This window comes from Agrobacterium sp. CCNWLW155 (genome assembly GCF_036888815.1).
Classification (GTDB): Bacteria; Pseudomonadota; Alphaproteobacteria; order Rhizobiales; family Rhizobiaceae; genus Agrobacterium; species Agrobacterium radiobacter.
On the sequence record NZ_JBAKFW010000010.1, the window covers coordinates 1 to 57,671 of the forward strand.

Sequence of the window (57,671 nt, forward strand, 5' to 3'; positions counted from 1 at the left end):
TCCTCTTCCGCCCAAATCGCAACGGTTTTAATCCCAAGCTCATTCGCTGCCCGGAAAACGCGGATCGCAATTTCGGATCGGTTGGCAACAAGTATTTTCGATATCTTCAAGACGGTCTCCCCACACGCCAAAACAAAACTTCTGCTGCACTGCGGAATTAAGCAGCAAAACCCGGTCTTGGAAAGGGCAATTCCGGCGAGAACTGTCCTGTTTGCGCTAGCTCAGCAATCCATGACGAAAAGCAAGCGCTACGGTGTGCTGTCGGTTCTTGGCGCTGAAACGGCGCTGGATTCCGTTGATATACCAGTCGACCGTGTGGTTGGAGATCGATAGCTGACGTCCGATTTCCGTCGAGGTCATGCCGTCTGCCATCAGCGTCAGCACCTCCATTTCGCGCCTCGTAAGCTCGAGAGCGGAAACGTCGGGGGCATTGCTGAAGCCATGAGCCTGCCCGGAAAGATCGAGCAGGCGCCAGAACACGGCACGCGTGGCAGCATCAAGCAGCTCCACCTGCAAGGAGGGCAATTGCCGATCCTGACCGCCAATGAAGACCGCACCGATGAATCCCGCACGACCGTGCACGGGAAAGGCATAGCCGCCCTGCAGACCGTAACGTCCGGCATCGTGGAAAAAGACGCTCGCCCTTTTGCGATGCATCGCACGCGGCAGGCCCTCAAGCGCTTCCTTCCATTGAAACGGCTTGTGCACCATGCCGATCACCTTGCGGACGGGATCGACGAGATTGTATTTCTTGGCCCTGTAGACCTCCAGCCAGCCTTCGGGCAGATGTTGCGCGAGAATGTGTCCACTGGAGGCGATCTCCCCGGTCATCCGCCTGCTGACGAGAAAATATTCGAAACCGTATTCGCGAATGAGCGTTGCAAATTCGGAGCGAACGCGGTCGGCGCTTCCCGCCTGGTAACACGCTGAGATGAAGTGAAGAATATCATGCATAAAGACACGGGGTCCGGAGCTTGGCTTGAAGGGAATGACACGGAGGACATGGTCCCGCGATGACGTCATGTTACTCGGGCGCCGGTCGGTTGAGATTGAACATATCGTCGTTATCAATCCCTGAAACGAAGATGCTAAATCTTGTGACGGCAGGCCCCGGGAAACATCGGGTTCGGTTTTTTCGGTTCGCACGCGCGGTCAATCTGTTAAGCCGCCATTCAGACAGAAAGAGCGATAATTACACAAAATTCGCCGTCTCATGCAACCTTGCTAAAGTAGCATGGCGTTGAGGCCGAACAATAAACCGCTTGAAAAGACGCACGGACTGGATTGAAAATTTGACCTTGTTTCAGGTTTATACACGCGCTCTGCGCTATCTGACCGTTCATAAATGGCGTGTGACGGTGGTCGTCATTGCCAACGTCATTCTTGCAGCGATCACCATCGCCGAACCCGTACTGTTCGGCCGGATCATTGACGCCATCTCTTCTGGCTCCAATGTCACGCCCATTCTCATTCTGTGGGCGGGTTTTGGCGTCTTCAACACCGTCGCTTATGTCGCGGTCGCCCGCGAGGCCGACCGGCTGGCCCATGGCCGGCGCGCTTCGCTGCTGACGGAAGCCTTTGGGCGCATCATCTCGATGCCGCTCTCCTGGCACCATCAGCGCGGCACGTCGAACGCCCTCCACACGCTGCTGCGCGCCAGCGAAACGCTGTTTGGCCTCTGGCTCGAATTCATGCGCACGCATCTGGCCACTTTCGTCGCGCTGGTGCTGCTTGTGCCGACCGCCATGTCCATGGACATGCGCCTCAGCTTCGTTCTGATTGGCCTCGGCATCGTCTACTGGTTCATCGGCAAGTGGGTCATGGGCCGCACCAAGGACGGCCAGGCTTCGGTTGAAGAGCACTATCACAGCGTTTTTGCCCATGTCAGCGATTCCATCAGCAACGTGTCGGTGCTGCACAGCTACAACCGCATCGAGGCTGAAACGAAGGCGCTGAAATCCTTCACTGAAAAGCTCTTGAGCGCACAATATCCGGTGCTGGACTGGTGGGCCTTTGCGAGTGCTCTGAACCGCACGGCCTCCACCGTTTCGATGATGATCATCCTCGTCATCGGTACCGTTCTGGTCAAGAACGGCGAATTGCGCGTCGGTGACGTCATCGCCTTCATCGGTTTTGCCAATCTCCTGATTGGCCGTCTGGATCAGATGCGGCAATTCGTGACGCAGATTTTCGAAGCCCGCGCCAAGCTTGAGGATTTCTTCGTTCTGGAAGATTCTGTCAAGGAACGGGAAGAGCCGGGCGATGCCCGCGAATTGTCGAATGTCTCCGGCACCGTGGAATTCCGTCACATCAATTTCGGTTTCGCCAATACCAAGCAGGGCGTTCACGACGTTTCGTTCACGGCCAAGGCCGGTGAGACCATTGCGATCGTCGGACCGACGGGCGCCGGCAAGACCACGCTCATCAATCTGCTGCAGCGGGTTTACGACCCCGATTCCGGCCAGATCCTGATCGATGGAACCGATATTTCGACGGTGACGAAAAACTCGCTCCGCAACTCCATCGCCACCGTGTTCCAGGATGCCGGGCTTCTAAACCGCTCCATCCGCGAAAACATCCGTCTCGGCCGTGAATCGGCAACGGATGCGGAAGTGGTGGAGGCAGCGGCAGCGGCAGCGGCAACGGATTTCATCGACAGCCGTATCAACGGCTATCTGACCCAGGTCGGTGAACGCGGCAACCGCCTGTCCGGTGGCGAGCGTCAGCGCATCGCCATTGCACGCGCCATCCTGAAGAACGCTCCCATTCTGGTTCTGGACGAAGCGACCAGTGCGCTGGACGTGGAAACGGAAGCTCGCGTGAAGGCCGCTGTCGACGCGCTGAGAAAGAACCGTACGACCTTCATCATCGCCCACCGCCTTTCCACGGTCCGCGATGCCGATCTCGTTCTCTTCCTCGATCAGGGCCGGATCATCGAAAAGGGTACTTTCGATGAGCTGAGCCAGCGCGGCGGACGCTTCACCTCGCTGCTGCGCACCAGCGGCCTGCTGACGGAAGATGAAGGCCAGCAACCCCGGCCAAAGGCCATAGCTTCCTGAGTGTTTGGCTGACAGAATGAAGACAGGGCGGACAGCATGTTGTCCGCCCTTTTTCTTTGCCCGCTTCCCGACGGCGGCGCCAGATCACGGGTCTCCTATCGGAGAATTTCGGTCAAGGAATCTGCCAGCCAAAAATCGATCTGCCCGAATGGGATGACATTTCCCAGAAAAACAACATACCTGCTGCGAGATTAGTCAGGAAAACTCCGAGCACCACGCCAAGCGTTACTCCGACGCTCGTCTTCCGTGGGTAGCGCGCCAACCAACACGACAACGCCAGGGAAAGAATGGCGAGCAACACCGCCAGCGCAGATTCTGTGAAAGAGGTGGTGAATTGCAAGGTAACTCCCTTTCCGATCGACCGGGAATATCGCGAAACACGCGGAGACCAATCAAGATTCCTGCGTGCTATTCCTGAAACCGACCATACACGACGGATTCCTGCCGTTACCTGTTTTTAGTAATTGATCACTCACAACTGCTGCCTGAAAAGATTGACAACCGGTCGGACCGGACAACCAGGCACTGCGCCGTGAAGGCCTTCGCCTGCACGACCATCTTGGTGCCGCAGGACCTTTCGGCCGATGGCTGCGAAGGAGACCGGGCTTCCGGGCCATGATCCGGCGGATATGCAAAGTCGCAAGCCAAGCTAGCCCACAAAAAATTCAGGCCCCTGCGTCACCACAGGAGCCTGAATTTAAAGCGAACAGAGACCTGAGTCTCAGTCGAAGGGGATCACCCTGTCGCCTGCCGACAAAGCCTTGCCATCGACGGATACGGAGACTTCCGCCCCACCGGCCTTGCGGCTGACGGCGATGTCCCTTGCCTTCCCGTCGAGCGTGATCTTCACCGAGAAACCGCTCCAGTCCTCCGGCAGAGACGGCGCAATATGCAGCTTGCCGTCGGTGCGGGTGATGCCGAGAATACCCTCGACCGCTGCGCGGTAGAGCCAGCCGGCCGAACCCGTGTACCAGCTCCAGCCGCCACGGCCCGCATAAGCACCTTCACCGTAAACATCCGCGGTCACCACATAGGGTTCGACCCGATAGGTTTCTGACGATGCCGCATCGAGCGCATGATTGACCGGGTTGAGCAGCTTGAAGCAGTTCCATGCCTCCTGCGCCCTACCCTGCTTGGCGAGGGCAAGAACCACCCAGGTTGCGGCATGGGTATATTGCCCGCCGTTTTCACGCACGCCCGGCGGATATCCCTTGATGTAGCCCGGATCATGCGGTGCACGCGAGAAGGGCGGCGTGAACAGCCTGATAATGCCGGTCTGCTCATCGACCAGATGCTCCATGACGGCATCCATGGCCTGCCGCGACCGACCCTCTTCGCCTTCGCCGGAGAGAACGCTCCAGCTCTGGCCAAGAGAATCGATCCGGCACTCCTCGCTTTCGGCCGAACCGAGCGGCGTGCCGTCATCGAAATAACCGCGCCGGTAATAGCTGCCATCCCAACCCGCTGTTTCCAGCGCGTTGCGCAGCCTTTCCCGATGCGATGCCCATTTGCCGACGCGGTCGGCATCGCCACGCTTCTCCGCAATCGCGATGAAATCGCGCAACGCCCCGGAAAGGAACCAGCCGAGCCAGACGCTGGTGCCCTTGCCGCCGACACCGACGCGGTTCATGCCATCGTTCCAGTCGCCGCCGAGGATCAGCGGCAGACCATTTTCGCCGGTGCGATGAATGGCGAGATCAAGCGCCAGCGCCGCATGTTCGTAAAGCGTAGCAGATCTGTCGCTGGTCTCCGGCTGGAAGAAAGCATCATGCTGGCCGGGCATCAATGCGGCACCCTTCAGGAAGGGGATGCTTTCATCGAGGATCGCGACATCACCCGTGGCCGAGACATATTGGTCGATTGCATAAGCAAGCCAGACCACGTCATCCGAGATGGTGGTGCGAACACCGGCACCGGTCAGCGGCAACCACCAGTGCTGCACATCGCCTTCCGGGAACTGACGACCGGCTGCACGCAGGATCTGCTTGCGGGCGAGATCCGGCTGGTAGAGCAGGAAGGCCAGCGTATCCTGAAGCTGGTCGCGGAAGCCGAAGGCGCCGCTCGACTGGTAAAAGGCCGTGCGCGCCAGAATGCGGCACGCCAGCGCCTGATAGGGCAGCCAGTTGTTGACCATGTGGTTGAAACCGGCATCCGGCGTGGAAACCTGCAACTGGCCGGTAAAGCCCGTCCAGAACGCCCTGCTCTCGTCCAGCACCGTCTGGAAGTCCGCGTTGCGAACATCCTTCACCAGCGCTTCGGCCTCTTCCGCATTGTCGGCATCGCCGAGAATGAAGGTCATGTGCCGTTCTTCACCGGGCTTCAGATGGATTTCCTGCATCAGCGCGGCGCAGGGATCGCCATCGACCTCGGTGCTGCCGCTGAGTGCGCTACCCGACACGATGCCCTGCGGGGCCTGTGCCGAACCGAAGCGGCCGATGAATTCCCGGCAGCTGGTGGTGAAGCCGCTCGCCTCGCTGTCAAGCGTCAGGAACGCCGTGCGGGCGCTATAGTCGATGCTGTAGGGGTTCGACGCGAAGATCGCATTGCTGCCGGCATCGTGTCTGCTCAGAATGAACGGCGCGGATTTCTGGGCATTGTTGCCCAGCACCCATTCCACATAGGCATAGACCTTCAGGCGCCGGCTTTTTGAACCCTTGTTGCGAACGATGACCTGCGAGAACTTGACCGGTTTTTCGCGATCAACGGTCTGTGTCACTTCGACTTCAAGTGTATCGGCCACGCCTGTCAGCACGGAGTAACCCAGGCCATGGCGGGTTTCGAACATGGCTTCCGGATCGCGCGACAGCGCGGCGCAGGGCGTATAGAGCTTTCCTGTCTCCACATCGGCGACATAGAAGGCCTCACCCGGCCGGTTGACGACCGGATCGTTGCTCCAGGGCGTCAGCTGATAGTCGCGCGAATTGCGGCTCCAGCTGAAACCGGCGCCTTCGGCCGAAATGTGGAAGCCGAAACTCTCGTTCGAGATGACGTTGATCCACGGATGCGGTGTGGACTGCCCGCCATTGAGGCGCACAACATATTCCTGGCCGTTCTTGGCGAAGCCGCCAAAACCGTTCCAGAAATCGAGATCACCCGCATCTTCGACCTGTTCCGCAACCGGGAAGGACGGTACCGGCAGACGGGCCTGCGCAGCGTCGCTTGTGCCATCGGGGCCGCGATGGGCCGCAAACAGCGAGACCGCACGGTTGATCTGGTCGACAATCTTGCCGTTGCGCACGTGGAGAACGACGCGGGAAGCGGCGAGAAGCGCGCTCCACGTCTCTTCGTCCATCAGGTCGCGGCGCACGGAGAAGACGTGCGGACGACCGCCATCGGCAGGATTGATGCGGCGCTGCGCCTCGGAAATATGATCCAGCGCATGCTGCATGTCCTGTGCATAGGATGCAGCCCGTTCGTTGACGATAACGAGATCGAAGATCACGCCGCGTGAGCGCAGATATTCATGGGCGCTCAGCGCCTCACGGGCGATATCCATGTCCATATCGTCGTTGATGCGCAGGCTGAAGATCGGGAAATCGCCTGAAATCGCGAGCGGCCACAAAGCACGCTGCGAGGCAAGGCCGGTTTTCAGCGTTTCCGAATCCGCACGCAGATGCATGTCCGGATAGGTCAGATAACGGCCGAGATGCTGGAAGGCGGCCGCCTGCTGCGAGGTGACGCCCACATGGCGCATCTGCACCTGCGTGCGTGTCCAGGCGTGCACGAGTTCATGGGCAAACGCGTCCGGATGACGATAACGGTCGATCGCCTTGTCGACCTCCTCGCGGCTTGGCGCGGCAATCGTCCAGAAAATCACGCTCACCTTCTTGCCCGCCGGCACGCGTACGGTGCGGCGCAAGGACAGGATCGGATCAAGCGTAAAGCCGTCGTTGCTGGAAAGCGTCGCACCGGCATCGAAAGCCGCCGCTTCGCGCAGCGAGCGGCCGCGGCCGATGAACTTGGCACGATCGGTCTCGAATTCCGTCGGGCGCGACGGGCCGGCATTGTCGGCGGCAAGATGCGCGATGACGGTGCCGGGCTCGTTCGGGCTGCGACGGTTGCGCCAGGCGCGGATGACATCACCGCGGCGGCCAATCTCGGTCTGCACGAACATGCGCGAGAACAGCGGATGGGCGTTGTCGTCATCTTCAGACGCAATGACGGGCTCCATATAGGAGGTCACTTCGATATAGCGATCCTCGGAACCGACATTGAGCAGCGTGACGCGGCGGCCTTCGGCATCGTGCTCGGTGGCGACAATGCATTCGACCACGCTCTGCAGATCGCCGGTGGTCTTGTGGAACTCGGCCTTGTCGTCGGTGAAGATCGTCTTGGTCTTTTCGCCTTCGATAACACGCGGCTCTGCCGTCGCACTCCACCATTGTCCGTTGGTGGTGTCGCGCAGGAAGATGAAGGTGCCCCAGCGGTCTTCGGTCGGATCGGCCTTCCAGCGGGAAATCGCCTGACCGTTCCACTTCGAATAACCGGCACCCGTAGAGGTGAGCATCGTCGAATAATGGCCGTTCGAAAGGAACACCACTTCGCGGTCGCGCGCGGCCGGGTCGACGATGGAGCGCACTTCCGCACGCAACAGGTCCGCCTGTTCCTTGCCGGGGGTTTCCGGCTCGTATTTCGCGCTCATGACGGGCACTTCGCGCGGTGCCTTTTCCTGCAACAGCAGTTCGGCCGCTTCAATCACCGGATCGGAATGGAAGAGTTCGCGCAGCACGCCATCGAAAGCGACGTTGGCGACGGCCGCAATCGACATGCCGTGGTGGTGGGCATAATAGTTGTAGACCACCGCGCAGACCTTACCATCAGGCACACGTGTCGGTGTGAAATCCACCGCATCATGAAAGCCGTACTGGCCAAGCGCGCCAAGCTTGCGCAGCTTGTCGAGGTTCTCAAGCGCACCATCAGGATCGTACTGGCTGGCGAGGATCGACGCATAGGGCGCGATCACTGCATTCTGGCCAAGGCCGCGCTTGAGACCAAGCGTCGGCACGCCGAAGTTGGTGTACTGGTAGTTCATGTTGTGATCGCGGGCGTTGAACGCCGCTTCGGAAATGCCCCATGGCGTGCCGAGACGGCGGCCGTGGTTCATCTGTTCCTTGACGATCAGATTGTTGGTCTGGTTGAGAATGCCACCCTGACGCTCCTGCATGACGAGCGGAGGCATCAGATATTCGAACATCGAACCCGACCAGGAGACCAACGCGCCCTGCGCACCGATCGGCACGACCTGGCGGCCGAGACGGTACCAGTGCTCGGTCGGCAGATCGCCCTTGGCGATGGCAAACAGGCTGGTCAGGCGGCATTCGGACGCCAGAAGGTCGTAGCAGGCCTCGTCCAGTTCCTTGCTTTCGACGCGGTAGCCGATCGACAGAAGACGGCGATCCTTGCGATAAAGGAACGTGAAATCCATCGAGAAAGCGAGGTTGCGGCTGCGGTCGCGCAGCGATGCAAGACGCTGGCGTAGCGGCTCCATATTGGTGAGGTCGATGGCGCTGTCTGAAATATGCGCCTCGCAGCAATCCACGAGCAATTGCGCCCAGCGGGTCACTTCCGCGCTCTGCGCAGACTTCACTTCGTGATCGACATTCGTAGCGAGCTTCTGGATGTCGCGCGCGAGTACCGCAAGATTGATGACGCGGATCGATGCGAATTCATGCTCGCGCTTGACCGAGGCAAGAGCGTTCGAAAAACCGATGATGCGTTCTTCGAGGCGGCGATGCAGCGGACGCAGGTTCTTGCGGTCGTCAGGCAGCGCTTTCAGCGTTTCGCGCAGAATGCCGGCGAGATCGCCGATACCGTCGAGATTACCCTGAAGATGCGCGGAAGGCGCTTCTGCCCACTGGCGGCAGGCAGACGAAACCGCAATCAGGTGACCGGCGAGGTTGCCGCTGTCCACCGCCGAAACGTAGCGGGGTCCAAGCGTCTGCAACGTGTCCGTATGGTACCAGTTGTAGAGATGGCCGCGATGTTTCTCCATCTTCTCGACGGTCTGGATCGTGTTCTCGATCCGCTCCAGAGTATCGGCAAAGCTGATCCAGCCGAACTGGCGCGCCGAAATGATGGAGAGCAGGTAGACGCCGATATTGGTGGGCGACGTACGCGATGCGACGATCGGCTCCGGCGTTTCCTGGAAGTTATCAGGCGGCAGGTGGTTTTCCTGCGGCGTCACGAAGGCCTCGTAATAACGCCATGTGCGGCGCGCGATCTTGCGAAGCTCGAAGGAGACGTGTTCCGAAACGAACAGCCGGTCTTCGGTTTCAGCCGACTGGCTGACATACCAGGCAACGGCAGGCGACAGAACCCAGAGAAGCGTGAAGGGAATGCCGATCAGGAAGGCATTGTCACCCGGCAGCGCCGCGAACAGCAGGCCGAGCATCGCCACTACGGGCGCATGCCACATCTGTCGATAATAATCGATGATGCTGCCCTGCGCGCTCGACTGCATGCTGGCGGCGGTACGCCATTCCAGCATCAGCTTGTGGCTGACGAGCAGGCGGTAAAGCGAGCGGGCAATAGCATCCGTCATCATGCAGGCGGCATCGGCGATGAAGACGATGCGCAGCGCCACCTGTGCGTTGGTCGCGCGGATTTCCGACCAGATGGTGTGAAAATGCGCCTGCGGCACGATATCGGTGGAGCGGGGCACGAGGCCGGAGAGCAGGGAAAGCGTGGGGGCTACGAACAGCGAGAAGATCAGCAAAATCTGCCAGATCAGCGCGCCCAGTGGGTCCATGAAATACCAGCCGAGGATCGAAGCGAAGAACCAGGCGATCGGCGTCAGCGAGCGACGCAGGTTATCGACCATCTTCCAGCGGCCGATCGCGGTAACGCCACGGGCACGATCGAGGATAAAGGGCAGAAGCTGCCAGTCGCCACGCGCCCAGCGATGCTGGCGCGACACTTCAACCTCGTAACGGGTCGGGAAATCCTCGACCAGCTCCACGTCGGTCACCAGCGCGCAGCGCGCGAAGGAGCCTTCGAGCAGATCGTGGCTGAGAATGGAGTTTTCCTCGATCCGGCCCTTCAGCGCCGCCTCAAAGGCATCCACGTCGTAAAGGCCCTTGCCGGTGAAGGTGCCCTCGGACGTCAGGTCCTGATAGACGTCGGAAACGGTGAAGACGTAAGGATCGATACCGCGGTTGATCGAGAAGACCCGCTGGAAAACGGATGCGTCCTTGCCGGTGGTGAGCGAGGGCGTTACGCGCGGCTGCAGCAGACCGTAGCCTTCGACAACCCGTCCGGACACCGGGTCGATCACCGGACGATTGATCGGGTGGTGCATCTTGCCCACGAGCTTGGTCACCGCATCGCGCATCAGGCGCGTATCGGCATCCAGTGTCATGACGTATTTCACGCCCTCCGGCACGACATTGGCGCCGCCCAGGAACGTTGTATCCTTGTCGCCGCGCAGCAGCATGTTCAGCTCATGCAGCTTGCCGCGCTTGCGCTCCCAGCCCATCCAGCAGCCTTCAGCCGAATTGTAGATGCGGCGGCGGTGTAGCAGGTAAAAGCGCGTCTTGCCGTCAAAGGCATAACGGCTGTTCAGCGCCGCAAGCTCACGCTTGGCATAATCGAGAATTTCGAGGTCATCGTCGGACTGTTCATACTGCGCATCGCGCCAGTCGCTCACCAGCGAGAAATAGATCTCGCCATGCGGATTGGCGAGATAATGCACCTCGATATTGCGCATCATCTCATCGACACTGTCGCGGCTGGTCAGCATGCAGGGCACGGCAACCAGCGTGCGGGCGTCCTGCGGAATGCCGTTCTTGAACTCGTATCCGACCAGCCGGAACGGCTTCACAAAGAAGGTGACGAGCGTGTTGAAGAGGCCGGTCGCGCCCTCGGATGCCGGCAATGCGAACATCAGCAGGAAGGCGGTCACCACATACCAGGGCATGCCCGCCTGCGCCAGGAACCAGCCAACGGCGAGCATGGCGAGCGCGGTGATTAGAAACACCGGCGCCGCAATCGCAAGCCAGTTGAACTTGCGCATCGCCCGGACGATACGCTGCGACACCAAAGGCCGGTAACCCAGCGCCTTCTCAAGCTCGAAACGACGCTGGCCCACGAGCACGGAGCCGACATTGACGGGATGTGTCTCGTCCGCCTCCACAGGCGTATCAGCGCGCGCCATTTCGACAGCGGCACGCGCAACCTCAACTTCAGTCTTGGGAGAACGGCGCGCCAGAAGTTCGATAGTATTGCGGTAGGTGTTTCGCGAACCGAAATCGAGCGTTTCGTAATCGGTCTCTTCGCGCAGAACCTTGTCGATGTGGCTGACTTCCTCGAACCACACCGACCATTCGGTATCGTCGATTTCGCGCAGGCTCTTGACGATGTTGCCCATCGTCACGTTGCCGGATGCAAGACGGTTATGTTCCGACATCATGACGTTTTCGGCGTCCGTGCCGGCAGCATGCAGGCGCTCTTCGAGCCATGCCACCGCAAAACCCGATGTCTGGGAGCCGTTGCGGAGACGATAAAGGAATTGCGTTGCGAAAGTCGGGTCGTCGACCAGCGTATCGACCTGCTTCAAAAGGGCCGCGGAGGCCTCCGCATCGTTGAGACGAATGATCTCGTCAACGACCTCGTTCGCCTTCTGGCGCATGCGGCGCGAACGCTCCACACGGATGGAGATGCGGCGAAGATTTTCGATGAGGACAAAACGGATGATCGACGGCAGCGCCCACAATTCGCCGATCTGCAGCGTCTTTGAGGTCTGGTAGCCATCCACCAGCGCCGTCATGTTCTCGCGCGAAACCGTGCTGTGGGTATGGGCGACATAAAGCCAGCCGAGCGCCATGACCCGCGGGATCGTCACACCGCCCACCGTCATCGTCGGCAGCTGGCGATAGAACTTGCGCGGAAAATCGCGGCGGACTTCCTGGATCGCCTCTTCGATGACGTAGTGATTGTCGAGCAGCCATTCCGCCGCCGGCGTTATCGTCGCGCCATTTTCCGCGTCGACCGCCGTTGTGCGGTAGACCCGCAGAATTTCCTTCTCGTTCTCACGATGACGTTCGAAGAAATCGAACTCCATGAAGCCGGGAAGGCTGTCGGCGCCATCGCGCGAAAGCGCGGCGCCCGCATCATGCAGTTCCTCGACCGTCATATAGGACGCGCGGATCGAATCGTTATGATCGATCTGCTTCGTCTCGGAATCACGGGCGGCGGCGGTCGGGGTAATATGAAATGACATCGGGCTCGTATTCTGAACTTTAGGGAAACTTGTTCGACTTGACCGGCATTTCGTCCATGGCGGGAACACATACGAAAATCAGGCCACGCTATATTTATGACTTATCCTGAACCTTCGGTGAACCGGACCGGACGCCGTGCGGAACGAATCGTCAGGCGGGTGGTATCCGCAGGTGCAGCATGTTGCAGTGAAATTATTCCGATACGATCGGAAAACCGCAGATCGGTGCGGACAGGAGATTTTCGATAACAGGAAGAAAATGGCATCCTGCGGCCCGGCAATGCCGTTCCGACCGAATTTCGCACCCTCCCCGACGGCGAAAATTGTTCGCGCAACGTCGATAATCCCCCGTTGACAACCTGAAGGGCAACGCGGAACCGAGACTGTCCGCGCTACATCCGAAAGAAGCTAATGCCCCAGGACGTCAATAGTTCCATGCCACCTGTCGCGGCACGATGCAAGCGCTGAATTTCAGGCCATTTCCGCGCCGATAACGACACTTTAGAATACATAAATATGCTGATATGTCCTTTGGGAAAGACGCCGGAAAAAACGGCCAAACCCGGGATTCTGAAAATGACGAAACAGACCGCGAATATCGCATCCTTTGCCAACCATATGCCGGATGTGGTGGCCATACGCCGCCACCTGCACCGCAATCCGGAAATCGGTCTTTCGGAGTTCAAAACCTCGGACTTCATTGCCGGGCAATTGGTGGAAATGGGTTATGAGGTGACGCGCGGGCTCGCCGGCACCGGTATCGTCGCCACGCTCAGCAATGGCGACAGCACGCGCACGCTCGGCATCCGCGCCGATATCGACGCCCTGCCGATCCACGAAGAGACGGGGGCGGATTATGCAAGCGCCAATCAGGGCGTGATGCATGCCTGCGGCCACGATGGCCACACCGCCATGCTGCTCGGCGCGGCAAAGATCATCGCTGAGCGCAAGAATTTCGACGGAACCCTGCATCTGATCTTCCAGCCGGCGGAAGAGAATTTCGGCGGCGCCAGAATCATGATCGAGGACGGGCTGTTCGAACGTTTTCCCTGCGATGCGGTTTTTGCCCTGCATAACGATCCCGGCCTGCCCTTCGGGCAATTCGTGCTGCGCGAGGGGCCGATTCTCGCCGCTGTCGACGAGTGCAAGATCACCGTCAACGGTTACGGCGGCCACGGCGCCGAGCCGCAGGACGCGGCCGACCCCATCGTTGCCGGCGCGAGCATCATCATGGCCTTGCAGACGGTGGTATCCCGCAATATCCATCCGCAGTTGTCGGCGGTCGTCACCGTTGGCGCGTTCCATGCGGGTGCTGCCAGCAATGTGATTCCCGAGACGGCGGAAATGCTGCTGACCATCCGCTCCTTCGATCCGGGCGTGCGCGATGAGCTGGAAAAGCGCATCCGGGCGATAGCCGAAGGCCAGGCGGCCAGCTATGGCATGAGCGTCACCATCGATTACGAGCGCGGGTATAACGCAACGGTCAACCACAAGGCGGAAACGGATTATGTCGCCGATCTCGCCCGCCGCTTTGCCGGAACTGAAAAGGTGGCTGAGATGCAGCGCCCGTCGATGGGCGCGGAAGACTTCGCCTATATGCTGGAGAAGCGGCCCGGCTGTTATTTTTTCCTCGGCACCGCGCGCACCGACAACGACCCGCCGCTGCACCATCCGAAATTCGATTTCAACGACGATATCCTGCCGATCGGAACCGCTTTCTGGGTTGATCTGGCCGAGGATTACCTGAAGGCATGAATGGACATGAAAAAGGCCGGTCGGAGGAGCGACCGGCCTTTTGTTCTCAAATACCCTGATGAGAAAGTCGGGAGGATCAGGGAACGAGACCGAATATGACGGCAGCGACAAACGCCACGCAGACGCCGACAAGAGCCGCATGAACCGAATCTTTCCAGTTACGCGGCGACTGGGGCTGCGAGACAAAGTCTTTTACTTTTCCTGCCTTGGAATAAGACATTGTGCACTCCCTTCCTGCTCGGCCCTTCAAAGCAGGCATTGCTTATTTCACGTAGAGAATAGCTTTATTCCCCACTGTTTCAGTAGAGATAAAATTCCATAAGATTGGCGCATCGGGAAAAATACGGATTGCGACTTGCCCACCGGCAAGCATCAATCTACCCATTGCCCGGGATCAACGCGCTGGAGGGCATTTCCGTTCAAAACCAGCGGCGGGCACGGAAAAGACCATGACGGATATCGACGCCATCATCATCGGAGCCGGGGTGATCGGACTGGCGACAGCACGCGAGCTGGCGATGCGCGGCCTCTCCGTCATCATCCTCGAAAGCGAAAAGGAATTCGGCTCGGCCACTTCCTCCCGCAACAGCGAAGTCATTCACGCCGGGCTCTATTATCCGGCCGGAAGCCTCAAGGCCCGGCTTTGCGTGGAAGGCAAGGCGCGACTCTATGCTTTCTGTCAAAGCCACGGCGTCTCATATCGCCGCTGCGGCAAACTCATCGTCGCCGCGAGCGATGAAGAGACGGCCATGCTCACCACCCTCCGCGAAAAAGGCAAAGCCAACGGTTGCGACGACCTTGAGCTGATCGATGAGCGACAGGCAGTCTTGCTCGAACCCGCGCTCACCTGCGTCGCAGCCCTGACATCGCCCTCGACCGGCATTATCGACAGCCATGGTTATATGTTGGCGCTCCTTGGCGACGCGCAGGATCATGGCGCAGCCCTTGCCCTGAACGCACCCTTCGAAAAGGCAGAAGTGATCGGCGATGGTTTCCGGATTCACGTCGGCGGCGCGGAGCCCACAAGCCTGACATGCCGGCTGCTCGTCAATTCCGCCGGGCTTGTTGCGCCGATGGTGGCAAGAAAGATCGAAGGATTGTCGGAGGATTTGGTCCCGCAGGCGCGTTTTGCCAAAGGCAGCTATTTTTCGCTGGCCGGCAAGTCGCCCTTTTCACGGCTGATCTATCCCGCACCTCACACCCATGGCCTTGGCGTGCATCTCACTCTCGATCTTGCCGGCCAGGCCCGTTTCGGGCCGGATGTGGAATGGGTGGACACCATCGACTACACCGTTGATCCCCGCCGCATGGAGGGTTTTGGCGACGCGATACGGCGTTATTGGCCGGGCCTTCCCGACCATGCGCTGATTCCGGCCTATTCCGGAATCCGGCCGAAGATTTCCGGTCCGGACGAACCGGCCATGGATTTCCGCATTGACGGGCCGGAAAGCCACGGCGTTGCCGGCCTCGTCAATCTCTTCGGCATAGAAAGCCCCGGCCTGACCGCCTCGCTGGCGATTACCAACGAGGTCACGGCGCGACTCGAGGCTTGATCTCAACCTCATTCAGCCGAAACGGGACAGCGCGCCCGCCATGATGTCAGGATCGACATTGCCGCCGGAAGCCACTGCAATCACCGTTTCGCTCTCCAGTTCATCGCCGTGGAAGAGGGCCGCCGCCAGCGCCACCGCACCACCGGGCTCGACGACGATCTTCAGCCGGTTGAAGGCGAGAACCATCGCCCGCAGCGCTTCCTCCTCGGTCACGGCAATGCCCTTTCCGCAAAGCTCCGCCATGATCGGGAAAGTAATGTTTCCGGGCTGTGGCGTGACGATCGCGTCGCAGATCGAACCCGAGGTCGTGGCGTTACGCTCGATCTTGCCCGAGGCAAGGGAACGGGCCACATCGTCGAACCGCTCCGGTTCTGAAGTCCTGACCTTGTAGTTCTGAGCTTTCGCCGCAAGTGCAAGGGAGATGCCGGATGTGAGGCCACCGCCACCGCAAGGCACCAGAACCTCGGCTGCATAGATACCCAGCTCCGCGCCCTGTTCGGCAATCTCCAGCCCCACCGTCCCCTGCCCGGCAATAACCAGCGGTTCGTCATAGGGCCTGATCAGTGTCAGCCCACGCTCGCGCGAAATGCGATCTCCGATGGCATCGCGATCTTCGTTCGCCCGGTCGTAGAGCACCACCTCCGCGCCATAGGCGCGGGTATTGTCGATTTTGATCTTCGGTGCATCCGACGGCATGATGATGACGGCGGGAACGTCGTGCAGGCGGGCTGCAAGGGCCACGCCCTGCGCATGGTTGCCAGAGGAAAAGGCGATCACGCCCTTGGCGCGCACCTGCGCCGGCAGGCCGGAGACGGCCGACCAGCCGCCGCGAAACTTGAAGGAACCCGTCCTCTGCAGGCATTCGGCCTTCACGAACAGCTTTCGCCCGGCAATCTCATCCAGAAAAGGTGACGACAGCAATGGCGTCCGCACCGCATGGTTGCCGATACGCTCGCGCGCGGCCTCTATCATCGAAATATCTGTCATGTCCTGCCCTCGATAATGCGGATGTAACGCGGATTCGCGGATACATTAGGAGGTCGCAATCAAATGCGAAACAGTCCGAAAGGAAAAATCCCCGGACGTGGCCGGGGATTTTTGTCAGGTGCGATCAATGATTGTGCCGGGGCATCTTCTCGGCGATCCGGCGGAAATCCGCAGCTCCTTCCAGAACCGCGCCGTCCGAAAGCTGGGTCACCGACTGACGATAAATGCGCTGCCAGGGCGTCGCATCCGCGGGAACAGCGGGAATGCCGTCAGCCTTGCGGGCCGCAAGCTCCTCATCCGGCACCAGCGCATTGCACTCGCCTTTGTTGAAGTCGATGCGGATCACATCGCCCGTGCGGAGCCATGCCAGCCCGCCGCCTGCGGCACTTTCCGGCGAGGCGTTGAGGATCGACGGGCTGTCCGCCGTTCCCGATTGCCGGCCATCGCCGATCGTCGGCAGGCTGGTGATGCCTTTTTTCAGGAGCGCATCCGGCGGCTGCATGTTCACGACCTCAGCCGAACCCGGCCAACCGAGCGGCCCCGCACCACGAATGACGAGAATGGTGCGTTCGTCGATATCGAGAGATGGATCATTGATGCGGGCGTGATAGTCTTCCGAACCATCGAACACCACACATTTGCCCTCGAAAATGCCCTCGCGGCCCGGCTCGCTCAGATAACGCTGACGGAATTCCGCCGAGATAACGCTCGTCTTCATGATGGCGAAATCAAACAGATTGCCCTTGAGGACGAGGAACCCGGCCCGTTCCTTGAGCGGCTTATCGTAAGGCAAGATCACGTCGCGGTCGGTCGATTCCCGCCCGTCCAGATTTTCCGCCACCGTTTTGCCGGTCACGGTCGGACAGCTTCCCTCGAGCTTGCCCGCTTGCAGAAGCTCCCACATGATGGCGGGCGTACCGCCGGCGCGGTGGTATTTCTCGCCCAACCATTTGCCGGCGGGCTGGACATTGGCAAGCAGCGGAATGTCGTAACCGTGGACCTGCCAGTCCTCTTCACGAAGCTCGACGCCTGCATGCTTGGCCATTGCTGCCAGATGCGGCTGGGCATTGGTCGATCCGCCGATTGCCGAATTGACGCGGATCGCGTTCAAAAACGCCTCGCGCGTCATGATGTCGGAAGGCTTGATATTCTCGACAACCAGTTCGACGGCGCGGCGGCCGGTGCGATAGGCCATCTGGCCGCGTTCGCGGTAAGCGGCCGGGATTGCGCCGCAGCCGGTCAGCGACATGCCGAGCGCTTCGGCAATGGCATTCATGGTCGAAGCCGTGCCCATGGTGTTGCAGTGACCGACCGAAGGAGCGGATTCGAGCGCCGCCTGCAGAAATTCCTCGCGGGTGATTTCACCGGCGCCGTATTTGCGGCGCATGCGCCAGATGACGGTACCGGAACCAACGAGATCACCGTCATGATACCCGTCAAGCATCGGCCCGCCAGATAGAACGATGGCCGGAATATCGACGGTGCTTGCCGCCATCAGCGCCGAAGGCGTGGTCTTGTCGCAGCCCGTGGTCAGAACGACGCCGTCGAGCGGGTAACCGTAGAGCACTTCCACGAGGCTGAGATAGGCCAGATTGCGGTCAAGCGCCGCCGTCGGGCGCTTGCAGTTCTCGAACATCGGATGGGTCGGAAACTCGATGGGAATACCGCCCGCATCGCGGATGCCGTCACGCACCCGCTTGACCAGTTCCACATGGACGCGGTTGCAGGGCGTCAGGTCACTGCCGCTCTGGGCGATGCCGATAACCGGCTTGCCGGAACGCAGTTCTTCCGGCGTCACACCGTAATTCATGAAGCGCTCCAGATAGAGCGCCGTCATGTCGAGATGGTCAGGGTTGTCGAACCAGTCCTGGGACCGCAGGCGGCGCATGGGTGTCTTGTCGTCGCTCATGAGATCGCTTCAGCCCTGTTCGCGGTTGTTGAGTTTTTCGAGGTAAAGCAGGATGCCGCTATGGTCGATATCCGCCCCGCCATCGCCGACGAAATCATCGAATTCCCGCGTCACCTGCTGGGTGAGCGGCAGGGTAAGTGACAGGTCCTTCGCCGTTGCCAGCACGCCGTTCAGATCCTTGAGCTGGAATTTGGACGGACCGCCCGGCACGAAGTTACGCTTCACCATGCGTTCGCCATGCAGTTCCAGAATCCGGCTTTCGGCGAAACCACCACGTATGGCGTTGCGGAAACCTTCACGGGATGCACCGCCCGCTTCCACCAGCATCATCGCCTCGGCAACCGCGCCGATGGTGATGGCAACGATCTGCTGGTTGGCGAGCTTGCAGAGCTGGCCGGCACCCGAGGGACCGACATAGGTAAGCCGGCCCATCGGCGCGAAGACATCCGCAAGACCCGAGATCAGCACCTCGTCGCCACCGACCATGATGGCGAGCGTACCGGCCGTCGCACCCGGCACACCGCCGGAAACCGGGGCATCGACGTGATGAATACCGAGCGCCTCAAGCCGGGAGGAATGCTCGCGCGCGATCGGCGGCGCAATCGAGCTGCTGTCGATGACAACAGCGCCCTTTTTCAGCGCTTCGGCCACACCGGCCTCAAACAGTACTTCGCCCACGGCCTTGCCGTCGCTCAGCATGGTGATGACGATATCGGCACCCTTGGCGGCCTCCGCCGGAGATGCTGCGAGAACCGCACCATCGGCAACCAGAGCCTCGGCCTTATCAACGCTGCGGTTCCAGACCGTAACCGAAAAGCCGGCGCCCAGAAGACGCCGGGCCATCGGCCCGCCCATCAGGCCCGTGCCGATAAAGGCAACCGACCGCTTCTTCTCCTCCCCGCCAACACTCATTTCAGTGAACCTCCCAGCTCGTCCTCGATATGAACCTGAATGATCTCTTCGAAGGAGCTTTCAGCCGTGAAGCCCAGCTCCCGGGCGCGCTTGGCCTCAAAACCGGGCGCCCAGCCCTCACACATGCGCATGATCATCTCGTTCGGCTCGCGGCGGATGAGAGCGACAGCCTTTTCGCCTGCGACCTTGCGCAGCGCGTCGATCTGTTCGCCGACGGTGGCGCTGAGACCAGGCATCGACAGGTTGCGGCGCGGACCGACCTTTTCGACGTCGATCGTGGCGCCATGGATGAGGAAACCGACGGCGGAACGCGGCGAGGCATGCCAGTGGCGAATGCTTTCCGGCACCGGCAGAACCGCTTCCTGGCCAACCAGCGGCTCGCGCAGGATATTGGAGAAGAAGCCGGAGGCAGCCGCGTTCGGCTTGCCGGGACGAATGCAGATGGTGGGCAGGCGAATGCCGATACCATCGAAGAAACCGCGACGGCTGTAATCGGAGAGCAGCAGTTCGCAAATCGCCTTTTGCGTACCGTAGCTGGTCAGCGGCGTGGTGTGGAATTCATCCGGGATCGGATAGGGGAGCGGCGCACCGAAGACGGCGATCGACGAGGTGAAGACCACGCGCGGCTTGTAACCATCCTTGCCGTTGGCAATGCGGATGGCGTCGAAGAGATAACGCGTGCCATCGAGATTGATGCGGTACCCCTTGTCGAAATCGAGTTCGGCTTCACCGGACACGATGGCAGCGAGGTGGAAGATGGCATCGGGGCGGGCTTCGACCAGCTTTTCAGCTTCGCCCGGCGCGGACAGATCGGCCGCCCGCGCATCAACCGCACCGGAGAAGCCGGCGGGCGCTTCAGGCTGGAACACGTCGATAAGCGTGAACCTGTCGATCGGCCTGCCACCGAGCGACCCGTCCTTGACGAGACGCTGCGTCAGCTTGCGGCCAACCATACCTGCGGCGCCGATGATTGCGATATGCATGTCTTCCTCCTCTTTGTCCCGGTCATTCTCCCGAGACCGAAAAAACATCATCGGCCAGCCGACCGATAAATTAGCTTGTAAGGTTGTCTGATAACCTTATATGATCGAGTTGAAAATAGTATTTTTTCACAAACCGGCAAAAGCAAGGGCGAAAGACCTTTGCCCGGATATTTTAGGGCGGATTGGACGGAGAGGGTGGAATGACGATCGTGAGCGAACACGATATCGAGGAATTGCGGGTCTCGTTGAAGAACAGTCTGGGCGAGGCTTTGCTGCTGACATCGCAGGAAGACATGCTGCGCTATTGCCGCGACTGGCACGGCGACGTCACCAGCTCGGCAGTGGCCGTGATCCGCCCTCGATCGACCAAGGAAGTCTCCGACACCGTTCGCGTCTGCGCCGAACTCGGTCTCGCCATCATTCCCCAGGGGGGCAATACCGGACTGGTGCTCGGCGGCATTCCCGATGCGCCGAAGCGTCAGGTTGTGCTGAACCTTGAGCGCATGAACGCCATCCGCACCATAGACAGCGACGATTTTTCGGCCGTCGTGGAAGCCGGCTGCATTCTGTCGGAATTCAAGGATGCGGCGCAGGACAAGGGAATGTTCTTCCCGCTGTCGCTCGGCGCGCAGGGCAGCTGCCGCATCGGCGGCAATGTTTCCACCAATGCCGGCGGCATCAACGTTCTGCGTTACGGCATGACCCGCGAGCTGGTGCTGGGTCTCGAAGTGGTATTGCCTGACGGCACCATCTGGAACGGCCTGTCGACGCTGCGCAAGGACAATCGTGGCATTGACCTGAAGCAGCTATTCATCGGCGCAGAAGGAACGCTCGGCATCATCACCGCCGTGTCCGTCAAGCTTTACCCCAATCCCGAACATGTCGAGACGGCGCTGCTCGGCCTCAATTCGCTTGACAATGCCATCAAGCTCTACCGCCGCGCCCGCCGCGAATGCTGCGACCTGATGTCCGCCTTCGAATTCATGCCGCCGGTTGCCTTCACACTGGCGATCGAGGCGATACCCGACCTCAAGATGCCGATCGCCGGCGATTACCCGGCCTATGTGCTGATGGAGATTTCCGGTTCCGGACTGGTGGATACCGCCGACCTGATGGGGCGGTTCCTTGAGGGTGTCATGGAAGACGGTCTGGTGCTGGACGGCGTCATCGCCTCCTCGCGGGCGCAGGCGCAATCGCTGTGGCTCTTCCGCGAGGGCATGAACGAAGGTCAGGCACTGCGCGGTTCCCATATGCGCACCGATATTTCGGTGCCGCTGTCGAAACTTGCGGCCTTCGTGGCCGAAGCCGAAGCGGAACTGGCGGAAAAACTGCCGGAGTGCCTGGCGGTTTCCTACGGCCATGTCGGAGACGGAAACGTCCACCTCAACGTGCTGCCGCCGAACGGCGCGACGCCGCAAGAGCGCGAAGCGTTCATCTATAAGTCCAAGACACTCGTTAACGAGGTCCTTGACCGCTATGTCGGCAGCATCAGCGCCGAACACGGCATCGGCCGCCTGAAGCGTTCCGATTTCGAAAGCCGGCTATCCGATGTGCAGCGTCGGATGATCACGGGTCTGAAAAACACTTTTGACCCCGATTTGCGGATGAATCCCGGTTGCCAGATAACCCTGCAACCGGATAGCTAATCGAGGAACAGTAAAGGCGGCTGAAAACGCCGCCTTTGAAAACCCCGTTGACGGCGAAGGAGGAAGTCGCCTGCCGCGGGAAAAAGAACCAATCGTTTCTGTGGAACGGGAGCAACCATGACGCTGGAGTTCAATCAGATACATCGCAACGACCATCTGCCCGGCCGGATCGCCGCGGAGATCGCGCGCGAAATCAATGATTCGAAGCTCGGCCCGGGCGACAGGCTGCCAACCGAACATGTTCTGGCGAAGACCTTCGGGGTCAGCCGCTCGGTCATCCGCGAAGCGATCGCGCAATTGCGCAACGAGGGGTTTGTCGAAACCCGGCAGGGTGTGGGCGCATTCGTCACCGATCCCCGGCAGAGACTATCCATCCGCATCGAACGCTCCCGGCTGAACGACCCGGAGAATTTCCGCGATCTTTTCCAGCTTCGCATGCCTCTGGAAATAGAGGCAGCGGGTCTGGCCGCACTGCATCGCAGCCCACAGCAACTGACGCGGCTGGCGGCCGCTTTGGAAAAGATGAAAACCGCCGATGACTGGTCAACGGAAGGCGTTGCTGCCGATCTCGACTTTCACCGCATTCTGGCGGAAGCGACGCAGAACGAATATTTTCTGATGTTCCTCGGCTTCATCGCGGAACGCATCAGTTCCGCGATCAACATCGCATTCTCCCGCGCGGTTTTTGGTGAAATTCTCGAGGTGACGATCGCCGAACATGTGGCAATCTATGAGGCCGTCGAGAAGGCAGACGCCGCTGCCGCCAAGAACGCCATGCGCAAGCATCTGATCGGCGCCGCAAGCCGGGTCAACCTCGAACTGGATATCTTCTGAGAGCAGCGAAAGACCACGCCGGCAAAGCTATAGGACAGGTTTACGGCTTTCCGGGAATTGAGACGCGAAAGACGACAAATTTGTCGGCAAGGCCGCTAGACTCGTAGCAAAAGTCATACTAAGAAGAATGGGATTAAGTTGTCAGACATCCAGACAATAAGACCGCAGGAGGCGGCCTGTCGGATGCTGAAGGGGAGGACTACATGACCGGCACAAGGTCCATCGACGCTACTGCAATTTTGCCTGAAGATTTCGAAAACGCGCTGCTCGTCGGCCGCGTCTGGTCGAAAAGCGAGGGCGGCCCCTGCCCCGTCCTGCTCAAGGGCGACGTGCTTTATGACCTCACTTCGCTTTCCCCGACCATGTCCGAACTTCTGGAAAACACGGATCTGGTGGAGCGGCTCGCCGACACCGGTACACTCGTCGCACTCGGTGCGCTGGAGGCGTTTCTGGATGGTTCCGCCGGCGAACTTCTTGCCCCCAATGACATTCAGGCCGTCAAGGCTGCAGGCGTCACCTTTGCCGACAGCATGCTGGAACGGGTGATCGAAGAGCAGGCCAAGGGCGATCCGCTGCGCGCGCAGGAAATTCGCGGGCGGCTGGCCCCGGTTCTCGGCGACAATCTCAAGGGACTTGAGGCCGGCTCGGAAAAAGCCGCCGAAGTCAAGAAACTGCTCCAGGAAATGGGCCTGTGGTCGCAATATCTGGAAGTAGGTATCGGCCCGGATGCGGAGATCTTCTCCAAGGCGCAGGCCATGGCCTCGGTGGGCTGCGGCGCCCTGATCGGCGTTCACCCGAAATCGCAGTGGAACAACCCGGAACCGGAAGTGGTGCTGGCCATTACCTCCGATGGCCGCATCATCGGCGCAACGCTTGGCAACGACGTCAACCTGCGCGATTTCGAAGGCCGTTCCGCCCTGCTGCTCAGCAAGGCCAAGGACAACAACGCCTCCTGCGCGATCGGTCCTTTCATCCGCCTGTTCGACGGCAACTTCACCATTGAAGATGTGAAGAAGTCGCAGATCTCGCTTCTGGTCGAAGGCGAAGACGGTTTCACCATGACGGGCGTCAGCCCCATGGAGGCGATCAGCCGCACGCCGGAAAACCTTGCGTCGCAGCTTTTGAACCGCAACCATCAATATCCTGACGGTGCCGTCTTTTTCCTTGGCACGATGTTCGCGCCGGTAAAGGACCGCCATGGACCAGGTCTCGGTTTCACCCATTCAAAGGGGGACCGTGTCGAAATCTCCACGCCCAAGCTCGGTAAGCTGATCAACTGGGTCACGACGACTGACGAATGCCCGGAATGGACATTCGGCACCGCGGCCCTGATGCGCAACCTGGCGAAACGAGGGCTGCTCTAGATATTTCTTCGGGAGGGGAAAATGCAAAAGACCATCAATCTCTTTTACCGGATTCTCGAAATCATTCTCGTCCTGCTGCTCGCCGGCATGTCGATCATGGTCTTCGTCAACGTCGTCATGCGTTACTCGATGAATTCCGGCATCAACGTCTCGGAAGAACTGTCGCGCTATTTCTTCGTGTGGCTGACCTTCCTCGGCGCCGTGCTCACCTTCCGTGAGAACAGCCACATGGGCATTGAAACGCTGGTGATGTTCCTGTCGCGCCGTGCCCGCATCGTCTGCATGATCGCGTCGAACATCATCATTCTGGCCTGTTCCGCCATCTTCTTCTGGGGAACCTGGAAGCAGTCAGGCATCAACGCCAGCATGCATGCCCCCGTCACCAAGCTTTCGATGATCTGGGTCTATGGCATCGGCATGTTCACCGGCGGCCTGATGTTCATCATCGCGCTGGAACGCCTCTACCGTCTTTTGACGGGCCGCGTGACAGAGGACGAGATCGCCCAGTTTGCGGGCGAGAACCTGACGATCGAACAGCTTTCGGAGCGCTGATACCATGACACTTCTCGTTTTTGTCGGCTCTCTCCTGGGAGCCATGGCGATTGGCGTTCCCGTCGCTTTCTCGCTGATGTTCTGCGGCGTCGTGCTCATGTGGTACATGGGCATGTTCAACACTGCGATCATCGCCCAGAACATGATTTCGGGCGCGGATACCTTCACGCTGCTGGCCATCCCGTTCTTCATTCTGGCTGGTGAATTGATGAATTCGGGCGGCCTGTCGCGCCGCATCATTGATTTCGCCATCGCCTGCGTTGGTCATATCAGGGGCGGTCTCGGCATCGTTGCCATCGTGGCGGCCATCATCATGGCCAGCATCTCCGGTTCGGCGGCGGCCGATACCGCAGCCCTTGCCGCAATCCTCATCCCGATGATGGCGAAGGCCGGTTACAATATTCCGCGCTCCGGCGGCCTCATCGCGGCAGGCGGCATCATCGCACCGGTGATCCCCCCGTCCATGGCCTTCATCGTTTTCGGCGTCGCCGCAAACGTCTCGATCACCCAGCTCTTCCTGGCAGGTATCGTTCCCGGCATTCTGATGGGCATTTCGCTGATCGTCGCCTGGCTGATCGTCGTTCGCAAGGATGACATCAAGCCGCTGCCGAGAACGACAGCCAAGGAACGTCTCGTCGCAACCGCCCGCGCCGGCTGGGCGCTCGGCATGCCCGTCATCATCCTCGGCGGCATCAAGGCCGGCATCATGACGCCGACGGAGGCCGCCGTCGTCGCTGCCGCCTACGCGCTGTTCGTCGGCATGGTGATCTACCGCGAACTGAAGCCGGCGGACCTGTTCCACGTGCTTCTTCGCGCCGCCAAGAGCACCTCGATCATCATGTTCCTCGTCTGCGCTGCACTCGTTTCCGCGTGGCTCATCACGGCGGCGAACATTCCGAACGAAGTCGCAGGCTATATCGAGCCGTTGATCGACCGTCCGATGCTTCTGATGATCGTCATCATGGTGCTGGTCTTCATCGTCGGAACCGCGCTCGACCTGACCCCGACCATCCTGATCCTGACGCCTGTTCTGATGCCCATCATCAAGCAGGCAGGCATCGACCCGGTCTATTTCGGTGTACTCTTCATCATCAACAACGCCATCGGCCTGATTACCCCTCCGGTTGGCGTCGTGCTGAACGTCGTCAGCGGTGTCGGCCGCATCCCGCTCGGCAAGGTCACAATCGGCGTCTGGCCGTTCCTCGTCGCCGAAACCATCGTGCTGGCGCTGCTGGTGATATTCCCTGACATTGTCATGGTTCCGCTGCAGTACCTTCGTTAATCGATACTTTTTCTCGACCACAATCCAAGGGAGGATATTATGAGAAAGCTTCTTCTGACCACTACAGCGATTGCCTTCGCCGTTGGCGCCGCTGCCCCGGCAATGGCCGAATTCAACAGCCGTAACATCCGCGTTTCGAACGGCATCAACCAGGACCACCCGGTTGGCAACGGCATCAAGGCCATGCAGGCCTGCCTCGATGACAAATCCGGCGGCAAGCTGAAGCTCACGGCATTCTGGGGCGGCGCGCTTGGCGGCGACCTTCAGGCAACGCAGGCCCTGCGCTCCGGCGTTCAGGAAGCTGTCGTAACCTCGTCCTCGCCGCTCGTCGGCCTCATCCCGTCGCTCGGCGTCTTCGACCTGCCGTTCCTCTTTGCGAACGACAAGGAAGCCGATGCCGTCATGGACGGCGCCTTCGGCGACATGATGAACAAGAAGCTGGAAGAGCAGGGTCTCGTGAACCTCGCTTACTGGGAAAACGGTTTCCGCAACCTGTCGAACTCCAAGCATGCCGTGAACAAGTGGGAAGATTTCTCGGGCCTCAAGGTCCGCGTGATGCAGAACAACATCTTCCTCGACACCTTCCAGAACCTCGGCGCCAACGCAACGCCGATGGCCTTCGGTGAGGTGTTCTCGGCGCTTGAAACCAACGCGATCGACGCACAGGAAAACCCCTATGTGACGATCGACACCTCCAAGTTCTACGAGGTGCAGAAGTACATCACCGAGACGAACCACGCCTATACGCCGTTCCTCTTCCTCTTCTCCAAGCCGATCTTCGACAGCTACACGCCCGAAGAGCAGACGGCCCTGCGTGAATGCGCAGTCGTCGGCCGTGACGAAGAACGCAAGGTCATCCGCGAACTGAACCAGAAGTCGCTGGAAAAGATCAAGGCTGCCGGTCTCGAAGTGAACACGCTGTCTCCGGAAGAGCAGACCCGTATTCGCGAAAAGTCGATGGTCGTGTACGAAAAGCACAAGGCTGAAATCGGCGCGGACGTCGTTGACGCCGTTCTGGCGGACCTGAAGAAGATCCGCGGCCAGTAATCCTTACCGGATAAAATTGAAAACACCCGGAGGTTCCGCCTCCGGGTGTTTTTGTTTGTGAAAATGGCCGACAGAAAAAGGCTGCCGAAGCAGCCTTTTCAAAAGATCACGCCGTGCGGTTCTGCCGGTTGGCGATGAGGTCTTCGACCACCGCCGGATCGGCGAGCGTCGATGTATCCCCCAGCGCACCAAAGTCGTCCTCGGCGATCTTGCGCAGGATACGCCGCATGATCTTGCCGGAACGGGTCTTGGGCAAGCCCGGCGCAAACTGGATCTTGTCGGGTGTCGCAACCGGTCCGATCTCGTTGCGCACGTGTTTTACCAGCTCCTCGCGTAGCGCATAATCGCCATTCTGCCCCGCCATCAACGTGACATAACAATAAATGCCCTGTCCCTTGATGGGATGCGGATAACCGACCACGGCCGCTTCCGAAACCTGATGGTGCGACACCAGCGCCGATTCCACTTCGGCCGTGCCAAGGCGATGACCGGAAACGTTCAGCACGTCATCGACGCGGCCGGTGATCCAGTAATAACCGTCCTCATCACGACGGCAGCCGTCACCGGTGAAGTATTTGCCCTTGTAGGTCGAGAAATACGTATCGATGAAGCGCTGATGATCGCCATAGACGGAGCGCGACTGGCCCGGCCAGCTGTCGATGATGCAGAGATTGCCGTCAGCCGGCCCTTCCAGCACGTTGCCTTCGGCATCGACAAGTTGCGGCTGCACGCCGAAGAACGGCCTCGTCGCCGAGCCAGGTTTCAGATCGGTCGCACCCGGCAGCGGCGAGATGAGAATGCCGCCGGTCTCCGTCTGCCACCAGGTGTCGACGATCGGGCTCTTGTCTTCGCCGACCACATGGTAATACCACTCCCATGCTTCCGGGTTGATCGGCTCACCCACCGTGCCAAGAAGACGGATGCTGGAGCGCGACGAGCGCTGAACGAACTGGTCGCCCGCCCCCATCAGCGATCTGAGCGCCGTCGGCGCCGTGTAGAAGATATTGACCTTGTGCTTGTCGATGACTTCCCAGAACCGGCCCTGATCGGGGAAGTTGGGAACGCCTTCGAACATCAGCGTCGTCGCGCAATTCGCAAGCGGCCCATAGACAATATAAGAGTGTCCGGTGACCCAGCCGACATCGGCGGTACACCAAAAGACCTCTCCATCCTTGTAGTCGAAGACATATTCATGCGTCATCGACGTATAGACGAGATAACCGCCAGTCGTGTGCAGCACGCCCTTCGGCTTGCCGGTAGAGCCGGAGGTATAAAGGATGAACAGCGGGTCTTCAGCGCGCATCTTCACCGGCGGGCAATCCGGCTTAACGGTGGCGATTTCCTGATGGTACCAGATGTCGCGGCCGGGAGCCCAGCCGGTCTTGCCGCCGGTGCGGCGCACCACCAGAACCTTGTTAACGATGACATATTGCTTGGCGGCGATATCGATCGCCTTGTCGGTATTTTCCTTAAGGGGGATAGGCTTGCCGCCGCGCACGCCCTCATCGCAGGTGATGACGAAGGTGGACTGGCAGTCAACGATGCGGCCCGCCAGCGCTTCGGGCGAAAAGCCGCCAAAGACGACCGAATGGATGGCGCCGATACGGGCGCAGGCGAGCATCGCATAAGCCGCCTCGGGTATCATCGGCATATAGATGGTGACGCGGTCACCCTTCTTGACGCCGTGCTTCTTCAGCACATTCGCAAGACGGCAGACATAATCATAGAGCTGGTTATAGGTGATCTTCTTGTCGATATAGGGATTGTCGCCTTCCCAGATGATCGCCGTGCGCTCGCCATGCGTCTTCAGGTGACGGTCGATACAGTTATAGGAGACGTTGGTGAGGCCGTCCTCGAACCACTTGATCGGCACCCTACCCTTGAAGGACGTATTCTTGACCTTGGTATAGGGCTTGAACCAGTCGATCCGCCGGCCGTGCTTGTCCCAGAACTTTTCCGGATCCTCGACGCTCTCCTGATACCATTTCTGGTAACGCTCATTGTCGATGAGCGTGCGGGCCTTCGCCGATTTGAGAACCGGGTAGATTTTGGCAGACATGAACTCCTCCTGGAACCAGATATGGCTAGATATGCGTGACCTTGAGACTCCCACCTCAGGCATGTGTTGAATTCATAGCAGTTCAAATGCGCACGGCAATTAGACAAAGGTCATTTGTTTCGCAAAGAATTGCAATTATGATGCAATCCGGTTATAGAGCGCCAATATCCCGGAAATCAGTGGTTGATACCACGCCCGCGACACCGGCGCGGACGGACAGAAGGACTGTATCTATGGCTCAACAATTGCTCATGCCAAAAGCTACGGCTGTATGGCTGGTTGACAACACCGCGCTGTCGTTCGATCAGATCGCCACGTTCTGCAAACTGCATCCGCTTGAAGTCAAGGCAATTGCCGACGGTGAAGCCGCGCAGGGCATCAAGGGCCTCGATCCGATCGCGACCGGACAGCTTTCCCGCGACGAGATCGCCCGTGCCGAAGCCAATCCGAACCATAAGCTGAAGCTTTCCGAGCCGAAGGTCCGCGTGCCGGAATCCAAGCGCCGTGGCCCGCGCTACACGCCGGTTTCCAAGCGTCAGGACCGTCCGAACGCTATTCTCTGGCTCGTTCGCAACCACCCGGAACTGAAGGATGCGCAGATTTCGCGTCTCGTCGGCACCACGAAATCGACGATCGAGCAGATTCGCGACCGTACCCACTGGAACTCGGCAAACCTGACGCCGATGGATCCGGTAACGCTCGGCCTCTGCAGCCAGATCGACCTCGACCTTGAAGTCGAACGCGCCTCGCGCGGCCGCCCGCTGCCGACAGCCGAAGAGCTGGACAACACGCTGCAGCCGGCAACCGTGACCGAAGGTCTGGATTACAACCTCCAGCGCGAAGAAGACGAACAGATCGACGCCGATGCGGTCTTCAAGAAGCTCTCCTCGCTGAAATCCACGCAGAAGGACGAAGACGAGGACGATCAGTACTGATCGACGTTTTCGAATGCTTGAAACCCGGCCTCAGCGCCGGGTTTTTTGTTTATGGCCTTATCGCGTACCGAAGATGGCAGAACCTACACGCACACTGGTCGCGCCGAATTCGACGGCGGTTTCGAAATCGCCCGACATGCCCATGGAAAGCTTCTCAAGGCCGCACTCCCTGGCAAGCTTCGCCAGCAGCGCAAAATGCGGGCCGGGATTTTCATCGGCCGGCGGAATGCACATCAATCCCTCGATCTGCAATTTCAGCTCATCCCGGCAAAAGGCCACGAAAGCAACGGTCTCACGCGGATCGATGCCCGCCTTTTGCAGCTCAAGCCCGGTATTGACCTGAACATAAAACCGAAGGCTGCGGCCCTGCTTGCCGCATTCCTCGGCAAGCGCGCGGGCGATCTTTTCGCGGTCGACGCTCTCGACGACATCAAACAGCGCCACGGCATCCGCCGCCTTGTTGGATTGCAACGGGCCGATCAGATGCAACTCTATGCCGTCAGCCTTCTCTTTCAGCGCCGGCCACTTGCCCTGCGCTTCCTGCACACGGTTTTCGCCGAACACACGCTGGCCGGCATCGATGACCGGCTGGATAGCTTCCGCATCAAAGGTCTTCGAGACCGCGACGAGGGCAACATCCGCAGGCTTGCGGCCGGATTTTTCCGCGACATCACCAATGCGTTGCCTGACATCCTCAAGACGTGCTTCGATTTCCATCACAAGACCTTCATTTGAACCATTCGCAACGCTAACTAGACGCCGATTGCCTTGATGCCAAGCGGGTTTAGCACCATTTGAGGCACGCTGGCCAAGATTGAACGCCCGAATGCCCCGCCAAACTTGACGCCCCGGTCGTTTCATGGTGAAGGTCAGCGCAAATTTTTCCCCTCGATACCCGGAATTCTAAACAATGGCCATCGAACGTTACAATCCTCGCGACGCCGAGCCGCGCTGGCAGCAGAAATGGAACGAAGACAAGGTTTTCGTCACCGACAACAGCGATCCGCGTGAGAAGTATTACGTTCTAGAGATGTTTCCTTATCCATCGGGACGCATCCATATGGGCCATGTCCGCAACTACGCCATGGGCGACGTCGTCGCCCGCTACAAGCGTGCCCGTGGTTTCAACGTCCTGCATCCGATGGGCTGGGACGCCTTCGGCATGCCTGCCGAAAATGCCGCCATGCAGAACAAGGTTCATCCGAAGGACTGGACCTACCAGAACATCGCCACCATGCGCGGCCAGCTGAAATCCATGGGCCTGTCGCTGGACTGGACCCGCGAATTCGCCACCTGTGACGTGGAATATTACCATCGCCAGCAGGCGCTGTTCGTCGATTTCATGGAAAAGGGTCTGGTCTATCGCAAGCAGTCCAAGGTCAACTGGGACCCGGTCGACCACACTGTTCTCGCCAATGAGCAGGTGATCGACGGCCGCGGCTGGCGTTCCGGCGCGCTGGTGGAACAGCGCGAACTGACGCAATGGTTCTTCCGCATCACCGATTTCAGCCAGGACCTGCTGGACGAGCTGGATACGCTGGATCAATGGCCGGAAAAAGTGCGCCTGATGCAGAAAAACTGGATCGGTCGTTCCGAGGGGTTGTCGCTGCGTTGGCAGACCGTCGCTGAGACGGCGCCGGAAGGTTTCTCCGACATCACCGTCTATACGACGCGCCCGGACACGCTGTTCGGCGCATCCTTCCTGGCGATCGCCGCCGACCATCCGCTGGCGCGGGAACTGTCTGCGCAGAATCCTGCGATTGCCGAGTTCTGCGACGAATGCCGTCGCCATGGCACCTCCTTGGCAGCGCTGGAAACGGCGGAAAAGAAGGGTATCGATACCGGCGTCAAGGTCGTGCACCCGCTGGACCCGACATGGGAACTGCCGGTCTATGTCGCCAACTTCGTGTTGATGGACTATGGCACCGGCGCGATCTTCGGCTGCCCCTCCGGCGACCAGCGCGATCTGGATTTCGCCCGCAAATACGGCCTGCCGGTCGTCGCCGTCGTCGCACCGGAAGGTCCGGATGCCGCAAGCTTCACCATCGAAGACACCGCCTTCACCGATGATGGCGTGATGATCAATTCCGGCTTCCTGAACGGCATGAATACGACGGACGCTTTTGAGGCGGTCGTGCAGAAGCTCTCTGCTGAGATGCTGGGCAACACGCCGCAGGCCGAGCGCAAGGTCAATTTCCGCCTGCGCGACTGGGGCATTTCCCGCCAGCGTTACTGGGGTTGCCCTATCCCGGTCATCCATTGCGAAGTCTGCGGCGTGGTGCCGGTTCCGAAAAAGGACCTGCCGGTCAAGCTGCCCGACGACGTGACTTTCGATGTGCCCGGCAACCCGCTGGACCGGCACCCCACATGGCGCCATGTCTCCTGCCCGCAATGCGGCCATGACGCACGCCGCGAAACGGATACGATGGATACATTCGTCGATTCCAGCTGGTATTACACGCGCTTCACCGCGCCGTGGGAAGACGCACCGACCGACCCGAAGGTCGCCAACCACTGGCTGCCGGTGGATCAATATATCGGCGGTATCGAGCATGCCATCCTGCACCTGCTCTATTCGCGCTTCTTCACCCGTGCGATGCGCGAAACAGGGCATGTGGATGTCAAGGAACCCTTCAAGGGCCTGTTCACCCAGGGCATGGTGGTCCACGAGACTTACAGCCGCGGTGAAGGCACAACGCGTGAATGGGTGCCGCCTGCCGAACTGCGGATCGAGGAAAACGACGGCGCGCGCCGCGCCTTCCTGCTCTCTTCCGGCGAAGAGGTGAAGATCGGCTCCATCGAGAAGATGTCGAAGTCTAAGAAGAACGTGGTCGACCCTGACGATATCATCGCATCCTACGGGGCGGATACCGCACGCTTCTTCGTTCTCTCGGATTCGCCACCTGATCGCGACGTCATCTGGTCTGAAGCCGGTGTGGAAGGTGCAAACCGATTCGTTCAGCGCGTCTGGCGGATCATTGGCGAAGCAGCCGAACAGTTGAAGGGCGTGAAGCCGAAGCCGGCAACCGAAGGTGAAGGGCTGGCAGCCTCCAAGGCGGCCCACAAGACACTGAAGGCTGTCCAGGAAGATCTGGACAAGCTCGCCTTCAACAAGGCCATCGCCCGCATCTACGAACTGGTCAATGCGCTGGCCGGTCCGCTCGCCGATGTTGCTTCTGGCGGCAAGCCTGACGACGTCAAGGCAGCGGCGCGCGACGCCGTCGAAATCCTCATCCGCATCATTGCCCCGATGACACCGCATCTGGCGGAAGAATGCTGGTCGGCGCTGGGCAATACGGGCCTCGTGGCCCAGACACCATGGCCAAGCTTCGTCGCTTCGCTGGTCGAGGAAAACGACGTGGTCATGCCCGTGCAGGTCAATGGCAAGAAGCGTGGCGAATTGACAATCGCGCGCGATGCGGATCAAGATGCGGTCCGAACGGCCGCCCTTGCGCTGGATGCCGTCAAATCGATTCTTGCCGGTGGCGAGCCCAAAAAAGTCATCGTGGTTCCGCAGAGGATTGTGAACATTGTTGTCTGACGTTTTTTCAAGATGGAGCCGCGTCGCGGCAGCGATTTCCGTCGTGACGATGGCTGGTCTTCTGGCAGGATGCCAGGTGCGCCCGCTTTATGGCGAGGCTTCCGGAACGAAGGAGAGGCTGGCGGCTGTCAGCGTCTCCGAGACCGGTGGCAGAGTCGGGCAGGAAGTCCGCAATCAGCTGATCTTTCTGATGGCCGGCGGCGCGGGCCAACCGGCCACGGCGCAATATAACGTCAAAGTTTTTGTAAGCTCGAGCGCCACGTCAACGGAAGTGCAGAACTACGACCTGACGACCCGCGCGAACAACAATTACGACGGCCCCTATCCCGGCCGTGTCGTGATGAGCGGTCAATATGTGCTGACGCGCGTTTCCGACGGTCAGATTCTGCGCTCTGCACGCCGCAGCGTGACGGCGCAGGTGGACTTGCCGCAGCAGGAATTCGCCAAGATCCGTGCAACTCGCGACGCCGAGAATCGTGCCGCCCGGGAACTGGCTGAAATCATCCGCACCGATATCGCCGCCACACTCGGCCGCTGAGAGCGGCGGCCGTGACGGAGATAAAGTCCCATGAATTCGAGCGCTTCGCCGAAAATCCGGCGGAGCGCTTTCGCGTTTTCGTGCTCTACGGCCCGGATCGCGGCCTCGTATCGGAACGGGCGACCCTCATCGCCAAAAAGACCGGCATCGATCCCGACGACGCTTTCGCATCGCTAAAGCTGACCGCATCCGATCTGCAGGGCGACCCTGGCCGCCTGCTCGATGAAGTGAACGCCATCGGTCTTTTCGGCGGTGAAAAACTCGTCTGGGTCAAAGGTGCCTCCGCCGAAAAGGCGCTGGTGGATGCCCTCCAGATTCTGGCGGAAACGCCGCCGGAAGCGAGCTTCCTGATCATCGAAGCGGGCGATGTCAAAAAAGGTACCGGACTGCGCAAGATCGCGGAGCCTGCGCGCTCCATCGCCGCGATCCCCTGTTATGCCGACGATGCCCGCTCGCTGAATGCACTGATCGATCAGGAACTATCCGCAGACAATCTCCGCATCGCGCCTGCTGCGCGGCAGAGGCTGATAGAATCGCTCGGCGGCGACCGTATCGCTTCGCGCAATGAAATCCGTAAGCTCGCGCTCTATTGCCGTGGCGCGGACGTGGTCGAAGAAGACGACGTTCTCTCCATTATCGGCGATGCCAGCACGGTCTCCGCCGACGATGCCGTTGACGCCATCCTGAAAGGCGACAGAAACGCCTTTTTCCATGCGACGCAGAAGATCGTCTCTTCGAAGACGCCGATCTTCCTTGTGCTCCAGGGATGCCTCAAGCAATTCCAGCTGCTCGACCAGATGCGGGCCGAAATGGATGAGAAAAAACTGCAGGCCGGCCAGGTCATGCAGACGCTTGGACGCCACATCCACTTCCGCAGAAAACCCGTCATCGAAAGAGCGCTGCGAACTTGGCAGCCAGCGGCGATTGCCCGCGAGATGAACCGTCTGCAGGCCGCCATCCTGCAAAGCCGCCAGCGGCAAAGCCTGGAGGAAAGCGTGGCCCTTCTGACATTGCTCTCCACCACGCTGCAGTCCGGCCGCGGCGGATAAACAAAAAGCCCTCGTGCTGGGTGCAACGAGGGCTTTTCAAATATTTGTACAGGACCTTCGTAAATCCGAGGTCAGTCGCCCTTACCGGGCTCGGCAGAGAAATAAAGCTCCAGCTTGCCTTCAACGCCGTCCATTTCCTTGGCTTCCGCCATCGGGTCACGCTTGATTGTGATGTTCGGCCAGATTGCCGCATATTCGGCATTGAGCTTCAGCCACTTGTCGAGACCCGGCTCCGTATCGGGCTTGATAGCCTCGGCGGGACATTCCGGTTCGCACACACCACAATCGATGCATTCATCGGGATTGATCGCGAGGAAATTTTCACCCTCGTAAAAGCAGTCGACGGGGCAGACCTCAACGCAATCGGTATATTTGCAGCGGATGCAATTGTCGGTCACGACATATGTCATGATGAACTCCAGAATATGCAGGCCGGGTCTTTGGGCTTCGGAACACAAGCCGTCGCCCGGAATTCAGACAGGGCAATTTCGCAAGTGACGTAATGCCTTTGACTACAGATAGCAAGGATAAACAATTCTGAAAAACGGGTGCGACTTGGAGGTTTATTCTAATCTTTGCTTCCGTCGCTATCAGACAGAAACCTGTCGAGCGCCCTGCGCTCTTTTTTAGTCGGACGCCCGCTGCCCGGCTGGCGCAACGCCTGCTCGAGAGGCGTCAGCCTGTCGGAAGGTTCCCGTGGCGGTGTTTGGTCGTCATAGAGAAGTCTGGCTTCCTCATAGGGCCCACGCCGTGTTCCGCCGGACTTGACGACGAGCAACTTGTCCATGCGCTCGAAACCGATATCGAGCCTGTCACCCGCCTTCACCGCATGGCTGGGCTGGCGGATGGTAACCCCGTTGACCTTGACGTGGCCCGACTGAATGTAGCCTTGGGCAAGCGAACGGGACTTGGCCATACGGGCAAAGAACAGCCACTTGTCCAGACGCTGTCGCGTGCTTTCCAGTGGCTGTTCGCTGCTTCCCATAGGCTTACTTCTTCAGCTGCTCCTTGAGAGCAGCGAGCTTTGCGAAAGGTGAATCCGGATCGAGCGGCTTCTCCTTGCGCGGCGGCTTGGCTTCGAAGCGCTGCTGCCCCTGCGGCTTTCCGCCACGGTCATTGCGTTCCGGCCGGTCCTTGCGCTCCCCGCGATCATGACGATCATTGTTGCGGTTGTTGCCACGGTCGGGACGTCCGCCATCACGCTTGCGCTCGCCGTCGCCACTGCGATTGGCAGCTTCGCGGTTTGCACCGTCACGATTGCCGGGACGGCCTTCACCGCGACGCTCACCCTGTTCGCGGGCTCCCTCACCACGGCCTTGACCGCGATTGCCGGGACGACGGTTTTCGCCACGCTGATTTTCGTTGCGACCACCCGGACGCCACAGAAGGACAGGCTTGGGCTCGGCGGCCTCGGCGTTTTCCGACGCAGCCTCGGCTGCAGCAGCCTCTTCGCTGGCAGCTTCCGCAACCGGCGCCTCGGCAGCTTCGCCTTCCGCAACAGTCGCCGTTTCGGACACCTGCTCTTCGGAAGCCGGCTCGTGCTCCTCGGTCTCGATGCTTTCCTCTTCTGCCGTCGCCGCTTCTGCAGCAACCGGGGCAGAGGCACCGGCGTGACTGGCGAGGAAGGCCTGCGCCTCTTCCGCCGTCACCTGGTCGGCGCGGTAACCAAGGCCCTTCAGAATTTCTTCCATGTCGTCGAGCGTCGCGCCGAGAATGGAAAGCATGGCCGTCGTGGTCGTGAAACGGCGACCGTCATAGGCGCCTTCCGGACGCGGCTGCTGGCCGGGCTTCCACTGCAGGAGCGGACGGATGAGATCAGCCAGACGCTCGAGAATGTCGATACGCACGGCGCGCTTTCCGAGGAAACGGAAACCGGCGAGCTTATAGAACATGCGCTCGAAGCTGGCATCGGTGACGACCGAGGTACGGCCGGCGGCAAGCACCGGAATGAGATCACCATAACCCGGCTTGCCAAGGCCATCATTCTTCAAAGCCCAGAGCAGCGTGACGAGCTCCGCCGGAGCGGGCTTGAGCAGCGCGGGCAGGAAAACATGGTAGGCGCCGAAACGCACGCCGTAACGGCGCATGGAGGCGCGCGCGTCCTGGTCGAGAGACTTCACGTCTTCGGCAACGTCGCGGCGGAACAGCACGCCAAGATTTTCGACCAGCTGGAACGCCAGGCCCTTCGCCAGACCCTGAAGGTCTTCAGCGCGGGAAATATCGTCCAGCGGCTTCAGCACGGTCGCAATCTGATGATTGACGAAACGCTCGACGCGCGCCAGCGCGTGATCACGGGCATTGCCGCTCAACTGCTCGTCGGCAAGCAGGATCACCCGCGGCTTCATGATGTTGTCGCCGGCCGAAAGGCGGGCTACCGGCTCGCCCAACCAGCGAACCAGACCATCGGAGCTCAAAGCGAGATCGCCATTTCCACTGGCATGCAGACGCGCAGCACGCGCCTCGTATTCGAGCGCGAGCGCCTTCTGCGCCGCAGCCTGCACGGCCTTCTGATCCGGCCCTTCCATTCCCGGCACCGGCGTGAACCGGAACCCGGCCAACTGGCCGACGTGATGTCCTTCTACAAAGACATCACCATTTACACTGATTTCAGCTTCAAGCATCGCATTCTCTCTCAGGCGCCTCATGAGCACAGATGTCCTGCGATCAACAAAGCGTTTCGTCAACCTTTCATGTAGCGCATCGGACAATCGATCCTCGATTTCCCGAGTCTTTTCTTGCCAGTGTGTCGGATCGGCAAGCCATCCTGGGCGGTTCGATACATAAGTCCATGTTCTGATCTGCGCAATCCTCGCAGACAAGGTATCGATCTCTCCATCCGTCCGGTCGGCGCGGCGCACCTGCTCGGCCATGAAATCCTCATTCACCGCCCCCCGTTTGACGAGGTCGAAATAGAGCGTGGAGATCAGGTCGGCATGCTGTGCGGGGGCGATGCGGCGATAATCGGGCAGCGCGCAGGCCTCCCAGAGCTTTTCCACCCGCGAATCGGTGGTCGTCACATCAATGATCTCAGGATAACGCGACAGATATTCCAGCGCCTGCTGGTCAATTGCCGGCAGAGCGCGCGAAAGTCCCTGGATCGCCGGTGCGGCGTCGAGGCTCAGGCGCAGATTGGCGATGGAGGAAAAATCGAAATTTTTCGTCCGCCATTGCAGCACCTTCACCGCGTCGAACTGATGGGTTTCGATCCGCTCCACCAATTCGTCATCGAACGGATCGACACGCCCCGTCACACCGAATGTACCGTCGCGAAGGTGGCGACCGGCGCGGCCGGCAATCTGGCCGATCTCGCCGGGATTGAGATTGCGGAACTGATAACCGTCGAATTTGCGGTCCTGTGCGAAGGCGACATGATCGACATCGAGGTTGAGACCCATGCCGATGGCGTCCGTCGCGACAAGATATTCGACATCGCCGGACTGGTAGAGACCCACCTGCGCATTGCGCGTGCGTGGCGAAAGCGCACCCAGCACCACGGCTGCGCCACCGCGCTGGCGGCGCACCAGTTCGGCAATGGCATAGACCTCATCGGCGGAAAAAGCGACGATCGCCGTGCGCTGTGGCAGACGGGTTATCTTCTTCTGACCCGCATAAAAAAGCTGCGACAGGCGCGGACGTTCCACCACGGTAATTCCGGGCAGCAGCTTTTCGAGGATAGGGCGCATCGTGCCCGCGCCGAGCAGCAGCGTTTCCTCCCGCCCGCGCAGATGCAGCACCCGGTCGGTGAAGATATGCCCGCGCTCGAGATCACCCGCCAGCTGCACCTCGTCGATCGCGACGAAGGCGGCCGTCGTCTCGCGCGGCATGGCTTCAACCGTGCAGACGGAATATTTGGCTTTGGGAGGTGAAATCTTTTCTTCGCCGGTAATCAGCGCCACATTCGGCGCCCCAACCTTTTCAACGAGGCGGGTATAGACCTCCCGCGCCAGAAGACGCAGCGGTAGGCCGATGACACCGCTGCCATGCGCGACCATCCGCTCGATCGCGTAATGGGTCTTGCCGGTATTGGTGGGGCCGAGAACGGCCGTGACACCGCGGCCGCTCAGGATCATGGGGCGAAAATTCAACGTACTATCCGCGAATCGACTTCATCTGCTTGCCGTGCCGCTCACCATTGCTGATGCGGGCCGCACGCACCACACATGGCAACGCCCGCTGACAAAGGCAATAGGCCTTGCCCGCAAAGTGGCGCAAGGCGACCGATCCACGGAATTTTCCGTGCAGATTCAGCAAGTTGAAGAAACAAAAAGAATCCGGCGAAAATCGAATCGATTCGGCTACGGAACAGTCTGCGAACGAATCGAATACGAATCGCTGACTCCGCATGATTCAGCTTTTGTTCTCCGCAATATCTGGTTGGCGAGCGCGCAGACCATACCAGATTATGAATCCGGATAAGTCCTTGGCCGGATTCATCTTTACGGAAGGGCGTCGGGGCAGAAAATACCGGGATAGGCTGTCAAGCGGCAATCCCGGAAAAGCCGATCCGAAATATATGCGAAGGGCTGGATCAAAGCGCCTCGCCGGCAAGCAGACGCGGCGCATTCGCATCCATCGTGCCGGCGGCCTGGCCGATGAAATAGGACTTCAGACCCGGCAAACGATCCACGACGCCGAGACCGAAATCACGCATGACACGGATAGGACCAATATCATTGGAGAAAAGCCGGTTCAGCACATCGGTCGTCACGCCCATCCGCAATGTATCGAAACGCCGCCAGGACTGGTAACGCTCCAGAACATTGAGAGAGCCGATATCGAGGCCCAGACGGTCTGCCTCGACCACCGTTTCCGCGAGCGCCGCCACATCCTTAAAGCCAAGATTGAGGCCCTGCCCGGAAATCGGGTGAATGCCGTGCGCCGCGTCACCCGCAAGCGCAAACCGTGGCGCGACGAAGGAGCGCGCCAGCGTCAGCCCCAGCGGGAAGGCGCGGCGGGGACCGACGGGACGCAGAGGACCGAGCTTGTGACCGAACCGGCGCTCCAGCTCTTCTTCAAACACCAGATCGTCGGAGGCCACCAGCCTGTCGGCATCGGCCGTGCGTTCGGTCCAGACGAGCGAAGACCGGTTTCCCTTCAAGGGCAGGATGGCGAAGGGGCCCGATGGCAGAAAATGCTCCTCCGCACAACCCTCATGCGGCCGCTCATGCTCAACGGTCGTCACGATACCGGACTGATCATAAGCCCAGTGCACCGTCTTGATGCCAGCCATGTCCCTGAGTGCCGAGCGAACCCCGTCACAGGCAATTAGCAATCGTGCTTCGAGCATTGACCCGTCGGAAAGACTGATGGCCGTCGACTGCGGCCCCGCGGCGAAATCGGAAACACTGAGACCGTGGCGGATTTCTATGCCAAGGCGTTCGCACAGGCCCCGCAACGCACCCACCAGAGCGACATTCGGAACCATATGGGCAAACGGCCTGCCCTCCTCTACGGCACCGTCGAACGTCAGGAACACGGGACGCACCGGATCGGCGGTCTTCGAATCGGTGACGATCATCTTGTGGATCGGCTGGGCTTCCGGCTCAATCTCGCTCCAGATGCCGAAAACATCGAGCATCCGGGTGGCCGCCGCGATGATGGCGGACGCACGGACGTCCTTTACCCAGACATCCTCGGGAGCGGCCTCGACCACCTGCACATTAAGATGCCGGGCCGCCTGCTTGATTGCAACAGCAACGGAAAGACCGACATATCCGCCGCCTGCCACCACTACGTCCAGCATCACGCTTCTCCTCAAATCTTGTGCACGCATCATCGGCGCACTATAGACCATGTGACGTCTTCCTACAGCCGGAGCAGGCCGAAAAAATGTCGCATCCCTCGCAAACGTCAGACCCGATGGCCAATCTCATCGCCACGCTCGATCTCGAGAAGCTGGAGGAGAACCTGTTCCGGGGCGAAAGCCCGCAAATCGGCTGGCAGCGGGTTTTCGGCGGTCAGGTCATCGCGCAGGCCCTGATTGCCGCCCAAAGGACCGTGGATGACGACCGTTTCGTGCACTCGCTGCATGCCTATTTCATGCGCCCGGGCGATCCGCTGGTGCCCATCGTATACCAGGTAGAGCGCATCCGCGATGGCGCGAGTTTCTGCACCCGCCGTGTCGTCGCCATTCAGCATGGCAAAGCGATTTTTTCCATGTCTGCTTCGTTTCAGATTTTCGAGGATGGTTTCGACCATCAGATCAAGATGCCTGATGTGACGCCGCCCGAAAAGCTGATGAGCGAAGAGCAGATGCAGGCGGCCTTCCTCGCCAAGGCGCCCGCTTCAATTCGCAAATACTGGAGCAACAAGCGGCCGATCGAGATAAGGCCGGTTTCGCTGACCCACTATATCTCGAAAGAAAAGCTGGAACCGCAGCAGGATATCTGGGTCCGCGCCGTCGGCGACGTGCCGGATGATCCGCGTCTGCAGTCGGCCATTCTCGCTTATCTCTCAGATATGACCCTGCTCGACACCTCGCTCTACGCCCATGGAACAACGATCTTCGATCCCTCCATTCAGGTGGCGAGCCTCGATCACGCCATGTGGTTCCACCGCCCCTGCCGTCTGGACGACTGGCTGCTTTACACACAGGATAGCCCCAGCGCTTCCGGCGCTCGTGGTTTGACCCGTGGCAATATTTTCACCAGACAGGGTGAACTGGTCGCTTCCGTGGCGCAGGAGGGTTTGATCCGCAAAAGGGCAAATGATTAAATAATGTGCTTTTTCTGAAAATCGCACATTTAATAGACGCAAATTTTGGCGACAAATGCCCCTTTTTCAGACGCCTTTCATATAAGTTTTATATTTCAATACGTTAGATACACACTCAAAACTGGCACGCCCTTTGAATGTATGTCCTCAGTCGCTGTTACTGATCTGCCAGCGGCAGGAGAGTCGGCTCCGTGCCGAGGACAAAACAAAGGATGGGAAACCAGATGAAAATTGTGATGGCCATTATCAAGCCGTTCAAGCTGGATGAAGTGCGCGAAGCGCTCACCGGCGTCGGCATCCAGGGCCTGACCGTGACCGAGGTAAAGGGTTACGGACGCCAGAAGGGGCATACCGAGATTTATCGCGGCACGGAATATGCGGTGAGCTTCCTTCCCAAGCTGAAGATCGAGATCGCAGTTCCATCCGACGTCGTCGACAAGGCCGTCGAGGCGATCGCGTCTGCGGCAAAGACCGGGCAGATCGGTGACGGCAAGATCTTCGTCTACTCTATCGAACAGGCCGTGCGCATCCGTACCGGCGAAACCAACACAGAAGCGCTTTGAAGCACGGCTGACAGGGGAGTTTTCTAACTATGCAACTCAACAAATTTTCCACGCTCGGCAAGCTGGGCGCCGCAGCGGCGGCCCTGATGGCGCCGGCCATCGCCTTTGCCCAGGATGCCGCGCCGGCAGCAGCCGCAGCGCCCGTTCCTGAAAAAGCCGACACCGCATTCATGTATGTCGCGACGATCCTCGTGCTGTTCATGATCCTTCCGGGTCTGGCGCTGTTTTACGGCGGCCTCGTCCGCACGAAGAACATGCTCTCCGTTCTCATGCAGTGCACCGTCATCACCGCGGTCATGATGCTCATCTGGGTCATCTACGGCTATTCTTTTGCCTTTGGCGGCGGCACCGGCCCCTATTTCGGCGGTTTCGGCAAGCTGTTCCTGTCGGGCGTTTCGCTTGACAGCACCTCGGCAACCTTCTCCCAGGGCGTCGTGATCTACGAATACACCTTCATCGCCTTCCAGATGACCTTTGCGGCCATCACCCCGGCGCTGATCATCGGTGCCTTCGCAGAACGCGTGAAGTTCTCCGCCGTCATTCTCTTCACCATCCTGTGGGCCACCTTCGTTTACTTCCCGATCGCTCACATGGTCTGGGACGCGAATGGCCTGATCTTCGGCATGGGCGCTCTCGACTTCGCCGGCGGCACGGTCGTTCACATCAATGCCGGTATCGCCGGTCTGATCGGCGCGATCATGGTTGGCAAGCGTACCGGCTTCGGCAAGGACATGATGGCCCCGCACTCCATGACGCTGACGCTGGTTGGCGCAGCCATGCTGTGGTTCGGCTGGTTCGGCTTCAACGCCGGCTCCAACCTCGAAGCATCTGGCGGTGCGGTTCTTGCAACCATGAACACCTTCCTCGCCACTGCAGCAGCCATCGTTTCCTGGTCGCTGGTTGAAAGCTTCACCCGCGGCAAGGCTTCCATGCTGGGCGCAGCTTCGGGCATGATCGCCGGCCTCGTCGCCGTAACGCCTGCGGCCGGTTCCGTCGGACCCATGGGCGCTATCGTTCTCGGCCTCATCGTCTCGCCGATCTGCTACTTCTTCGTCTCGGTTGTGAAGAACAAGTTCGGCTACGACGACACAGCTGACGTCTTCGGTGTCCACGGCATCGGCGGCATCATTGGCGCCCTCGGCACCGGCATCTTCACGTCTCCGCTGCTTGGCGGCACGGGCAAGGCCGATTTCTCCATCGCCTCGCAGGTCTGGACGCAGTTCGTCGCCGTCGCCATCACCATCGTCTGGTGCGCCATCGTCTCGGCGATCCTCTACAAGATCGTCGACGTGATCGTTGGTCTCAGGGTTCCGGTCGAAGCCGAACGCGAAGGTCTCGACCTCGCGACCCACGGCGAAGCCGCCTACCACTCCTGATATCACGGAAGAGGGGTTCTCCATCCCCTCTCCCAAAAGAAGGCCCGCTTCGGCGGGCCTTTTTCTTTGACGCAAACCCGTGAACGCTCAAAAAACCGCATGGTTAATACGACATTAACCAGCAAGCGGTTAGTTTTCCCTGTCAATCCGGGATTTGGTCACCAGCCGAATCTTGCCGAAACCAAGAAAAGCGACGGGTTCAGGGACATGGGCAGAATGCATTCTCCGACATTCGATGGTCGTCACACACGCTTCGTGCTGACGGCGTTTTTCGTGCGTCAGATCATGGCTCTGGCCGGTTTCGCTATGCTGGCCACGATCGCGCTGGGCATTGCCGCACTCGCCACATGGAATGTGGCGGATCCGAGCCTCTCCTATGCGACAGGAAACCAGCCTACCAATCTTCTGGGTTACGGTGGTGCGATTTTCGCCGATATCGTGATGCAGTTCCTCGGGCTTTCCGCAATCATCTCGCTTCTCCCGGTCATCGCCTGGGCGATCGCGCTGATCGCCAATCGTAAATTCCACCGCATACCCGTCCGCCTCGTGGCCTGGATCGCTGGCGCCATTGTCTGCGCCGCCTCGCTCGGCTGTTTTCCTGCCCCCGTCACATGGCCGCTTCCGAACGGCATCGGCGGTGTCATCGGTGACATGATCCTGCGTTTTCCCGCCCTTTTTATCGGCGCTTACCCCACCGGCACGATCGCCACGGTACTGGGTGTCATATTCGCGGCACCGGCTGCCTGGCTGATGCTGTTTGCCGCCGGTATTGTGGGCGGCCTGGACGATGAACTGGAGCGGGAAGAAGCCGCTCCGGTCACCACCAGCAAGGCCCGCGCAGCCCGTGAAGTCGAAGAGGATGACGAAGACGACGGCGAAGGCTTCTTCACCAATATGCTCGCCTTCGGCGCGCTTACGCATTATTGGTACATCACCCAGGCGCGCTTGCGCCGCCTGTTCGGCCTGAAGTCGAAGTCCCTGCACGATGAGTTCGAACATCCCTATGACTTCAACGAATATGAATTCGGCACGCTGAACGAACCTTCTCGCCTCAAGACCGCAATCAACCGCCTCGACCAGCGCGCAGAGCCGTCTTTCGAAGAACGCGCCGCATCGCGTCGCCAGATGTCACCTCCATCCATCGCGCTCGGTCATGACGAGGACATGGATAACGAACCGCCCTTCGACGCGGACGAACGCCGGCTGCCGGACGGCATTCTCTCCGACGACGAGGCCGACCAGAAATTCACCGCCAGACAGGTGCCGGGACGCGGACAGCCCAGAATAACAGCACCTTCCGCACGACCGAAGCCCAGCGAGCGCGTGGCAAGGGAGGCGCAGGCCTCCTTCATCGCCGCAGACGGTTTCCAGCTGCCAACCGTCCATCTTCTGGCAGAACCGAAGAATGTCGTTCGCGACAATATGCTGAGCGAGGAAGTGCTGGAACAGAACGCCCGCCTTCTGGAAGGCGTTCTCGAGGATTTCGGGGTCAAGGGCGAAATCATCCATGTCCGCCCCGGCCCGGTCGTCACGCTTTACGAACTGGAACCGGCGCCCGGCATCAAATCCTCGCGCGTCATCGGTCTTGCTGATGACATCGCCCGCTCCATGAGCGCGATTGCCGCCCGTGTCGCCGTCGTTCCCGGTCGCAACGCCATCGGCATAGAACTGCCGAACCAGACGCGCGAAACCGTGTTCCTGCGCGAACTGATCGGCAGCCGCGATTTCGAAAACAGCAAGGCGAAGCTCGCCATGGCGCTCGGCAAGACCATCGGCGGCGAACCCGTCATCGCCGATCTTGCCAAGATGCCGCATCTGCTGGTCGCCGGCACCACCGGCTCGGGCAAGTCGGTTGCCATCAACACCATGATCCTGTCACTGCTCTACCGCATGTCGCCGGAACAGTGCCGCCTGATCATGATCGACCCGAAAATGCTCGAACTGTCGATCTATGACGGCATTCCGCATCTGCTTTCCCCGGTCGTTACCGATCCCAAAAAGGCCGTGGTGGCTTTGAAGTGGACGGTGCGTGAGATGGAAGAGCGCTACAAGAAAATGTCGAAGATCGGCGTGCGCAATATTGACGGCTTCAACAGCCGCGTGCAGCAGGCGCTCGACAAGGGTGAAATCCTTACCCGCACGGTCCAGACCGGTTTCGACCGCCAGACCGGTGAGGCGATCTACGAAACGGAAGAATTCGACCTGAAGCCACTGCCTTATATCGTCGTCATCATCGACGAAATGGCAGACCTGATGATGGTTGCCGGCAAGGACATCGAAGGCGCGGTGCAGCGTCTGGCGCAGATGGCGCGTGCCGCCGGCATCCATGTCATCATGGCCACCCAGCGTCCGTCCGTCGATGTCATCACCGGCACGATCAAGGCAAACTTCCCAACCCGCATCTCCTTCCAGGTGACGTCGAAGATCGACAGCCGCACCATCCTTGGCGAACAGGGCGCCGAACAGCTGCTCGGCATGGGTGACATGCTCTATATGGCGGGCGGCGGGCGCATCCAGCGCGTACACGGCCCCTTCGTTTCCGACAATGAAGTCGAAGAAATCGTCGCCTATCTGAAGACACAAGGGTCGCCGGAATATCTGGAAGCGATTACCGAGGAAGACGACGAGGAAGGCAATGGCGGCGGCCCGGCCGGCGCAGGCAACTTCTCCGATTCCGAAGACCCCTACGATCAGGCCGTGGCCGTCGTGCTTCGCGATGGCAAAGCCTCCACCTCCTATGTGCAACGGCGTCTCGGCATCGGTTACAACCGCGCCGCCTCGCTGATCGAACGCATGGAGCAGGAAGGCATCATCGGTCCCGCCAATCACGCCGGAAAACGCGAAATCCTCGTGCCAACGGAAGCAGACATCATCGAGCGGTAACGTCCGCAACCAAGCGGGGCGGAGAAGCGTTATTCCACGCTTTCAACGTCATGAAGCCGCCGCCTTTTATGCGGACAATCGCTGCGATGAAGGAGAATAGAATGAACGACCTCACCACCGGCGAAACGGCCACCGCAAACGCAACGCAAAACGGCGTGACGCGACGTGGCGTGCTGACGGCATTTTCCATGGCCGCGGTGATCGCCGGCCTGTCGCCGCTTGACGCCTTTGCCCAGGCGGCCGGCAATAGCGCGACCGCACAGAAAATCGCCAATCACTTCTCGTCGGTCAAAACCATGATGGGGGAATTCGTCCAGTTCGGCCCGCGTGGTGAGCAGACCGGCGGCAAGTTTTACATCGAACGGCCCGGCAAGCTTCGTTTCAATTACGAGGACCCTTCGCCCATGCGCGTCATTGCCGACGGCAGGAACGTCGTCATCGGCAATATGAAGCTGAAGACATGGGATCTTTATCCGCTCTCCAAGACGCCGCTCAGCCTGCTTCTGTCCGACAAGATCGATCTCGGCAACCAGAAGGTCCGGAACGTGAAGGAAGAATCGGACCTGACTACAATCGTGCTGGGCGACAAGAGCGTCTTCGGCGATTCCACCATTACCCTGATGTTCGATCCGAAGACCTTCGACCTGAGGCAATGGACGACGACCGACGCCCAGAACAAGGACACGACCGTCATGATCTTCAACGTCCAGACCGGCGTAAACCTTGATGAACGCGTCTTCAGCATCAATTATGAGGAAGTCCGTAAAGGCGGCTGAGGCATCAGGCCCACGGAAACTTTTCGAAAGGCGGCCCTGCGGTCGCCTTTTTCATTTTAGCGCTAAAATAAATTCCCGTTTTCATCGCGATGTTATAAGCCTGCGCCCCGGAAACATGTCACGGGCCATGCGGTTCGCGGCAATAAAAGCGGAGCACATGCATGTCGTTTTCGATAACCACCTGGAACATCAACTCGGTCAGGCTCAGAATGCCGATCGTTGAGCAGTTTCTGGTGCGTTACAAGCCCGACATTCTCTGCCTGCAGGAAACGAAATGCCCGAATGGCGAGTTTCCGATGAAGCCGCTGAAGGCGCTGGGTTATGAGCACGTCATCATCCATGGCCAGAAGGGCTATCACGGCGTCGCCATCGCCTCGAAGATTCCGCTGACCGAAGATCATCGACAGGACTATTGCGGAATCGGTGACGCGCGGCACATTTCCGCGATTTTCCAGGTTGGATCGCGCCGTGTGCGGCTGCATAATTTTTATGTGCCGGCGGGCGGTGACGAGCCGGATCGCTCAATCAATCCGAAATTCGGCCACAAGCTCGATTTCATCGAGGAAATGAAGGCGCTGCGTGCCGATGGCGTGCCCGGCACCTCGTCCATTCTCGTCGGCGATCTCAACATCGCACCGCTCGAAAATGACGTCTGGTCCCACAAGCAGCTTCTGAAGATCGTCAGCCACACGCCTGTCGAAACCGAGGGGATGCTTGACATCATGAAGCAGGGCAACTGGCTTGATCTGATGCGTCTGAACGTGCCTGAGACTGAAAAGATCTATACTTGGTGGAGCTACCGCGCCAAGGATTGGGAGGCGGCTGATCGCGGCCGCCGTCTTGACCATATCTGGTCTTCGCAGGATCTCGGCCCCTCGCTTGAAAAAATCGACATATTGCGCGAGGCCCGTGGCTGGAACCGGCCATCGGACCACGTTCCGGTCACCGCCCAGTTCCGGTTTTGAGCCGGCGCGTTTGACTTGACGTCAGACGAAGCGGTTCTGCAACCGGGCCGCACCCGCCGCCAAAGACGCGATATTGTCGCGAATACGCGCCGATACGATATCGGCCACTTCCGGAAACTCCTCCACCAGCCGGTGAAAGAGGATGCGCGTTATCCGAATGACTTCGGAATCCTCAGCCGCGACCGCAGTGAACTTTCTTTCGCAAAGCGTGAAAAGCGCCAGCTCCGAAAGCAGCGCCCCTTTGCCGGGCGTCGCCTGCAGCACGGGCTTGCCATCCCGCCCGGCCGTGAAAAGCTCGAAATGGCCCGATGTCACCGCAAAGGCGCATTCGGCCGGTGAGTGCTCCCGGAACAATGTCTGCCCGGCAGATACACGGCGGCGTTCCGCACCGAAGGCGATGAGCCGCAGCTGGTCATCGCTGAACCCTGCAAACAACGGCACTTGCCCCAGCAGCATGATATCGTCCGTCAAGGCCATGTCGATCGTTACTCCGGAAAACGCCTGCATCACTATAGCGGTTTTCCAATATCAGTCCTCAAAATACAAGGTGTTAGAACGCCGCGCGCCTTTTCGGACGCGCGGCGTGAGCTTCAACGACGACATATGAAAGGCGCAACAAGGTCCCTGCTCAGGGAACGATCTTGTATCCGCCGTTCTCGGTGACCAGAATTTCAGCGTTGGACGGGTCGCGTTCAATCTTCTGGCGCAGACGATAGACATGCGTTTCGAGCGTGTGTGTCGTCACCCCGGAATTGTAACCCCAGACCTCTTCGAGCAGGACGTCGCGTGTCACGACGGTGCTGCCGGCGCGGTAGAGATAACGGATGATCGCCGCTTCCTTTTCCGTCAGCCGGATTTTCTTGCCATCCTCCGTCGTCAACAGCTTCTGGCTGGGTTTGAACTGATAGGGGCCGACAGTGAAAACCGCATCTTCACTCTGCTCGTATTGGCGCAGCTGCGCCCGGATACGCGCCAGAAGCACGGCGAAACGGAAAGGTTTCGTCACATAGTCGTTGGCACCAGCTTCCAACCCAAGGATAGTATCGGAATCAGTGTCGTGCCCAGTCAGCATGATGATCGGCGCCTTGAAGCCGCCCTTGCGCAACAGCTTCACCGCCTCACGGCCGTCCATGTCCGGAAGGCCGACATCCATGATCAAAAGATCGACCTGAGCGGTCTTGGCGGTCTGCATCGCCTGTGCGGCGTTTGCGCCGCTCAAAAGCGAGAATTCCTCATAGGGAGACAATTGCTCGGTCAGCGTCTCCCGAAGATCGTCGTCATCGTCCACCAGAAGGATAGTGCGAGCCGTCATTCGGATTCTCAGCCTTTCTTACTTTAGCGCACCAGCCCAAAAATCAGGTTCGATTTTCGAGAAGCACGATGCGTAGTTTAAAAGAGTTAGAGCGTCCCTGGGGCGTCCGAAAAGACGCCTGGCGCTCCAATTATCAGCCAATTCAGCGGTTTGCCGATAAAAGGTCAACCCATTGCCTTGATATAACGAAGTGCTATGACTTCACGTTAAATGACCTGCAAAGCAAAATCTCGTGAAAAACATGAGCATACAGCCCGCAAGACAACGTAAACGCGCATCGACGCTCATGGTTCGGCCAGCCCCTTCGAAAATCAGCCGCGCCATCGTCCAGCTCGGACACCTCACTTTTCCAGCCGCGATCGGTCGTAATGGCCGCACCGCACTGAAACGTGAGGGAGACGGAAAATCCCCCATTTCCACCACGCGCCTCCTGCACGGGTTCTATCGCGGCGACCGCCTTCCCGGCATCGCCACGGCGTTGCCGATGCAGCGAACACGGAAGTCCATGTTATGGTGCGACGAGCCACGCAACGCCAATTATAACAGGCTGGTCAAGGCGCCCTTCGCCCTGAGCCATGAAGAAATGATGCGCAAGGACGGCCTCTACGACGTCTGCCTGGTGCTTGACTGGAACATCACCGCGAGAAGCCGCAACCGCGGCTCGGCTATCTTCATGCATCTGATCCGACCGGGATATGAGCCGACCGCAGGCTGCGTCGCCCTGCACCCCCGAGACATGCGCCGCATTCTACCGTATCTGCGCAAGGACACAAAGATCCGCATCCTGTGACGTTGAGCCTGCAAGCAGCCAACAAAAAACCCGCCATTAAGGCGGGTTTTTTTAGAAGGAAAAAGCCTGATATTAAGCGGCTTCGTCCTGAGAATCGTCCTCTTCAACGGTCTTGCCACGCTTGGGGCCCTTGGCAAGGTTGACTTCCACCAGGCGAACAGCCTCGGTTTCCGACATCTTGTTGACGGCGGCGATTTCGCGCGCCATGCGATCGAGCGCAGCCTCATAAAGCTGACGCTCGGAATAGGACTGCTCCGGCTGGTTTTCCGCACGGTAGAGATCGCGCACAACTTCCGCAATTGCGATGAGATCGCCGGAATTGATCTTCGCATCATATTCCTGCGCGCGGCGCGACCACATGGTACGCTTCACACGCGCCTTGCCCTGCACCACTTTCAGCGCCCGCTCGACAAAATCGCCTTCGGAAAGCTTGCGCATGCCGATGCTGACGGCTTTTGCGACGGGAACTTTAAGACGCATCTTGTCTTTTTCGAAATCGATGACAAAAAGCTCAAGCTTCATGCCGGCAACTTCTTGTTCCTCGATTGCAGAAATGGTACCGACACCATGAGCGGGATACACAATCGCTTCACCGGTCTTGAAACCGTGATGTGCTGGAGATTTCTTCTGCTGGGTCGTCATTCGTTCTAAAAACTCCCTGTTACATACCCGGGGATGCCGGGGTTGGGTCGGTCAGGCCCTGATGAGACGGGGGAACCGTCAGGTGACTCCGCACTGGTCCAGCCGTGCACGCAAAAACACACCTTCCCGTCTTGCGGGGTTCGATAACGTAAACGCTCGATATGTCACGGAAACCGCGTGCAAAAGAGGTGTTGCTTTCGTGGTGTTTTTGGGCACACAAATGCCACGCTGTGGATCAGTGTCGTTGGTGTACCACAAAAATAGGCGCAAATCAATAATTTGCTTCGACCGTGGCCGCAACATCACATGGCGGCCAAAGAACCGCCTAAAAATTAGCCGCAGAAATACTGTCAAAATGCTTCGTGACAGGCCTCATGGCAAAAGGAGCAAAAAAATTTCGTTTCCAAACTGCAGAAACACGAAAGCCTCTTAAACTCTTCGTAATTCCACGCCAATATCCGATTCGACTGAAAAGGCAAAATCCGCAAATTGGCGATGCTTTTTTATATTAAAGTGTGATTTTTGGAGGAATCCACGTCAAATGGGCTATAGAAACAATCCAAAACGCGAAAAACAGATCGAAAAAGCGCGCCAGCAGGCAATTGCCGAAAATGTCCAATTTCTTGATCCAGGTATTCTTTATGGAAGGGCAAGTGCGGACGATATAGAATATTATTCCGCAGAGATGCTGGCGGCGAGCGCGGCCCACAGTTTCCAGGCACTTTCGCACTGGACGGGAGAGGTTCCGTACATCGGCATCTCCCAGGTGGAGGGCGTTTCACCGCGGGAGGTTCCGGTAACGGTTCTGACCATTATCGGCCGCAATATGCCTTTCCTTTACGATTCCGTCATGGGCGAGGTCACCAGCAGCTATCGCGGCCTTTATCTCGCCGTGCACCCGATACTGGTGCGCGACGAAAGCGCGCAGGCAGGCTATCGTCTTGCGGAACCGGAGGATGATCCCGCTGAAAATATCAGCCTCATCCAGCTGCATATCGCGCCGCTCACGCAGCAGGCCGCCGCAGCGCTGGAAGAGAAGCTGCGCTTCGTACTGACGCAGGTCCAGTCAGCCTATCGCGACTGGCGGCCCATGCTGGCGAAACTCGACGAGGCGCTGGACGAATTGTCCAAGCGCGGCTCATCGCGGCGCAAGACGGAGCGAACGGAAGCGGTCGAATTCCTCAACTGGCTTCGCAATGACAATTTCACCTTCCTCGGCATGCGTGACTACACCTATTCCGGCAAGGGAAAGAACGCGAAGATCGAACGCGGCGACGGCGTTGGCCTCGGCAGTCTCAGCGATCCGGATGTGCGCGTGCTGCGTCTCGGCAAGAACGCCGTGACGACGACCCCGGAAATCCTTGCCTTCCTCGACGGCCCGGATTTCCTCATCGTCACCAAGGCCAATGTGAAATCCATCGTGCACCGCCGCGCCTATATGGATTATATCGGCATCAAACGCTTCGACGAGGACGGCAATGTCATCGGCGAATTGCGCATCGTCGGCCTCTTCACCGCCACCGCCTACACGCGCTCGGTCAAACAGATACCCTTGCTGCGCGCCAAGGTCGCGGAAGTCGAACGGCATTTCGGCTTCGATCCGAACAGCCACTCCGGCCGCATCCTGCAGAACACGCTGGAAGCCTACCCGCGCGACGATCTCTTCCAGATCGAAACGGATCTTCTGATCCGCTTCGTCGAGCAGATCATGGAACTGAGCGACCGGCCACGCGTGCGCGTGCTTGCGCGTATCGACCGTTTCGACCGCTTCGTTTCGGCCATCATCTTCGTTCCGCGTGAGGAATATAATTCCTATGTACGTGAGAAGATCGGCGATTATCTGAGCAGGGTCTATGACGGGCATATTTCCGCCTATTATCCCGCCTTCCCCGAAGGCGCCGTCGCCCGCGTGCACTTCATCGTCGGCCGCACGGAAGGTAAAACCCCACGCATTGCCCAGGACAAGCTCGAAGATGCCGTTAGCGATATTGCAGCGCGCTGGATAGACCACTTCATTGCGCTGTCGGAGCCCGGTGCGCCGGTGCTGGAGGTGGATCAGGCGTATCAGGAGGCCTTCACGCCGGAAGAGGCGATCGGCGACATGCCCGATATTCTGGGTGCCGCGAAGGGTGAGCCGGTCCGCATCGAATTTTACCAGCAGGAAGGCCAGTCGGCCGACACGCTGTCCTTGAAAATCTTCCACCGCGACGGTCACCTGCCGCTTTCGCGCCGCGTACCGCTGCTCGAAAATCTCGGCTTCAACGTCATCAGTGAGCGCACCTTCGACATCGGTGTGGTTTCAGATGGCGAGAAGCGCGATATCGTTCTGCACGATATGGAACTCTCTGTCGCAGCCGGCACGACGCTCGATCTGCCGCATTACGGACCGAAGCTCGAAGAAGCCTTCCTTGCCGCCTTCTCCGGCAAGGTCGATAACGACAACTTCAACCGCCTGATCCTCACCAGCGGTTTGACAGTGCGCGAAGTTTCCGTCCTGCGCGCCTATGCCCGTTATCTGCGCCAGACCGGCATCGTTTATTCACAGGAGCATATTTCCGAAACGCTCTATAAATATCCTGACATTTCGCGGAATATTTTCGCGCTGTTCAAGGCCGGCTTCGATCCGTCTGTTGAGGAAAAGAAGCGGGTGAAGAAACTCGCCGAGATACACAAGGCAATCGAAGCGGCATTGAGCGGCGTTCCCAATCTCGATGAGGACCGCACCCTCCGACGTTACGTCAACGCCATCGACGCGACGCTGCGCACCAACTACTTCCAGAAAAACGCCGATGGCACGCCGCGTGACATTCTGGCGTTCAAGTTCGATCCCAAACATCTTGATGGCCTGCCCGACCCGCGCCCCTTCCGCGAAATCTTCGTTTATGGAACCGAGGTCGAAGGTGTGCATCTGCGCTTCGGCAAGGTCGCACGTGGTGGTCTGCGCTGGTCGGATCGCGGCCAGGATTACCGCACGGAAGTGCTCGGTCTCGTCAAGGCGCAGCAGGTCAAGAATGCGGTGATCGTTCCTGTTGGCGCCAAGGGCGGCTTCTTCCCGAAGAGCCTGCCCGCCGGCGGCTCCCGCGATGAGGTCTTTAATGCCGGCCGCGAGGCCTACAAGACCTATATCCGCACCCTGCTGTCCATCACCGACAATATCGTTGATGATGCCATTGTGCCACCGGCCGATACGCTGCGGCTCGATGGCGACGACCCCTATTTCGTTGTCGCCGCCGACAAGGGAACAGCAACCTTCTCCGATACGGCGAACGGTCTTGCCCACGACGCCGGCTTCTGGCTGGACGATGCCTTCGCATCGGGTGGCTCGGCCGGTTACGACCACAAGAAGATGGGCATCACCGCGCGTGGCGCCTGGGAAACCGTAAAACGCCATTTCCGTGAAATGGGCACCGACATACAGACCACGCCCTTCACCGTGGCAGGCGTGGGCGACATGTCCGGCGACGTTTTCGGCAACGGCATGCTGCTGTCGGAAAAGATCAGGCTGATTGCGGCCTTCGATCACCGCGACATCTTCATCGACCCGGATCCGGATACCGACAAGTCCTTTGCCGAGCGCAAGCGGCTTTTCGAACTGCCGCGCTCCAGCTGGCAGGATTATGATCGTTCGGCCCTCTCCGGCGGCGCGATGATCATTTCGCGCTCCGAAAAATCGGTGACGCTGACGCCGGAAGCCGTGGCTGCCATCGGCATCGACAAATCGGTCGCCACGCCTTTCGAGATCATGACCGCCATCCTGAAGGCGCCAACCGATCTTCTCTGGTTCGGCGGCATCGGCACCTACATCAAGGCGGCGGTGGAAACCAATGCCGAGGTGGGCGACAGGGCGAATGACCCCATCCGCGTCAATGCAACAGAGCTGCGCGCGAAAGTCATCGGCGAAGGCGCCAATCTGGGCATCACCCAGAAGGGCCGCATCGCCTATTCGCTCGCGGGCGGGCGTTGCAATTCCGACGCCATCGACAATTCAGCGGGCGTGAATTCCTCCGACGTCGAGGTCAACATCAAGATCGCACTGGCCTCCGCCGTTAATAGTGGTCGCCTGACGATGCCGAAGCGCAACCAGCTTCTCGCCTCCATGACGCCGGAAGTGGCGCAGCTCGTGCTGCGCAACAACTACCTGCAATCCCTGGCGATCTCGTTGACGGAGCGGCTGGGGCTCGCCAACCGGGAAGAGCTCGGCCGCCTGATGAGCGCATTGGAGGCAACCGGACAGCTGAACCGCAAGGTGGAAACCCTGCCGAACAATGCCGAACTCAGCGAAAGATATGCCTCCGGCAAACCGCTGACCCGGCCGGAAATCGGCGTGCTTCTCTCCTATGCCAAGCTGACCCTGTTCGACGCATTGGTGGCAAGCCCGCTTCCGGACGAGCCCTATCTCCAGCATCTGCTGGTCGATTATTTCCCCGCCAAGATGCAGAAGAACTACGCCGACGATATCAAGGCGCATCGTCTGCACCGCGAAATCGTCGCGACCGCACTCGCCAATGCCGTGGTTAATCGCGGTGGCCCGGGCTTCGTACAGAAACTTGCCGATGCGAGCGGTCTTCTGGCCGCTGATGTCGTCAAGGCGGCGGTGATCGTCGAGGATGGTTTCGGTCTCAAACATCTTTGGGGAGAGGTCGACGCGCTGGACGGCAAGGTGGGTGGTGAAGTCCAGAACGGGCTTTATGACACCATCACCCGCATCTTCTCGGATGCGAGCCGGCTCTACCTGCAAACCGGGAGCGCGGGCGCGGCGACGGGCGACATGGCGACCGAGATCGAGCGTCTGAAAACCGCGATCAAGACGCTGTCGCCAGCGGCGGCGAAATATCGCCGAGAGCTTGGCGTCACGGAAATCGACGGCGTTCCCTCAGTTCTTCTGGAGGAACTGGATACGCTTTCGCTGCTGGTCTATGTGCCTGAAATCATGCGCATCGCCGAAAGTGCCGGCACGACGCTCGCCCGCGCCGCCGAAAGCTACGCCACCGTCTCCTCGACTTTCCGTGTCGCGCGTCTGCTGGATGCCAGCCAGCGCATCACACCGGCGGATCATTACGAGAGTCTGGCTCTCCTGCGCAGCCAGGACCAGATTTCCTCGTCGAGACGACGGATCGTCATCTCCGCGCTGACGGAATATGCCAAGGAAAAGGACCCGGTTCAGGCTTGGTATGCGGCAGACCGCGTGCGGGTCAACCGCATCGTCTCTGAACTCGGCGCACTCAGCGACAGCGGCGATACCAACCTTGCCCGTCTGACGGTCGCGGCGGGGCTGCTTGGCGATATCGTTCAGGCACGCTGAGCGGCAACCTTAAAAAGCGCCATCCGGGTCACCGGCCCGGATGGCGCAGGCAAGACGGATGCACCGGCATCGCGCCTTTTATTTCCCGATTTTCCGATAGGACGATGAATGACTGTCCCTTCCCCCAATGCGGAAACAGTGGTTGCCAAACGCGGCATCTGGGGCTGGGTGATGTTCGACTGGGCGGCACAGCCGTTTTTCACTGTTGTCACAACCTTCGTTTTCGGGCCTTATTTCGTCGCCCGGCTCACCGATGATCCGATTTCGGCGCAGGCGACATGGAGCAACATGGCGACGGTGTCGTCGATCATCATCGCTCTCTTCTCACCCATTCTCGGTTCCATCGCCGACCAGTCGGGCGCACGCAAACCCTGGATAGCCTTTTTCGCCGTCATCAAGATTACCAGCCTCTTTTTCCTCTGGTTTGCTGCTCCGGGTTCGCCGCTCATCCTGCCCATCGTCTGCATGATCCTCGCCTCCATCGCGGCGGAATTTTCCATCGTTTTTAACGATTCCATGATGCCGCGGCTGACCAATCCGCAAAATGTCGGGCGCATTTCCAATCTCGCCTGGGGGCTCGGTTATCTCGGCGGCATGGTGGTATTGATTGCCGTGGTGACACTCCTGGCCGCCAACCCACAGACCGGGGTGACCATTGCCGGTATCAAGCCGCTTTTCGGCCTCGATCCTGCAACCGGCGAAGATGCCAGAATAACCGGCCCGCTCGCCGCGCTCTGGTATCTCATCTTCATTCTGCCGATGTTTCTTCTCACTCCTGATGCTGAAAAGGGGCTGCCCTTCGCAGCCGCGATCCGCTCGGGATTAGGGGAACTGAAGATCACGCTCCGTGAGCTTCGCTACCGCCCCACGCTGTTACGGTTTCTGATCGCACGCATGCTCTATCAGGATGGCGTCAATGGTGTTCTCATTCTGGGCGGGGCTTTCGCTGCCGGCATGTTCGGCTGGGCGACGATGGAAATCGGCCTTTTTGGCATTCTGCTCAATGTCGTCGCCATCGCGGGCTGCTTTGCCGCCGGGCGCGTCGACCAGAGACTGGGGTCACGCGTCACCATCCTCATCAGCCTGGTGCTTTTGCTGCTGGCCACGCTGGGCATCGTCTCCACGG

General features: G+C 59.5%; 41 protein-coding genes (1 of these 41 running past the window's edge). 23 read left to right on the forward strand and 18 right to left on the reverse strand.

All coding sequences use genetic code 11. The features are described 5' to 3' along the window. Positions 1–110 (reverse strand): biotin carboxylase N-terminal domain-containing protein (locus V6S97_RS29230; protein WP_442886098.1); only part of this gene is annotated, 110 nt, incomplete at its 3' end. 106 nt (positions 111–216) lie between these two features. Beyond that, positions 217–954, reverse strand: coding sequence for a helix-turn-helix transcriptional regulator (locus V6S97_RS22700; protein WP_003505141.1), 738 nt, complete (start codon positions 952–954; stop codon positions 217–219). 338 nt (positions 955–1,292) lie between these two features. Here V6S97_RS22700 and V6S97_RS22705 point away from each other — a divergent pair, with 338 nt between their 5' ends. Beyond that, on the forward strand, positions 1,293–3,059 hold the full coding sequence (locus V6S97_RS22705) for a glucan ABC transporter ATP-binding protein/ permease (protein ID WP_111794322.1): 1,767 nt from the start codon (positions 1,293–1,295) through the stop codon (positions 3,057–3,059). Positions 3,060–3,171: 112 nt separating this feature from the next. Here the strand turns inward: V6S97_RS22705 and V6S97_RS22710 are convergent, their stop codons facing one another. Together V6S97_RS22710 and V6S97_RS22715 are read right to left on the reverse strand one after the other, a co-directional pair. Beyond that, positions 3,172–3,399, reverse strand: a complete 228-nt coding sequence (locus tag V6S97_RS22710) for a hypothetical protein (protein ID WP_334427774.1) — start codon at positions 3,397–3,399, stop codon at positions 3,172–3,174. A 381-nt stretch (positions 3,400–3,780) separates the two neighbouring features. Further along, on the reverse strand, positions 3,781–12,276 hold the full coding sequence (locus V6S97_RS22715; RefSeq protein WP_334427775.1) for a GH36-type glycosyl hydrolase domain-containing protein: 8,496 nt from the start codon (positions 12,274–12,276) through the stop codon (positions 3,781–3,783). Positions 12,277–12,852: 576 nt separating this feature from the next. On the opposite strand from V6S97_RS22715, the gene V6S97_RS22720 reads away from it, so the two are divergent. After that, complete coding sequence (locus V6S97_RS22720; protein WP_162729130.1) at positions 12,853–14,031, forward strand: M20 aminoacylase family protein; 1,179 nt, start codon at positions 12,853–12,855, stop codon at positions 14,029–14,031. 76 nt (positions 14,032–14,107) lie between these two features. Here V6S97_RS22720 and V6S97_RS22725 read toward each other — a convergent pair whose 3' ends face one another. Next, entirely contained in the window at positions 14,108–14,251 is a 144-nt protein-coding gene (locus V6S97_RS22725; RefSeq protein WP_003505150.1) for a hypothetical protein, read from the reverse strand. Positions 14,252–14,480: 229 nt separating this feature from the next. On the opposite strand from V6S97_RS22725, the gene V6S97_RS22730 reads away from it, so the two are divergent. Further along, positions 14,481–15,584, forward strand: coding sequence for an NAD(P)/FAD-dependent oxidoreductase (locus V6S97_RS22730; RefSeq protein WP_113083190.1), 1,104 nt, complete (start codon positions 14,481–14,483; stop codon positions 15,582–15,584). A gap of 12 nt (positions 15,585–15,596) precedes the next feature. Here V6S97_RS22730 and V6S97_RS22735 read toward each other — a convergent pair whose 3' ends face one another. From V6S97_RS22735 to denD, 4 genes are all read right to left on the reverse strand, one after another. Next, entirely contained in the window at positions 15,597–16,571 is a 975-nt protein-coding gene (locus tag V6S97_RS22735) for a threonine ammonia-lyase (protein ID WP_334427777.1), read from the reverse strand. Between the two features lie 124 nt (positions 16,572–16,695). After that, positions 16,696–18,480 carry an IlvD/Edd family dehydratase gene (locus V6S97_RS22740; RefSeq protein WP_080864123.1) on the reverse strand — a complete coding sequence of 595 codons (1,785 nt, stop codon included), beginning with the start codon at positions 18,478–18,480 and terminating at the stop codon, positions 16,696–16,698. Between the two features lie 9 nt (positions 18,481–18,489). Continuing rightward, positions 18,490–19,392, reverse strand: a complete 903-nt coding sequence (locus V6S97_RS22745; RefSeq protein WP_003505160.1) for an NAD(P)-dependent oxidoreductase — start codon at positions 19,390–19,392, stop codon at positions 18,490–18,492. Then, a complete protein-coding gene (denD, locus tag V6S97_RS22750) occupies positions 19,389–20,375 on the reverse strand; it encodes a D-erythronate dehydrogenase (protein WP_334427778.1) in 987 nt (328 codons plus the stop codon). Before denD ends, V6S97_RS22745 begins: the two co-directional genes overlap by 4 nt. A 200-nt stretch (positions 20,376–20,575) precedes the next feature. Between denD and V6S97_RS22755 the strand changes: the two genes are divergently transcribed. The 6 genes from V6S97_RS22755 (at position 20,576) to V6S97_RS22780 (ending at position 27,100) form a co-directional block, all read left to right on the forward strand. Continuing rightward, positions 20,576–22,021: an FAD-binding oxidoreductase gene (locus V6S97_RS22755; RefSeq protein WP_334427779.1), complete on the forward strand. Its 1,446-nt coding sequence runs from the start codon at positions 20,576–20,578 to the stop codon at positions 22,019–22,021. A 117-nt stretch (positions 22,022–22,138) separates the two neighbouring features. Next, positions 22,139–22,855, forward strand: coding sequence for a FadR/GntR family transcriptional regulator (locus V6S97_RS22760; RefSeq protein ID WP_003505172.1), 717 nt, complete (start codon positions 22,139–22,141; stop codon positions 22,853–22,855). Between the two features lie 203 nt (positions 22,856–23,058). Further along, a complete protein-coding gene (locus V6S97_RS22765; protein WP_334427780.1) occupies positions 23,059–24,219 on the forward strand; it encodes a fumarylacetoacetate hydrolase family protein in 1,161 nt (386 codons plus the stop codon). 21 nt (positions 24,220–24,240) lie between these two features. Continuing rightward, positions 24,241–24,771, forward strand: a complete 531-nt coding sequence (locus V6S97_RS22770) for a TRAP transporter small permease (protein WP_003505177.1) — start codon at positions 24,241–24,243, stop codon at positions 24,769–24,771. Positions 24,772–24,775: 4 nt separating this feature from the next. Further along, on the forward strand, positions 24,776–26,053 hold the full coding sequence (locus V6S97_RS22775) for a TRAP transporter large permease (protein ID WP_003505178.1): 1,278 nt from the start codon (positions 24,776–24,778) through the stop codon (positions 26,051–26,053). Between the two features lie 39 nt (positions 26,054–26,092). Then, a complete protein-coding gene (locus V6S97_RS22780; RefSeq protein ID WP_060727351.1) occupies positions 26,093–27,100 on the forward strand; it encodes a TRAP transporter substrate-binding protein in 1,008 nt (335 codons plus the stop codon). Between the two features lie 106 nt (positions 27,101–27,206). Here the strand turns inward: V6S97_RS22780 and acs are convergent, their stop codons facing one another. Next, complete coding sequence (gene acs / locus V6S97_RS22785) at positions 27,207–29,159, reverse strand: acetate--CoA ligase (protein ID WP_003505182.1); 1,953 nt, start codon at positions 29,157–29,159, stop codon at positions 27,207–27,209. 233 nt (positions 29,160–29,392) lie between these two features. On the opposite strand from acs, the gene V6S97_RS22790 reads away from it, so the two are divergent. Beyond that, entirely contained in the window at positions 29,393–30,094 is a 702-nt protein-coding gene (locus V6S97_RS22790) for a DUF1013 domain-containing protein (protein WP_003505184.1), read from the forward strand. Positions 30,095–30,151: 57 nt separating this feature from the next. On the opposite strand, the gene V6S97_RS22795 is transcribed toward V6S97_RS22790, so the two are convergent. Further along, entirely contained in the window at positions 30,152–30,811 is a 660-nt protein-coding gene (locus V6S97_RS22795; RefSeq protein ID WP_003505186.1) for a YggS family pyridoxal phosphate-dependent enzyme, read from the reverse strand. A gap of 193 nt (positions 30,812–31,004) precedes the next feature. On the opposite strand from V6S97_RS22795, the gene leuS reads away from it, so the two are divergent. The 3 genes from leuS to holA are packed head-to-tail and all read left to right on the forward strand — an operon-like array spanning position 31,005 to position 35,222. After that, entirely contained in the window at positions 31,005–33,635 is a 2,631-nt protein-coding gene (leuS, locus tag V6S97_RS22800; RefSeq protein WP_003505188.1) for a leucine--tRNA ligase, read from the forward strand. Continuing rightward, positions 33,628–34,173 carry an LPS assembly lipoprotein LptE gene (gene lptE, locus V6S97_RS22805; RefSeq protein WP_003505190.1) on the forward strand — a complete coding sequence of 182 codons (546 nt, stop codon included), beginning with the start codon at positions 33,628–33,630 and terminating at the stop codon, positions 34,171–34,173. The genes leuS and lptE overlap by 8 nt, the downstream gene beginning before the upstream one ends. 11 nt (positions 34,174–34,184) lie before the next feature. Then, positions 34,185–35,222, forward strand: coding sequence for a DNA polymerase III subunit delta (gene holA / locus V6S97_RS22810; RefSeq protein WP_003505192.1), 1,038 nt, complete (start codon positions 34,185–34,187; stop codon positions 35,220–35,222). A 71-nt stretch (positions 35,223–35,293) separates the two neighbouring features. On the opposite strand, the gene fdxA is transcribed toward holA, so the two are convergent. From fdxA to V6S97_RS22825, 3 genes are all read right to left on the reverse strand, one after another. Continuing rightward, on the reverse strand, positions 35,294–35,632 hold the full coding sequence (gene fdxA / locus V6S97_RS22815; protein ID WP_003505193.1) for a ferredoxin FdxA: 339 nt from the start codon (positions 35,630–35,632) through the stop codon (positions 35,294–35,296). Between the two features lie 158 nt (positions 35,633–35,790). Beyond that, positions 35,791–36,207, reverse strand: coding sequence for an RNA-binding S4 domain-containing protein (locus V6S97_RS22820; RefSeq protein ID WP_003505195.1), 417 nt, complete (start codon positions 36,205–36,207; stop codon positions 35,791–35,793). Positions 36,208–36,211: 4 nt separating this feature from the next. Beyond that, positions 36,212–39,292 carry a helicase-related protein gene (locus V6S97_RS22825; RefSeq protein ID WP_003505197.1) on the reverse strand — a complete coding sequence of 1,027 codons (3,081 nt, stop codon included), beginning with the start codon at positions 39,290–39,292 and terminating at the stop codon, positions 36,212–36,214. Between V6S97_RS22825 and V6S97_RS22830 the strand changes: the two genes are divergently transcribed. Beyond that, positions 39,291–39,638, forward strand: a complete 348-nt coding sequence (locus V6S97_RS22830) for a hypothetical protein (protein ID WP_003505199.1) — start codon at positions 39,291–39,293, stop codon at positions 39,636–39,638. The genes V6S97_RS22825 and V6S97_RS22830 overlap by 2 nt on opposite strands. Before the next feature lie 112 nt (positions 39,639–39,750). On the opposite strand, the gene V6S97_RS22835 is transcribed toward V6S97_RS22830, so the two are convergent. Continuing rightward, positions 39,751–41,076: a ubiquinone biosynthesis hydroxylase gene (locus V6S97_RS22835; RefSeq protein ID WP_409338804.1), complete on the reverse strand. Its 1,326-nt coding sequence runs from the start codon at positions 41,074–41,076 to the stop codon at positions 39,751–39,753. On the opposite strand from V6S97_RS22835, the gene tesB reads away from it, so the two are divergent. The 6 genes from tesB to V6S97_RS22865 all read left to right on the forward strand — a co-directional run bounded on the left by tesB (position 41,052) and on the right by V6S97_RS22865 (position 48,499). Further along, on the forward strand, positions 41,052–41,936 hold the full coding sequence (tesB, locus tag V6S97_RS22840; RefSeq protein ID WP_003505201.1) for an acyl-CoA thioesterase II: 885 nt from the start codon (positions 41,052–41,054) through the stop codon (positions 41,934–41,936). The two genes, V6S97_RS22835 and tesB, sit on opposite strands and share 25 nt — an antisense overlap. Before the next feature lie 212 nt (positions 41,937–42,148). Further along, the gene (locus V6S97_RS22845; RefSeq protein WP_004444057.1) at positions 42,149–42,499 is read left to right on the forward strand and encodes a P-II family nitrogen regulator; all 351 of its coding nucleotides are present in this window, start codon (positions 42,149–42,151) and stop codon (positions 42,497–42,499) included. A 29-nt stretch (positions 42,500–42,528) separates the two neighbouring features. After that, a complete protein-coding gene (locus tag V6S97_RS22850; protein WP_003505203.1) occupies positions 42,529–43,875 on the forward strand; it encodes an ammonium transporter in 1,347 nt (448 codons plus the stop codon). A gap of 216 nt (positions 43,876–44,091) precedes the next feature. Continuing rightward, a complete protein-coding gene (locus V6S97_RS22855; RefSeq protein ID WP_334427781.1) occupies positions 44,092–46,758 on the forward strand; it encodes an FtsK/SpoIIIE family DNA translocase in 2,667 nt (888 codons plus the stop codon). 50 nt (positions 46,759–46,808) lie between these two features. Next, complete coding sequence (locus tag V6S97_RS22860; protein WP_161974148.1) at positions 46,809–47,534, forward strand: outer membrane lipoprotein carrier protein LolA; 726 nt, start codon at positions 46,809–46,811, stop codon at positions 47,532–47,534. A 161-nt stretch (positions 47,535–47,695) separates the two neighbouring features. Then, positions 47,696–48,499: an exodeoxyribonuclease III gene (locus tag V6S97_RS22865; RefSeq protein WP_003505210.1), complete on the forward strand. Its 804-nt coding sequence runs from the start codon at positions 47,696–47,698 to the stop codon at positions 48,497–48,499. 21 nt (positions 48,500–48,520) lie between these two features. On the opposite strand, the gene V6S97_RS22870 is transcribed toward V6S97_RS22865, so the two are convergent. Then, entirely contained in the window at positions 48,521–48,976 is a 456-nt protein-coding gene (locus V6S97_RS22870) for a cyclic nucleotide-binding domain-containing protein (RefSeq protein WP_031233965.1), read from the reverse strand. Positions 48,977–49,127: 151 nt separating this feature from the next. Beyond that, positions 49,128–49,811, reverse strand: a complete 684-nt coding sequence (locus tag V6S97_RS22875) for a response regulator transcription factor (RefSeq protein ID WP_003505216.1) — start codon at positions 49,809–49,811, stop codon at positions 49,128–49,130. A 286-nt stretch (positions 49,812–50,097) separates the two neighbouring features. Here V6S97_RS22875 and V6S97_RS22880 point away from each other — a divergent pair, with 286 nt between their 5' ends. Beyond that, the gene (locus V6S97_RS22880; RefSeq protein WP_031233964.1) at positions 50,098–50,601 is read left to right on the forward strand and encodes a L,D-transpeptidase family protein; all 504 of its coding nucleotides are present in this window, start codon (positions 50,098–50,100) and stop codon (positions 50,599–50,601) included. Positions 50,602–50,673: 72 nt separating this feature from the next. Here the strand turns inward: V6S97_RS22880 and V6S97_RS22885 are convergent, their stop codons facing one another. Then, complete coding sequence (locus tag V6S97_RS22885; RefSeq protein WP_003505223.1) at positions 50,674–51,243, reverse strand: CarD family transcriptional regulator; 570 nt, start codon at positions 51,241–51,243, stop codon at positions 50,674–50,676. A gap of 541 nt (positions 51,244–51,784) precedes the next feature. Between V6S97_RS22885 and V6S97_RS22890 the strand changes: the two genes are divergently transcribed. Both V6S97_RS22890 and V6S97_RS22895 read left to right on the forward strand, forming a co-directional pair. Beyond that, positions 51,785–56,545 carry an NAD-glutamate dehydrogenase gene (locus V6S97_RS22890; RefSeq protein ID WP_334427782.1) on the forward strand — a complete coding sequence of 1,587 codons (4,761 nt, stop codon included), beginning with the start codon at positions 51,785–51,787 and terminating at the stop codon, positions 56,543–56,545. 108 nt (positions 56,546–56,653) lie between these two features. Continuing rightward, positions 56,654–57,671: the 5' portion of an MFS transporter gene (locus tag V6S97_RS22895; RefSeq protein ID WP_334427783.1), read on the forward strand. 359 nt of this gene lie beyond the right edge of the window; the window shows 1,018 of its 1,377 coding nt (coding positions 1–1,018); the start codon lies at positions 56,654–56,656; the stop codon falls past the right edge of the window.

Coding starts and splice junctions, on each gene's coding strand:
- V6S97_RS22700 (WP_003505141.1), bottom strand. CDS start 954: ATGCATGATATTCTTCACTTCATCTCAGCGTGTTACCAGGCGGGAAGC.
- V6S97_RS22715 (WP_334427775.1), bottom strand. CDS start 12,276: ATGTCATTTCATATTACCCCGACCGCCGCCGCCCGTGATTCCGAGACG.
- V6S97_RS22720 (WP_162729130.1), top strand. CDS start 12,853: ATGACGAAACAGACCGCGAATATCGCATCCTTTGCCAACCATATGCCG.
- V6S97_RS22725 (WP_003505150.1), bottom strand. CDS start 14,251: ATGTCTTATTCCAAGGCAGGAAAAGTAAAAGACTTTGTCTCGCAGCCC.
- V6S97_RS22730 (WP_113083190.1), top strand. CDS start 14,481: ATGACGGATATCGACGCCATCATCATCGGAGCCGGGGTGATCGGACTG.
- V6S97_RS22735 (WP_334427777.1), bottom strand. CDS start 16,571: ATGACAGATATTTCGATGATAGAGGCCGCGCGCGAGCGTATCGGCAAC.
- V6S97_RS22740 (WP_080864123.1), bottom strand. CDS start 18,480: ATGAGCGACGACAAGACACCCATGCGCCGCCTGCGGTCCCAGGACTGG.
- V6S97_RS22745 (WP_003505160.1), bottom strand. CDS start 19,392: ATGAGTGTTGGCGGGGAGGAGAAGAAGCGGTCGGTTGCCTTTATCGGC.
- denD (WP_334427778.1), bottom strand. CDS start 20,375: ATGCATATCGCAATCATCGGCGCCGCAGGTATGGTTGGCCGCAAGCTG.
- V6S97_RS22755 (WP_334427779.1), top strand. CDS start 20,576: ATGACGATCGTGAGCGAACACGATATCGAGGAATTGCGGGTCTCGTTG.
- V6S97_RS22760 (WP_003505172.1), top strand. CDS start 22,139: ATGACGCTGGAGTTCAATCAGATACATCGCAACGACCATCTGCCCGGC.
- V6S97_RS22765 (WP_334427780.1), top strand. CDS start 23,059: ATGACCGGCACAAGGTCCATCGACGCTACTGCAATTTTGCCTGAAGAT.
- V6S97_RS22770 (WP_003505177.1), top strand. CDS start 24,241: ATGCAAAAGACCATCAATCTCTTTTACCGGATTCTCGAAATCATTCTC.
- V6S97_RS22775 (WP_003505178.1), top strand. CDS start 24,776: ATGACACTTCTCGTTTTTGTCGGCTCTCTCCTGGGAGCCATGGCGATT.
- V6S97_RS22780 (WP_060727351.1), top strand. CDS start 26,093: ATGAGAAAGCTTCTTCTGACCACTACAGCGATTGCCTTCGCCGTTGGC.
- acs (WP_003505182.1), bottom strand. CDS start 29,159: ATGTCTGCCAAAATCTACCCGGTTCTCAAATCGGCGAAGGCCCGCACG.
- V6S97_RS22790 (WP_003505184.1), top strand. CDS start 29,393: ATGGCTCAACAATTGCTCATGCCAAAAGCTACGGCTGTATGGCTGGTT.
- V6S97_RS22795 (WP_003505186.1), bottom strand. CDS start 30,811: ATGGAAATCGAAGCACGTCTTGAGGATGTCAGGCAACGCATTGGTGAT.
- leuS (WP_003505188.1), top strand. CDS start 31,005: ATGGCCATCGAACGTTACAATCCTCGCGACGCCGAGCCGCGCTGGCAG.
- fdxA (WP_003505193.1), bottom strand. CDS start 35,632: ATGACATATGTCGTGACCGACAATTGCATCCGCTGCAAATATACCGAT.
- V6S97_RS22820 (WP_003505195.1), bottom strand. CDS start 36,207: ATGGGAAGCAGCGAACAGCCACTGGAAAGCACGCGACAGCGTCTGGAC.
- V6S97_RS22830 (WP_003505199.1), top strand. CDS start 39,291: ATGGGGCGAAAATTCAACGTACTATCCGCGAATCGACTTCATCTGCTT.
- V6S97_RS22825 (WP_003505197.1), bottom strand. CDS start 39,292: ATGATCCTGAGCGGCCGCGGTGTCACGGCCGTTCTCGGCCCCACCAAT.
- tesB (WP_003505201.1), top strand. CDS start 41,052: ATGTCGCATCCCTCGCAAACGTCAGACCCGATGGCCAATCTCATCGCC.
- V6S97_RS22845 (WP_004444057.1), top strand. CDS start 42,149: ATGGGAAACCAGATGAAAATTGTGATGGCCATTATCAAGCCGTTCAAG.
- V6S97_RS22850 (WP_003505203.1), top strand. CDS start 42,529: ATGCAACTCAACAAATTTTCCACGCTCGGCAAGCTGGGCGCCGCAGCG.
- V6S97_RS22855 (WP_334427781.1), top strand. CDS start 44,092: ATGCATTCTCCGACATTCGATGGTCGTCACACACGCTTCGTGCTGACG.
- V6S97_RS22860 (WP_161974148.1), top strand. CDS start 46,809: ATGAAGCCGCCGCCTTTTATGCGGACAATCGCTGCGATGAAGGAGAAT.
- V6S97_RS22865 (WP_003505210.1), top strand. CDS start 47,696: ATGTCGTTTTCGATAACCACCTGGAACATCAACTCGGTCAGGCTCAGA.
- V6S97_RS22870 (WP_031233965.1), bottom strand. CDS start 48,976: ATGGCCTTGACGGACGATATCATGCTGCTGGGGCAAGTGCCGTTGTTT.
- V6S97_RS22875 (WP_003505216.1), bottom strand. CDS start 49,811: ATGACGGCTCGCACTATCCTTCTGGTGGACGATGACGACGATCTTCGG.
- V6S97_RS22880 (WP_031233964.1), top strand. CDS start 50,098: ATGGTTCGGCCAGCCCCTTCGAAAATCAGCCGCGCCATCGTCCAGCTC.
- V6S97_RS22885 (WP_003505223.1), bottom strand. CDS start 51,243: ATGACGACCCAGCAGAAGAAATCTCCAGCACATCACGGTTTCAAGACC.
- V6S97_RS22890 (WP_334427782.1), top strand. CDS start 51,785: ATGGGCTATAGAAACAATCCAAAACGCGAAAAACAGATCGAAAAAGCG.